This is a genomic window from Kitasatospora sp. MBT66 (genome assembly GCF_000710405.2).
Lineage (GTDB): Bacteria > Actinomycetota > Actinomycetes > Streptomycetales > Streptomycetaceae > Kitasatospora > Kitasatospora purpeofusca.
This window is the reverse complement of sequence record NZ_JAIY01000003.1, coordinates 951,392-995,591: the sequence shown is the minus strand read 5'-3', so window position 1 is coordinate 995,591 and position 44,200 is coordinate 951,392. Positions and strand designations below refer to the sequence as shown.

Here is a 44,200-nt window from a genome sequence, read left to right as displayed (position 1 = left end):
GGCGGGGTGGGCGGCGGTCCACCGGGCGAGTGCGGCGGCCGCTTCGCGGACCTCCGGCCGGTCCGGGTGCTGGAGCAGTTCGAGGCCGAGGCCGGCGGCGCCGTCGTAGCGGGAGAGCAGGGTGCGCGGGCGGGACGGGCGGCCCGTGCCGGGGGAGGTGGAGGGTCGGCCGTCGACTAGGTCGTGGGCCATCCGGACGCTGCGGTCGAGGGTGTGCCGGACGGCCCGGTCGAGCAGGTCCGCCGTCACCACCGGCGGCCGGTGGGTGGTCCGGGGCGATTGCGCCGGTGTCGCGGGCCGGGGCCCGGGCGCGGCCGGTCGGGCGTCGGGCTCGGCCGGCACCCGCCGCAGGTCGGCGGCCGCCGCCGACCGCTCCTCGGCGTCCAGGCTCAGCAACCCGGCGACCAGGGCGACCGCCGCGTCCGCGGACCTGCCGGGCAGGCCGGGCCGGGTGGGGGGAGTGGCCCGCGTGGGCAGTGCGCCGGCGAGGCAGGCGAGGGTGCGCTCGCGGTTGACGGCCGGGTCCGGGTCGATCACCACGGGGTCCAGGCCGGTGGCGGCCCAGTGCAGGGTGGCGCCCAACCCGTAGTAATCGGCGGTGGGTCGGGGTCCGGCGGGGTCCGGCCCGGCGGTGGCGGGCAGGCCGTAGCCGAGGGTGGTGCCCTCCGGCCGCTCGCCGGTCAGCGAACTGACACCGAAGTCGACGAGCGAGCAGCCGCCCGCGGCGTTCAGCACCACGTTGGCGGGCTTGAGGTCGTGGACGACCACGCCGCGCGCGTGCACGGCGTCCAGGATCGCGAGCAGGTCCCGGGCCAGGGCCCACCAGTCGCGGCCCGGCGCCGTGGCGGCTCCGTGCGCGGTGGCAGGCGCGGTGGCGGGCGCCCGGTCGCCGAGGACGTCGTACGGGCCGGCTTCGAGCACGGCGCGGCGGAGGTCGCGCGGTCCGCGGGCGGTGCTCACCAGGTACTCGTCCTCGCCGTGCCGGAAGTAGTCGACGAGGTCGGGCACTCCGGGTACGCCGGCCAGCGCGGCCAGTACCCGCCGTTCGTGCCGGAGCCGGCCGCGGGCGTCGGTGCCGGTCCGGTCCTCGGCGACGAAGGCGCGGGCCTGCTTGACCACCACCTCCCGCCCGCCGGCGACCTCCACCGCGCGGTAGACGTGTCCGTTCGGGGAGCGGGTGATCCCGGCTGTGATCCGGTAGCGGCCGTCGCCGATCCGGGTGGTCGGAGACGGAGACGGAGACGGAGACGGAGACGGGGACTGCGACGGTGACGATGACGGCGACGGGGGCCGGGCCGGGTCGGTGGTCGGGCCGGACGCCGTGAACGGGTCCGCCGCCCAGGGCGGTTGGCGGTAGGAGGACTCCGCCAGCCCCGGGAAGGTCCGGCCGTCGGGGCCGGTCATGACGAGGTCGGGGTCCTCGCCGGAGACCCGGAACGGGCCGTAGCGGTAGTAGACCGGGGCGTCCAACCGCAGCCGTCGGTCGCTGACCACGCGCGGACCGGTGCGGCCCGCCAGCACCACGGCCAGTTCCGCGGCCAGCGGCGCGGCCTCCTCGGGCGCCGGGTAGACCGTGACGGCCTTGCCGACGCCGGCGGGGCCGCGGAGCCCGGAGTTGAGCTGGTGCAGGACGGCGGTGGAGGCGGCGAACTTGGCGTCGCAGGTGCGGCCGAGCAGGACGGGGAGGACGAGGTCGACCAGGTCGGGCAGGTGGTCGGGCCGGGACGAGAGGAGGAGCTTCCAGCCGTGGCCGAGTTCGGGCATCCGCGGGTCCTGGAGGTAGAGCCAGCCGTCGCCGCTGTGCAGTCGCCGCAGGGCGCCGGGCGGTGCCGCGAGGTGGGCGGCCAGTCGGGACCGTACGTCCCCCGCCGGTCCGTCGTCGGGCTCCCCGCCCGCAGCCGCTGCCGCCATGCTCCGCCGCTCCCTTCCCGGGGTCCGCCCCACCCGCGCCCTCGTGTGCGCGGGGCCGGTGCGACCGCCGGGCCGGGCTGCCCGGCGGTCGCCGCTGCTACTCCGACCGCCCGGCGGGGATCAGGAGTCGAAACCACACTCGAAACGGGTGGGGACATAGGTGACCCACGGGTCGGCGAGGCACGCCACCGGGGTGAGGTCGGCGGCGAACTCGTCCTCGAAGGTGATGGTGTCCTCGTCGATGTCCAGCAGGCCTGCGTCGCGGATGTCCAGGACCTGAGCGCTCATGAGTGCTTCCTCCCATGCGGGTTGGCGGATTCCTGTTCGACGGCACGGTCATGCTAGCGATTCACCCGTGTTCACCACAGGGGCGCGGCATCATCACATGCGCGACACCTGGACGTGCCGGTCCCGGGGCGGAAGATTCGGCCCGGTGTGGTGTGTGACATTGCGCCGGAGGGATGATCCGCATGGCTCCCGGTGCTACGGTCGGATCATGTCCAAGGCCGAAATCGACCAGCTGACCGCCGAGTTCTTCGGAGCGTTCGACAACCGGGACGGCCGCGGTGCCGATGTGGCCCGGCTGCGCCGCCTGATGCTCCCGCAGGGGGTGATCGTCACCACCACCCCGGCCTTCACGGTCTACTCCGTCGAGGAGTTCATCGAGCCGCGCGAACGGCTGCTGGCACCGGAGGGGCGGCTGGTCGGCTTCTCGGAGTGGGAGACCTCCGAGCGGACCGAGATCGAGGGTGACGTCGCGTCGCGCTTCGGCGAGTACCGCAAGTACGGCCTCTTCGACGGCAAGCCCTACGAGGGCGGCGGGACGAAGACGATCCAGTTCGTGCGGACCCCGGATGGCTGGCGGATCACGGCCTTCTCCTGGCACGACCGCACCTGAGCCGATCCGACCCGACCTCACCTGCCCGGGGTCGGCGGTCGGCCGACGGCATGGCAGCATCCCGGGTGTGGTGATCTACGACGAACGACTCTCCGTCCCGCTGCGCTGGTGGCTGGCCGCGCTGGTGGCCGCCGCCGCGCTCGCGGCGGCGCTGCTCCCGCTCTCCCCGCTGTTCGCCGTCGCCGCCGGCACCGTGCTGCTGATGGCGCTCGCGCCGGCGTTCGGCTGGTACGGCGGCGCGCGGATCCGGGTGTGCGACGGTGTTCTGGTGGCCGGTCGGATCGTGCTGCGGGGCGAGCACGCGGGCGCGGTCGAGGTCCTCGACCAGGCCGCCGCCTTCGCCTGGCGCACCCGGCTGGCGAGCCCCCGGGCCCGGCTCCTGATCCGCACCTACCTCCCCTGCGCGGTCCGGGTGGAGGTCGCCGAGCCCTCCCTGCTCTGCCCCTACGTCTACCTCTCCACCCGCCGCCCGGCCGCCCTGGCCGCCGCGCTCGCCGAGGCGCGCGACCACTGCACCGCCCCGGCCGCCCAGGGGTGCTGACGGCCACTCCGGCCGGCTCGGGCGTCCGCCCCGGCGCCCGCGCCCGCCCGCCCCGGCGTCCGCCCCGGCGCCCGCGCCGGAACGGCAGCACCTTCGGCGCCGGACGCGCTGGGGGCGCGCTCTTTGGCGCCCTGGGGGGTGTGTGCTGCGGGGGCGCAGCGGTGGGAATGGCCCTGTCCGTCAGTGACGGATGGGACTGGTGGTTCTGGTGCGAGTACAGGTGCTGGTGGGGTTCGGTGCGTTCGGGGTGTTCTGGGGTGCCTGGGGTGCACTGATCCCGGAGGTCCAGCGGCAGGCCGGGGTCGGCAACGCTGAACTGGGCGTCGCCGTGCTGATGATCGGACTCGGCGCCCTCGGTTCGATGCGTCCGGCAGGCGCGGCCGTGGACCGCTTCGGCCGTTCGGCCGTCGCGGTGATCCTCCTGCTGATGGCGGCCGCCGCCGTACTGCCCGGGCTCGCGCACGGGGCGAGGGCGCTGATGGCGGCGCTCGCCGTGCTGGGCGCGGCGTCCGGGGCCGTCGACGTCGGGATCAACACGCTGGCGAGCGAGGAGGAGAGCCGCTCGGGCCGGCTGATGAACGCCGCCCACGCCTGCTTCTCCGCCTGCGTGGTGCTCGGTGCCCTCGGCGCCGGTCTCGCCCTGGAGCGCGACCTCGCGGTGGACCGGGTGCTGCTGGTGACCACCGTGCTGCTGGCCGGCGCGGCCGTGGTGGTCGGGTTCCCCGGCCCGGCGGGTCCGCCGTCGGGCGCGTCCCGCCGGACCCACCGGCGGTCCGGCGTCACGGACCGGCCGCTGCTGGTCCTCGGGGCGCTGTGCGGCCTCGCGTACCTGGTCGAGAACGCCTGGCAGAGCTGGAGTGCGGTGATGCTGCGCTCGGTCTTCCACACCGGTTCCGGCGCGGCCGCCGCCGGTCCGGTGGTGTTCGCCGCCGCCGCCGCGGTTGGCCGCCTGGCCGGGCACGGTCTCACCGCCCGCCTGCCGCAGCGGCAGCTGCTCGCCCTGGGGGCGGCGGTGGCGGCCGTCGGCACCCTGGGCGCCGCGCTGGCGCCGGGCGTGCGGTCGATGCTGGCGGCGCTCGTCGTGGCCGGTCTGGGCATCTCGGTGTGCACGCCCACGATCCTCTCGCTGGCAGGGGAGCAGGCCCGCCCCGAGGCCCGCTCGTCCGCGGTGGCGGTGGTCGCCTCGATCGGCTACGGCGGCTGCCTGTTCGGGCCTGCCGCGGTCGGCCTCACCGCCTCCTCGGTCGGCCTCCGGGCCGCCCTGTGCGGCGTCGCGGGGTTGGCGGCGGTGCTGGCGCTGGCCTCCCTGCTGACCTGGTACGCGCCCAGGCAGGCCGAGCAGGCTCAGCAAGCCCGGAAGGCAGCTCGAACGCTCGACGCGGAGGGCTGAGCGGGTGCGGGGCGGGGGAGTGCGCCGGTGCGGGGCGGGCACTGCGCCGGCGCTCACCCCGTCCGTTTGTTCGGTTGGAGCTGGGGTGCCCGCATCTGTGGTGTGATGGACGGATGATCGACGAAGGTTTCGCCGCGGAGTGCCTGGGCCCGGTGGGGGAAGCGGTCCGGCGGGCGGCGGCTGCCGAGATCATGCCGCGTTTCCGCTCGCTGACCGCCGACCAGGTGGCCGAGAAGAAGGGCCCGCACGACCTGGTCACGGTCGCCGACCGGGGCGCGGAGGCCCACCTGACGGCCGCGCTCACCGAGCTGCTCCCCGGTTCGGTCGTGGTGGGGGAGGAGGCGGTCGACGCGGACCCGGGCCTCTACGCGGAGCTGGGCGGTGACCGGCCGGTCTGGATCGTGGACCCGATCGACGGGACCCGTACCTTCGTCCGCGGCGACGAGGGCTTCTGCACCCTGGTCGCGCTCGCGCACCGGGGCGAGCTGCTGGCCTCCTGGACCTACTCGCCGGTCCGCGACGAGATGGCGACGGCCCTGCGGGGCGGCGGCGCCCACCTGGACGGCGTCCCGCTGTGGGCCGGCCCGCCCGCGGCCGGGGCCCCGCTGGAGATCGCGGCCTCCCACCCCCGCTTCACCACGCCCGTCCACAAGCGCGCGCTGCTGGGTCTGCGCGCCGAGGGCGTGCGCACCCGGCCGTGCGCGGGCTCGGCGGGGCTGGAGTACCTGGCGATCGCCCGGGGCGCCGTCGACGCCACGGTGTTCGCCTGGGAGAACGCCTGGGACCACGCGGCCGGGCTGCTCCTGGTCGCCGAGGCGGGCGGCGCCCACGCCACCCTCACCGGCGCGCCGTTCCGCCTCGCCGGCGGCAACGCCCTTCCCTTCACCACGGCCCGCGACGCGGCGACCCTGACCCGGATCCGGGGCCTCCTGCTGGGCGAGGCCCCGGCCGAGTAGCCCGGCCGGCGACCGCGTCCGCCAGGGACCGCGTCCGCCAGTGACCGCCTCGGCCCGGCCCCGGGGTCAGTCGGCGACCTGGTCCCGGACGGCGTCCGGGAGCCGGCGGCCGGTGACCGAGCGCCAGGCGCGCTCGACGGCACGGGGGCCGAGGTCGACCGCCAGCCGACGCAGGCCGACCACGCTCGGCCAGGTCGCCGGGTGCGGGAACTCCTCGAAGGCGGTGATGCTGCGGACCAGCCACTCCATCGCCTCCCGGGGCCGCCCCTGCTCCGCCGCGAACAGCCCGAACTGCCCGAAGGTGCGCGCCAGTCCGGGCGTGTCGCCGATCCGGTGCGAGACGTCCAGCGCCTTGCGGTACCGGGCCTCGGCCTCCGCCGCCCGGCCGCCCGCCTGGGCGGTCAGCCCGAGCTGGTGGTACCCGGCCGAGACCCCGGCCCGGTCGCCCAGCTCCTCCCGGAGCGCCAGTGCCCGGGCGTGGCGGCGCTCCGCCTCGGCGAGATCCCCGCGCCGGGCCGCCACCAGGCCGAGCTGGTGCTCGCCGGCCGCCGTGCCGGCCAGGTCGCCGAGGTCCTGCCGGATCTCCACCGCCTTGCGGTGCCGGGCCTCGGCCTCCGCGAACCGCTCCCGCGCCGTGGCCAGCACACCGAGCCGGTGGTGGGCGTCGGCGGCGCCGGCCCGGCTGCCCGACTCCTCGGCGAGGTCCAGTGCCCGCTCGCACCAGTCCTCCGCCTCGTCGAGCCGGCCCAGCTCGGCCGCTACGGCGGCGAGCCGGTGGTGGAGCTCCGCCGTGACGGACAGGTCGGCCGCCGTACCGACGGCCGTCGCGCGAACGACCGCCAGCGCCTGCGCGAAGCACCCGTGGGCGTCCTCGAAGCGGCCCTGCTCCTCGGCCAGGACGCCGAGCCGGTGGTGGCAGGCGGCCGCCCGGCCGGTCTCGCCCAGGCGCTCGAAGACCTCCAGGGCCTGCCGGGTCCGCCGCTCGGCCTCGTCCGGCCGGCCGAGCCGGTGCGCGATCACCCCCAGCTGGTGCTGGCCGATCGCGAGGCCGTCCACGTCCCCGAGCCGCTCCAGCAGAGCCTGCGAGCGCAGGTACCACTCCTCGGCCTCGCCGAAGTCGCCCCGGTCGACGGCGATCCCGCCGAGCCGCTGGTGGCAGTCGGCCAGCTCGTCGAGCTGCTCGGCACCGGGCGGGTGCAGTTCGGCGGCGCGATGGATCTCCCGGAGGGCGCGCTCGGCCCCGTCCACCGTGCCCTGCCGCAGCAGCCGCCGGGCGTCGGCGCCGACCACGTACAGCCACAGGGACCCGGCCGGGCTGTCGAGGACGGGCGGGGTGCCGTCGGGCTCCTCCACGGCGAGCCGCACCCGGTCGACCCAGTGCCGGGCCTCCAGGTCCGTGCCCCGGGCGTTCCAGTGGTCGTGCAGCGGACGGACGAGCGCCAGCGCCTGCAGCCACAGGCCCCGGTCGAGGGCCCGGGCGAGCATCGCGCCGACCGTCGGCCGCTGGAGGTCGAGCGCGGTCAGGGCGAACTCGGCGCTGCCGTTGTGCAGTTCGCGGGTGAGCAGCAGACAGAAGTTGACCTGGGCGCCGAGCAGGGCCTGCAGCCCGGCCTCGTGCTGTTCGGCGAAGCCGGGCCCGGACGCGCGCCACCCGGCGTCCAGCTGGGCGGCGACCGTCGGGTGGACCCGGTGGGAGGTGCGGCCGCAGGGTGTCAGCAGACCGAGCTCCGCCGCCCGCAGCAGCAGCCGCTGCCAGTCCTCGGTGCCGAGGCCCCGGAAGCGTTCGGGCGCGAGCGGATGGCGGGACAGCAGGGCCAGCACGGTGGCGTCGGCGACCCCGTGCACGAGCGAGACGGCCGTCAGTGCCCGCCGGTCGGCCGCGCCGAGGCGGGCCAGCGCGTAGGCGGTGCTCACCGCGAGCGCCGCCGGAACGGCCTCGGCAGCGGGGAGCCGGTCCGCGTCGGCGGGGGCGTCCGGCAGCGCGGCCGCGCCGCGCACCAGGGTGTCCAGCGTCTGCCACGGCTCGTGGGCGTCGAGCGAGGACAGCGCGAGCCGCATGGCCAGCGGGTGCCCGCCCAGCCACTCCAGCAGTTCGCCGAACACCCGCAGCCCGCGTCGGCGGACGGTGTCGGGGGAGCAGGGGGTGTCGGTGGAGGGGCCGAGCAACTGCTCGGCGTACTCGACGGTCTCGCCCGGGTCGAGGCCCGGCACCTCGATCCGCAGTGCCGCCGTGCCGAGCCAGTCCTCAGGGGTGCGGCCGGTGAGCAGGACGGTGCTGCTCCCCTGCCGGGCGACCAGGTCGAGCAGGGCCCGGAGTCCGGCGCGCTCCTCGTCCGCCGCCCCGGGATCCGCGGCCAGGGAGTCGACGCCGTCCCAGATCAGCAGCAGGCGGCGGGTGGCCAGCGCCTGTTCGACGGCCGCCCGGCGCTCGGCGGGCGGGAGCGGGTCGAACTCCTCGGGGGCGAACAGCCGGCGGCCGATCCGCTCGACCACCCCGGCCGCGGCGGGCCCGGCCGTGCCCGGTTCGAAGGGGTGCAGCACCACCGCGTCCGGCCCGTCCACCGCGCCGGTCTCCCGGCACCAGCGGCCGAACGCCTTGGCCAGCTCGGTCTTGCCGATGCCGGCGGCACCGTGGAGGAGGACCACCCGGTGCGACCGCGTCGCGGCGTCGAGGCCGAGCAGCAGACCGTCCCGCCCGACGAACCCGCCGTCGGGCGCGAGCTCGTCATGGTGGTCCGAGGGCTTCGCTGTTGCCGTGGCCCCGGTCGCCTCGTGCGCGGCCGCCACCTGTACCGCTGGGGCGGCGTCCGGTCCGGGCAGTGCCGCCCCGGGCCGGCTGTACAGGACCGGGACCGTCCAGTCGGCCAGCGGCAGTGGGCCCCTGGGGGAGGTGCGTCGGTCCTGCGTGGCGAGTCGGCGGCGCCCTGCGGCCACGGCCAGGGTCACCGGCTCGCCGGTGCGGAGCCGCTCGTAGCAGGTGGCCAGGAACCCGGCGGCGGCCGGCGCGTCGAGGTGGTACGGCAGCGCGAGCACGGCGTGCGCGCCCTCCCGGAGCAGCCGGGACGCGGCCACGGCCTCCGGCAGTCCGGGCTCGGGGGCGGAGCGGCCGGTGGTCAGGACCACCAGCGGGACGGGGACCGTGGCCGGCACGTCGGTCGGACCGGGCCCGTCGAAGTGGACGACATGGAACGGCCGGCCCTCCTCCCGGGCCCGGTGCAGCACCTCGGCCAGATGTTCCGTCGTCGGCGGGCGCAGGACGGTGGGTTCGACCGTGCCGTGTTCCGCGCGCAGTCGCCGCAGCAGTGTCGGGGCGAGGATCCGGTGGCCGGGGCGGGCCGGGTTGTCGGGGGCGGTGACGACCAGCAGCACCCGCAGCCGGGACGCGCCGGTCCCGGGGAGCCCGAGGCCGTGGCTGCCCCCGTCCTCCGTGTCCGGTGTCCGGCGGCTCAGTACGACATCGTCCAGTACCAGCGGCACCGGCCGGTCCGGGTCCGTCATCAACTCCCAGGGGAGGGCGAGCAACTGCGGGGAGCCCGAGCGCAGCACGATCTCCAGCCCGCCGCCGCCGCGGCCGCGGGCCCGGAGGTAGGCGTCCCGGCCCGGTCCGGTGCCGAACAGTGCGGAGAACACCCGCGCGCCCCAGTCGGGGAGTTGCCGGGCGATCTGCGGACCCCGCTCGCCGTAGGCGCCGAGCGGGGTCCGCAGGTACTCCTCCAGGTACCAGCGCAGGCTCTCCATCGGCGCGTCGGCCAGGGGCCGGCGCAGCCATCCGGCGTCGACGGCGGGCGGCGGGGACTCGTCCCCGGACGGCTGTTCCGTCACCAGCATCCGGCCGTCGGCGTGGAGGTCCACCACCAGACGTTCGACCACAATCGCCCCCAGCGAGAGCGGAAACGGCCGGGCGGTCGTTCCGCTGCGGAGCACAGGGTAGCGGCGCCGTCGCCGTACCCGCGCGTCCGGTCGCAAAGAGCGGGTAACGATCCGTCGGAGAGGGCGTTCCGGCTCGGTCCGACCTGCGGATTCCGGGCGGCACCGGCGGCACCGGCCGCAGGGGAGTGGGCGGCGGGCCGGGGGCCGGCGGGCCCGCCGGTCAGCGGGCCTTGGGCTTGCCGGCGTACGGGCGGACTTCCAGGCGCCACGGGTCGGACGGCTCGCTGGTCCTCACCTTGAGTACGCCGGCTCTCGGGAACAGCAGTGTCCGCATCGCCTCGCCCGACTCCCAGGCGCCCAGGGGCGGGCTGCTGGGCACTCCGGGCGGGATCGGGCACCCGCATCTCCCGAAGGACTCGGGGATCCGTCCGCAGGCGCAGATGAACTCGGCGGACCAGGAGAACGATTTGACGTGGATGACGCAACTGACCGGGAGGTTCTGGCGGACGGCCAGGACGGTGGAGCCGTAGCCCTCCACGGTGCCGGTCAACTCGTCGATCTCGTCGGAGCCGTAGAGCCGGACGGACCACTCGCCGATGCCGCGGGAGTCGACCAGGAGGTGGGTGAAGTCGTGCGTCAGTACGGTGCGCACGCCCTTCCGTTTGTCGGAGGAGCTGAGGTAGATGAGGGAGGAGTGCGACTCGACGCGGTCGAGCGTCCTGGTCATGGGGCTGATGCTGAGGTAGCCCTTCGTCGAGACCTCGATCTGCGCCACGGCGATGGCGCCCTCCGGCCACTCGATGGGGAACTCGTACTCGGCCTCTCCGTCCCCGCACCGTCCGGAGAAGTGGAACCGTTCACCGGCCCGCCGCCGGGGGACCGGACCCCGCTTGTCGCTGGGCCCGGAGGCGGGGCGCAGCCGGGGGAGGCCGTCCTCGGCGGGCGGGAGGACGGGCGCGGGTGCGGAGTCGGTGGTGGACCGGGGGCGCGGCGGTGTCGGGGCGGGGCCGGCCGCTTCGACGCGCGGGGTGGGTTTCGCGGTGGTGTGTTTTGCGGCGTTGGGTTTCGCGACGACGACGACGACGGCTTCCGCGACAGCGGGTTTCGCGACGGCGACGGCGGGTGCCGTTGCGGGTACGGGGGCGGCCGCCGGTGTCGCGGCGACGGTGGTGACGGGGGCGGCGTCGGATCGGGCAGCGCTCAGGGCGGCGGCTTCTGCCCTGGCTGCCGAACCTGCGGCCTTCCAGGCGGCCGACAAAGTCAGGCGCCACAGGGTTGCTGCCGTCACCAGGCAGCCCAGCGCGAAGCCCACCAGTAGTAGTCCCACAGCCACTCGTCGCCCCCCAGGCTCCGGAGTCCCGCCCTCGCGACCGAGGGTACGCGCGTGGGCGGGGCTCAACCACGGGTCGGGCGGGGGGAATCGCGGCGGCGGCGGCCCGCCGGTCTGCCTCCGGCGGCGGGTCGGGCCGCCCCGGTGCGGCGGCCCCGGTGCCACGACCGGGCAGTCGCGATGCCCCATGAGGCAGACCGAACGTTCCGTTGGGGCGTTCGGCCTCCCGGTGGACCCTCGACGGGAGCGCGCCGTTCACCTGGCAGCCACCGGCCGGACGTGGCGCTGACCAGCACTGTCGCGCTCGCGTCAACATCGCCGGGGCTCGCCGGCGGGGCGTCAAACCGCCCGACCGGGCGTTCGTCGGAGTGACCTGCGTCACACTTGACCGTGATTTGCGGCCGGTATTCACTCGTTGCAGCGGGGGGCAAACGGAACCCGAAATTCCTAGGAGTTCGCTCCGGGCGCCGCTCGCCGGAATGTTGTTCGTCATCGTTTTCTGAGACATGGAGGTGCTGTCATGAAGCTCGTTCACTTCGTGAAGAAGGTCATGCCGGAGAAGAGCCTGAAGGCCTACGCCTGGTACGGCTGGATCTAATTCCGGCGGTCCGTTGCCGGAAGCGTGCCCGGCGGGTCCCGAGCGGACCCGCCGGGCACGGCCCGCTCGCCGCGAGCGGGCCGTGCGCCGAGGGCGGGCCCCTGTCACCCAGCCGTTCACCCTTGGAGCCACGGATGGCCATTTCCAGCACCGGGCGGAGCGCCCGCGTCACCGTCTTCGCGCCGCGGATCGACGAACTCCTCAACAAGTACCGAGGTCAGGACCTCTTCCGTCTGGAGGCGGACACCGTCGGCGTGTCCGGGGCCGACCTCATGGACGGGCTGCTGAGCAGCAGGCCGGCCAATGCCGAGGAGCGGCCGACCTTCAAGCCCGTGCGGGGGCGGCTCGTCACCAAGCCCGACGCGGCGGCACTCATGCAGGCCGTGTCGGCCGACGTCCGGACGGCGCTGAAGAAGCCGCTGGGCGACCGGACCGATCTCGCCGGGAAATGGCCGCACACCCCGCACATCTATTTGCGGGACCTGGTTTTCGGGGAGGAGAGCTTCCGCTTCCGGATCCTGGTCGACCGCCGCCTGGAACTCACACCCAAATTGACCTGGATGGCCGTCACGGCCGGTACCGCGATGCTCGGAAAGCCGGGTACCGAAATTCCGCTGTCGAATCTGGCGGCCCGGGTGCTGGACGCCGAGACCTACGAAGACCGTCGCTACGCGATGTACCTCTACCGGCGGGTGGCCGGTCCGATCTGCTTCACCGTGGCCGCGCTCGTGACCAATGCGGTCTGGCTGGGCGCGCCGTTCGACGACGACGTGCCGAACCGGGACATCCTGCTGGAGGCGCTGCGGCTGCTGCCGCCCTCCTGGAACATCCTGCGCGTCGCCTCCCCGGAGTTCGGCGCCGTGGACGGGCGGATCGGACCCAAGGACGACCTGCTGCTGCTTCCGCTGCTGAGCCACCGCGACCCACGGCTGTGGGACGACCCGGAGACCTTCCGGCCGGAGCGCTGGAAGGGCCTCGACCCCGACAACCAGCCCGGCTACCTGCCGTTCGGGCACGCCAGTGAACGCTGCTGGGGGCGCCACATGGTGCTGCCGCTGGCCGAGCGGATCCTCGACATCGTCCGCCGGGACGGCCTGGTGCCCAGCCCGGACCAGCAGGTCGGCAAGGTCGAGCTGGACGGTCTGCTGGAGGTCGCCGGGGTGCGCATGGTCCGCCGCTGACCCGACCGCCGGCGGGTCGGCGGCACAGGCGGGTGCTCGCCGGGGGGCGAGTGAAAAGGGTGGCGGCCGGGGCGGCTGACGGGACGACGGCGGCCGGGCGACGGACGGGGCACCGCAGCGTACGCCCGCCGCCGCCCGGCCGCGCTCGAACGCGAGTGCGGTGGGCCGGTCCGTCCGTCGGCCGCTCGTCCATCGGTACGGTCGCGCCCCGAGGGCGGCCTCGGCCGCGGCCCCGGCCCCTACGCTGCGTCGTCATGCGCCTGACATCGTGGAAGCGCGCCGTGCGCGCAGTGCTGCCCCTTCTCCTCGCCGGTCCGCTGCTCGCGGCCGTACCGGCCCATGCCGCCCCGGTCCAAGCCGCCCCGGCCCATCGCGCCGCTGCCCGGACGGCCGCCCTGCCGATCCCGGTGACCTCGGTGAGCGACCGGGCCACGACGCCGCCCGGCGGCTCGTTCACCGTGACCGTGACCCTCACCAACCCCCACGACACCCCGATCCGGTTCGCCTTCCAGACCGTCCAGCAGAGCTACGACACCTTCACCGACGTGTCGTACCAGGGGCTCAAGTACGCGGCCACCGCGTGCAACGGCTCGCCGGTGACATCTCCCTGCGGAAACCCGCAGTCCGGTGCCTGGGGTGCCCTCTACGCGCTGCCCCTGGCCCCGGGCGCCAGTACCAGCTTCACCCTCACGTACGCCGTTGCGCCCGACTCGGCCTGCGGCGACGGGCTCAATGTCGACTTCTACTCCTACGTGTACTACGAGTACCAGGACGGCGCGGCGTTCAACGACGGCCTCGTCGGCGTGCGGGGCACCGACGTGCGCTGCCCCTGAGTCGCGTCGGGCACCCGTCAGCCGGGCACCGGCGCGTGCCGGGTGAGCCCGGCCCGGACGGCGACGTCCAGTGCCGGTTCGAAGCGCAGCACCTCGCGGTCGTCGTCCCCGACACCGGCGGCCGCGAGCAGTTCCGCCACCGCGCCGGCGTCGACGGTGCGCTCCTCGGCGCGGCGCAGGAAGCGCGTCACGGCGGCGGCGAAGGCCGGCCCGTCCTCACGCAGCACCCACGCCAGCTCCGCCGCCTCGGTGAGGAACAACTGCTCGGACCCCAGCCACGGCGCGGCGGCGGCCAGACCGTCCTCGGCCAGGGCGTCCGGGTAGGGGATCCGGTGCCAGGCGCCGTCCTGCCACCAGTAGAGGAAGCCGAACAGGTTCCCCTGGGCGTCCTCGCGCAACTGCTCCCAGGGCAGCCACTCCGGACCGCCGGCCAGGAAGTCGATCTGCCGGCCGTCGACGTGGGTGTGGCTGCCGTCGGAGTCCTGGCCGCAGAACACCGCGTGGCCGTCGTCGACCAGCGTGAGGCGCCACCAGAAGGAGCCGCCGCCGTTCTCGCTCCACACGCCCTGCTCGTCCAGCCAGTGCTCGCGGTTCCCCTGCGCGGCGTCCAGCAGGGCGAGCAGCACGGCGCGCGCCCACACCTGCCCGGCGTCGTCGAGGTCCTCGGGCCGGCTCGGCCTGTGCATGATCGTCGTCCCCCTCCGTCGGATGGCGGACAGCCTGCCACAGACCTCGGACACCCCGGACGAAACCCCCGGGCCAGCCCGGCGGGACCCGTGCGGCGCCCCGGGCGACACCCCGATCGGACCCCGCCTGCGGAGGGCGGACCCGCGACGAGGACAATGGCGCGGTGAACGACGCGATCGACCCGCCCCGCGCGCACGGCCCGCAGCAGCCGTCGGACCCGGGCGTGGACTACCAGGAGCTGGTCCGGGACGCCATGGCGGCGGCCGTGCGCTCGCCGCTGCGCGGCCGGGTCGCCGACTACATCCCGGCACTGGCCGAGGCCGACCCGACGGCCTTCGGGATGGCGATCGCGACCGTGGACGGCCGGGTGTTCGGCGCGGGGGACTGGCTGCAGCCGTTCTCCGTCCAGTCGGTGTCCAAGCTCTTCACCCTCGCGCTCGCGCTGGCCGAGGGCGGCGACGGCCTGTGGAGCGGCGTGGGCCGCGAGCCCTCCGGCAACCCGTTCAACTCGCTGGTCCAACTGGAGACCGAGCACGGCATCCCGCGCAACCCCTTCATCAACGCGGGCGCCCTCGTGGTCACCGACCGCCTGCTGGAGCTCACCGGCGACGCGGTCGGCTCCGTCCTGGACTTCCTGCGCGCGGAGTCCGGGGACCCGGCCGTCGCGGTGAACCGCGCGGTCGCCGCCTCCGAGGCCGAGCACGGCCACCGCAACGCCGCGATGGCGCACTTCATGGCCGGCTACGGCAATCTGCGCAATCCGGTCGAGGAGGTGCTCGCGCACTACTACGCGCACTGCGCGATCGAGACGAACTGCCGCGACCTGGCCCTGTCCGGCCTCTTCCTCGCCCGCCACGGCGTGCGCGCCGACGGGTCGCGGCTGCTGTCGCGCAGCGAGGCCAAGCGGATCAACGCCGTGCTGCTCACCTGCGGCACCTACGACGCGGCCGGCGAGTTCGCCTACCGGGTCGGCCTGCCCGGCAAGAGCGGGGTCGGCGGCGGCGTCCTGGCGGTGCTGCCCGGCCGGGGCACGGTCTGCACCTGGAGCCCCGGGCTGGACGCGGCCGGGAACTCGGTGCTCGGCGTGGCCGCCCTGGACGCGCTGACCACGGCGACCGGCTGGTCCATCTTCTGATGAGCACATCACCCGCCCGGCCCGTGCCGTCCGCCGCGCCCGTGCCGTCGGCCTTACCCGCTCCGGCGTCCGTCCCCGCACCCCGGCGCCCGCCCGGTCCGTCCGGACGGACCGCCGTCGCAGCGCGCGGTGACGGTCCGGCAGCTGACGGTCACGTATTTGTTATGTCCCCTTCACCGGTCCGACGGCCGGCCCCGTCATGCTCTGCACCGGCGGAAGCCACCGCCGAAGGCGCGCCGGCCCTCAGGCGCACTGACAAGGGGACACCCATCGTGACCGTCCGCCGCACCCTCATCGGCACCCTCGCCGTCGGTCTGCTCGCCGCGGCCGCCGCGCTCGTGCCGATCGGCTCCGCCGCCGAGGCCGCCGAGCGCACCCCCGGCGAGCTGCCGTTCGGCTCCGCCACCACCGTCGGCCTGCACAACACCTACGACCCGGCCGCCTTCGGCTACCTCGCCCAGGGCCTCGACACCGGCACCGGCATGATCGAGCTGGACGCCTGGCCGAACGCCATCACCAAGGAGTGGAAGGTCAGCCACTCCAACCCGCTCGGCAACGGCAACAACTGCGTCAGCGCCACCACGGCCTCCCAGCTCTACTCCGGCAGCGGCAACAAGAACCTGGACACCTGCCTCGACGACGTCCGGCTCTGGCTCGCCGCCCACCCCGCCGCGGGGCCGCTGGTGATCAAGCTGGAGCTCAAGCCGGGCTTCTCCGGCAACCTCGGCATGGGACCGGCCCAGCTGGACGCGGTGATCGCCGCCCACCTCGGCTCCGCCGCGCTGCGCCCGGCCGACCTGCTCGCCAAGCCCGGCGGCGGCAGCTACCCGAGCCTCGACGAGGCGGCCCGCGCCGGCAACTGGCCGACCCGGTCGGCGCTCGCGGGGCGGGTGCTGGTGTACGTGATCCCCGGCACGGTCGAGCTGGACAACCCCTTCGACACCCTGCACACCGACGTCGAGTACGGCCGCTACCTGCGCGACCTGGCGGCGGCGGGCCGGATCGGCGAGGCCCGGATGTTCCCGACCGCGCTCGGCGCGGCGGCCGGCGACCCGCGCACCCGGTACAGCGAGACCTCGATCCGGCCGTGGTTCGTGGTCTTCGACGGTGACGCCGCCGCCTATGTGAACGGCATCGACACCTCCTGGTACGACACCAACCACTACCTGCTGACGATGACCGACGCCCACAACGTCGCCCCGGCGATCAGCGGCACCGACCCCACCGCCGACCAGGCCCGCGCCCGCACCGAGCAGCTGGCCCGCGCCCACGCGAGCATCGTCTCCAGCGACTGGCGCAAGCTCCCCGCCGTGCAGTCGCTGGTCCTACCGCGCGGCTGATCCGCGCTCACCGGGGCGGCGTCGCCCGCGTCCTGGCGCCCGCCGCCCCGGGGTCCGTGCGTTCACGCCGGTCAGGGGCCCGGAGCCGCTGAAATCCGGTTGCCGCCCGGGTGTCCGCCGCCTATCGTCCGGCGCATGCTGCCTTTGGTCGAGACGGACGAACAGTGGGACGCGGTCGTCCCGGACGAGGCGGTCATGCGCCCGGGGGTCGAGGACCTCTGCGCCCGGTTGGGGCTGCGCGGACTGCCCGCCCCGGAGCGCTTCCCCGAGGGCTCCCAGCCGGTCTACGCCCTCGGCGCGGAGCTGGTCCTCAAGCTCTACCCCAAGGCCGCCGCCGAGGACTGTCGCACCGAGGCCAGGGTGCTCGCCCATGTCGGCGGCCGACTGCCGGTGCCGACACCGGAGCTGCACGACGCCGGCGAGTACGAGAACGGCTGGCAGTACGTGCTGATGTCCCGGCTGCGCGGCGCCGAACTCGCCCCGGCCTGGGCGGACCTGTCGCCCGACGGACGGAAGCGGATCGCCGTCCAGGCGGGGGAGACGCTGGCGGCCCTGCACGCGCTCGACCCGGGGCCGCTCGCCGATGTGCTCGGCCCCGGCGACTGGGGCGCCTTCACCGACCGGCAGCGCGCCGGGGCCGTCGGACGCCAGCGCGAGCGCGGCCTGCCGGACGCCTGGCTGGAGCGCATCCCCGGTTTCCTGGACGCCGCGGAGCTGTCGCGCGAGCCCGAACGCGTGCTGCTGCACACCGAGTTCATGCGCCAGCACCTGTTGTTCGACCCGGCCGGCGGGCGGCTGTCCGGACTGTTCGACTTCGAGCCCGCGATGATCGGCGACCGGGCGTACGACTTCGTCGGCGTCGGCGTCTTCGTCACCCGGGCCGAACCGGGGCTGATGGCGCGGTTCGCGGCCGGGTACGGCCGGGCCGTCGACCCGCGCGCGGCCATGGCCTGGACGCTGCTGCACGTGTACAGCAACCTGCCCCGGTACCTGCGGGAGGTGCCGCCGCCCCCGGGAGTGGACACCCTGGAGTCGCTCGCCGAGCACTGGTTCGGGCTCGGCTGACGGACTCGGCCGACGGGAGCGGCGGCGGTCGGAGCTCAGGCCCGGACGGCCTGCGTTCCGGGCTTCGGCTCCTCGCTCCAGTCCTCGGCCAGCAGCCCGAGCAGGACCTCGTCCAGGAACTCCCCGGTCACCCAGGCCGACCGGCGCAGTGTGCCCTCGACCACGAAGCCCGCGCGGGTCGCGGCCGCGACCATCGGCAGGTTGTCGGCCAGCGTCTCGACCTGGAGCCGGTGCAGGCCGCGCACCGTGAAGCCGTAGTGGCAGAGCAACTGCACCGCATCGCCCGCCAGTCCGCGCCCGCGGAAGCCGGGCCGCAGCGCGAGGCCCAGGTGGGCGACCCGGTTGTGGGTGTCGATGCCCCACAGCAGGGCCTCGCCGGCCAGCTCGCCGGAGGACAGCTCCACCACGGAGAAGCAGGCCGCGTCGTCCCCGGCCGGTGCCACGGCGTACGGGGACTCCGCGGCGCCGGGGGAGATCGGCCGCCAGGGCCGGGAGTCGGCCCGGGAGCGGGTGGGCACGTCGTCGTAGAGCTCGCTCTGGAGTACCGCGACGTCGCTGTCGTGGCGGGCGCGGAGCCCGATGCGGGAGGTTTGTAGCATGTCACATTGCTATCGGTCCTGGCCGCGCGCGGCAAACGGTTTTCGCCCGGTGGCGGCCCGGCCGGGGAATGCCTCCGCCGCGGAGGGCTGTTGCCACGGATGTGACCGCCTCGCCCGCCCTGCGCCTCTCCGTACTGGACCGTTCCCGGACCCGCCGGGGGGAGGAGCCCGCGCAGGCGCTGCGGGACACCGTCGCCTTCGCGGTGGAGGCCGAGCGGCTCGGCTACCACCGGTTCTGGGTCTCCGAGCACCACGGTGTGCCGGGCGTGGCCGGTTCGGCGCCGACGGTGCTGGCGGCGGCGGTGGCCGCGGCGACCTCGCGGATCAGGGTCGGCACCGGCGGGGTGATGCTCCCCAACCACCAACCCCTGGTCGTGGCCGAGCAGTTCGGCGTGCTGGCGGCGCTCTTCCCAGGCCGGATCGACATGGGCCTCGGCCGGTCGGTGGGCTTCACCGACGGCGTCCGCCGCGCGCTGGGCCGGGAGAAGGACGCCGCCGACGGGTTCCCGGAGCAACTCGCCGAACTCCTCTCCTGGTTCGACCCCGACGCGCGCGGCCCCGGCGGAGTGCACGCCCGCCCCGCCGAGGGCCTGGACGTCCCCGCGTACGTGCTGGCCACCGGCGCGGGCGCGGAGGTCGCCGCCGACGCCGGGCTGCCGCTGGTGATCGCGGCCGTGCGGGGCGAGGAGGCGATGCGGGCCGCGATCGACCGCTACCGGCAGCGCTTCCGGCCCTCCGCCCGTGCGGAGCGGCCCTACGTCGTGGTGTCCGGGACGGTCGCGGTGGCCGCGACCGAGGACCGGGCCCGGGCGCTGCTCGTCCCGGAGGCCTGGGCGAGCGCCTACAGCCGGACCCACGGCGAGTTCCCGCCGCTCGAACCCGCCGAGGAGATCCTGGCCCGGTCGATGGGCGCGCGTGAGCGCACCGCCTTCGAACAGGCCCTCACCGGCCACATCGCCGGCACTCCCGCCCGGGCCGTCGCCGACCTCGCCGCACTGCTGGAGCGGACCGGTGCGGACGAGTTCCTGGTCACCACCAACACCTACGACCGGGCGGAGCTGCTCACCTCCTACCGCCTGCTGGCCGAGGCGGCCGGGCTGGCGGGGGCGGCCAGGTAGGCGGGGGCGGCCGGGTAGGCGGTGCCGGACGCGTCGGCGAGATCGGCGAACGGGCTGTTCAGGTCCGCGAGTTCGTTCGCGTCGAGGACGAGCCCGGCCGCCCCCGCGCTGTCGCGGATGCTGGCGGGGCGGCGGGCGCCGGGGATCGGGACGACGGTGGGGGAGAGGGCGAGCAGCCACGCCAGGCCGACCTGTTGCGGCGAGACCCCGCGTGCCTCGGCGACGCGGTGGAAGGCGGTGCGCGCCGGGACGCCGTCCGCCGGACCGTCCAGCACGCTCCGGGCGAGGCCGCCCAGCGGGCTCCACGGCAGGAACGCCAGGCCCAGCCGTTCGGCGAGCCGCAGCTGCGGCAGGGAGCCGCGGTCGGCCGGGGAGAACCGGTTCTGCACCGAGACCAGCGCCGGGCCGAGGATCTCCCGTGCCGTCAGGATCTGCTGCTCGTCGACGTTGGAGATGCCCGCCGCGCGGATCTTCCCCGCGTCCAGCAGTTCGCGCAGGGCTCCCACCGACTCCGCCCACGGCACCCGGGGGTCGGGCTTGTGCAGCTGGTAGAGGTCGATCGCGGTCACGCCGAGGCGGCGCAGCGACTCCTCGGCGGCCCGCCGGAGGTGCTCGGGCCGACCGTCGACCGTCCACGAGCCGTCCCCCGGGCGGCCGCGCCCGCCCTTGGTGGCGACCAGGACGTTCGCCCGCTCGACGGGGGAGCGGGCGGCCAGCGCGCGGGCGATCAGCCGCTCGTTGTGGCCGGCCTCACCGGCGTGCCAGTGGTAGGAGTCCGCGGTGTCGAGCAGGGTGACGCCCGCGTCGATCGCGGCGTGCAGGGTGGTGAGGGCGGCCTCGGGGTCGGGGCGCCCCTCCACCGAGAGCGGCATCGCGCCGAGCCCGATCGCGCCGACGCTCCGCCCGCCGAGGGTGCGCTGTCGCACGGTCACACGTCCTTTCCGGTGGTGGTTTCGAGGGCTCGGGCGGCTTCGGTTCCGGTGGCAGCGATGGCCTCGGCCACGGCGGCCGGCAGCCAGGAGCCGAGCGGCGAGAAGGAGAGGCCGAGTGCTCCGGCCCGCCGGGTGTCCATCGGGTACCAGCGGTCGAAGGAGAACGGCGCGTGGTCCGCGCCCTCGGCCGGCCGGAAGCGGGCGGTCGTCCCCAGCTGCCCGGCGATCAGCTCGGACAGCCCGACCGCGTCGAGCGTTTCCGCCGAGGCCGCGTTGACCGCGCCGACCGAGGACGAGGCGGCGACCGCGACCAGGGCGGCGGCGATCTCCTCGTGCCGGACGAACGAGGACGGCTGCGGGTGCTCGTGCACCGCGACCGGCCGCCCCGCCGCGACCGCCCCGGTGAAGTGCGCGAGCCGGCCGGTGAAGTCCAGCCCCCCGCCGCCCAGGACGTGGGCGCTGCGCACGCTCGCCCAGCCGAACGGCGGCCGCCCGGCGGCGAGCACGGCCTCGGCCTGGCGCTTGCCCTCGGCGTAGGCGGTGGCCTCGCCGAAGTGCCGGACCAGCGCCTCCTGGTCGTGCCACGGCAGGTCGAGGTCCACCGGCCACAGCGCCGGGTCGACGGCCTCCTCGGGGACCGGAACCCCGGGCGCGGTGCGGACCAGCGGCGAGGTCGCGGGGTTGTAGACCTCGATGGTCGAGGTCATCACGTACCGCGGGGTCCGGTCGGCGAAGACCCGGCGGGCCACCACCGCCTGGGCGGGCGTGTACAGCACCTGGTCGATCACGGCGTCGAAGGTGCGGTTGCCGAGGGCGGCGGTCAGCGCGTCCTCGTCGTCGCGGTCGGCCAGGACGTGGTCGACGCCGGGCGGCGGCGGGGCGGAGCCCCGGTTGATCAGGGTGACCTCGGTACCGGCGTCGCGCAGCAGGGCGACCAGGTGGCGGCCGAAGTACCTGGTCCCGCCGATCACGGCGACCCGGCGCGGAGCGCGGTCCCCGGTGGTGACGGCGACAGTGGCGGGGGCGGTGCTCCCGGAGGCTTCCCGTGCTGCGGGGTGGCTCGTGGCGGAGTGGCTCATGGCCATTACTCTGCCGCCGTGCGGTCATCAGCAGAACTGCCGATCTGCTGAACGCGTCATCAGCTGAACTGGTGACTGGTCCGAGTCGGCCCGCCCCACGGCGGTCAGAGCCAGCCGCGCCGCGCCGCCTGCACCCCGGCCTGGAAACGGGTGGTGGCGCCCAGTCTGGCGAGCAGGGTGGAGACGCGCCGCACGACGGTGCGCCGCCCCAGGCCCAGCCGCCGCGCGATCGCGTCGTCCGTGGCCCCGCTGGCCATCAGGACCAGGATGCGGCGGTCCCGGTCGTCGATCTGGAGCCCGGGGCCGGAGGTCGAGGCGGGGACGGCGAGCCGCCAGAGCGTCTCGAAGACCGCGGCTAGGGCGCCGAGCAGGCTGGACGGGCGGACGAGCAGCGAGACGACCCCGGGGCGGTCGTCGGCGGGCAGGGTGATGATGGCGAGGTCGTCGTCGCCGAGGGCGAGCTTGAGCGGCGGCTCGTCGAGCGTCCGGGCCTGTTCCCCGGCCTCGATCATCCGCGCCATGTTGGGGCCGGCCACCGGATCGTCGAAGGCGCACCCGCCGTAGATCGAGCGGTAGACCACGCCGGCGGCCATCCGCCGACGTTGCAGCACCTCCTGGTCGAGGTAGTGCGCGGAGTCCCCGGAGTACGGCGGGACGTCGATGACCCGCACCTCGCGGCGGGCGGCGAGCTGCAGCCGCCGTCCGGCCGCGAGGACCTCGGCGTGGTCCTCGACCAACTCCAGTGCGGCGTAGCCGCCGCCACCGCGGCGGGCGAGCCGGTAGAGCCGGTCGAGTTCGGCCCCGGCCCGGCGCGCGTCGGCCCGCCGGGCCGCGTCGCGCTGGAGCGCGGCCTCGACCACCTGGCCCGGGGGCAGCGCCTCCCAGGTGAGCTGCCGGTGGTCGCAGGCCACCACGATGCCCTCGTCGGCGAGTTCGCGCAGCAGGGCGAGCAGGACCTCCTCGCCGATCCCGGCCTCCGCCGCGAGGTCGGGGAGGCGCGCCTGCGGCCGGCCGATCAGCCGGTGGTAGATCCGGCCGCGCTCGGAGTCGGGATCGAGTACGTCGTGGAGCACGTGACCTCCAATTTCGCCATGTCCATGGCGATATGACAAGTCGTCGAAGCCTACCCGTGCCGGTGGCGCACATGCGCCGGTGGCCCAAGCGGGCCGCCGGGCGCTCTGGCGCGCGGCCGGGTCGGATCGCGAGAGTTGCTCGGTGTCCGCACAGTTCGCCGGGCGTCCCCTCCGGACGGCCGGCGCACGGCCGCGCCCTCGCGCACTCGTCCCCTCACGCCCTCACGCCCAAGGACGACCCATGACAGCTGCTCCGCCCGCCGCCCGGTCCGCACCCGTGAGGACGGCGGTCGCCGCCCTGGTCGGCGCCCTCCTCCTGCTCCTCGTGCCCGGCGTGTCGTCCGCACGGGCCGCGGCGCCCGCCCCGCCGCCGATGAAGGACGGCTTCGGACTGACCCGGGTCGGCACCGTGACCGGCAGCGCCACGAACTTCGTCCTCACCGTGACCACCCCGCAGGTCGCCGGCGAGCACACGATCCGGATCCTGCTGCCGGACGACTACGCGGACCGCCCCGACAAGCGGTACCCCGTCCTGTACTTCCTGCACGGCGCCTCGGACAACCCCGCCAACCCGGGCCTCGCCTACCCCGCCCTGACCGCGGCCACCTCGATGATCACCGTCATCCCCGACGGCGGCCTGCGCGGCTGGTACACCGACTGGCTGGACAGCGGCACGGCGGCCGGCGCACAGAACTGGCAGACCTTCCACCTCACCCAGGTGGTGCCCTTCGTCGACGCGAACCTCCGCACCCTCACCGACCGGAAGCACCGCGCGGTCGGCGGCCTGTCGATGGGCGGCTTCGGCGCGCTGCACTACGCCCAGGCCCGCCCGGACCTCTTCGGCCAGGTCCTCACCATGTCCGGCGCCAACGACCTCTCGGCCGACGAGATGGTCATCCGCGGCGCCGTCGTCGGGACCCTGACCAACGCCGGAACCGTGCTGTGCGCCCCGAGCGGCGGCCAGCCCTGCGGCTTCGACTTCGGACCCACGGTGTCCAGCGACGCGGTCTTCGGCACGCCGTACCCGGTCTTCGGCGCCGACTGGCGCTGGAACGCCGCCGACCCGACCGGCCACGCCGGACTGCTGGCCGACACCGGCATCGCCGTCTACACCGGCAACGGCAACGGCAACCCCGCCGGCATGGAGTTCTGGGCCGAGGGCACCGCCACGCGCTTCACCGACCGCCTGACCGCCCTCGGCATCCCGCACCGCTACGTGAACTACGGCAACGGCTCGGGCTGGGGCGCCGCCTGCGACGGCGGCCACAGCTACGGCTGCTGGGCCCAGGACCTCGTGGACTACGTGCCGCGCCTCGAAGCCGCCTTCGCCGCCTGACCTCCGTAGCAACGAGCGCTCCGGGCGCCTCGCCCGTCCGCACCGCACCAGCCTTCCCCTCCCGACGAAAGGACCGACCCGTGCTGTCTACCTCCGCCCCGCCCGCGGCCCCGAGCCGCCGAACCGCCCCCTGGCTGCGCCTGCTCGCGGCCGTCCTGGTGACCTGCTGCGCCGCGCTCGGCCTCACCACCGCGCCGTTCACGGCGACGCGGGCCGACGCGGCCGTCACCGGAGCTGCGGCGGCCTGTGCCACCCCGCAGCAGTGCCTGACCATCACCTCGCTGAGCAACGGCCGCCGGCTCGACGTCCAGAACGGCTCGACCGGCGACGGCGCGTACATCGTCACCAACTCGGCGCCCGGCTACCACCAGTCCTGGCGGCTGAACGTCGACGCCTCGGACTCCTCGTTCACGATCGTCAACAACACCACCGGCAAGTGCATCGACCTCGCGTGGCTCACCCCCGCCCTGCGCCAGCAGACCTGTGCCGGCCAGGCCAGCCAGAAGTGGTTCTTCCAGCCGGTCCCGGGTGCCGAGGACTCGTTCATGATCCGGCACCAGGGCGACAACACCTGTCTGGACCTGCTGCTCGGCGGCAACTACGACGACGCCTGGACCGACCAGTACGCCTGCAACGGGACGGTGAACCAGCGCTGGTCCACCGGCTTCCCCGCGGCGGCCCGCAACCTCGCCGTCGACCACGCCGCCAAGCAGTGCCAGAAGGACATCTCCACCTGCTCCTGGGCGCTGAAGAGCGAGGCCCCGGCGGCCCCGCTGCCGAAGGTCTGCGTCTCCTCGGTCTGGTTCAACAACACCTCCGGCACCGTCCAGCAGGCCTTCTCGGTCACCAATATGAGCGGATGGTCCAACAGCATCGGCGCCGACATGGGGACGCAGATCTCCGGCGGCGTGCCCGGCGGGGCGCTCACCACTGTGGTCAGCACCGCGCTGCACTACAACAACGTCTGGCAGGGGTCGACCACCGTCAACAACAGCGTCGCGGTGTCCGTCCCGCCGCAGCAGTACGGCTGGGTGACGCTCGCCGAGCTGGCCCGCAAGGTGACCGGCACCTGGACCTTCGACGCCCGCGGCCTGCCCTGGACGGCCGAGGACACCCTCACCGTGCCGCTCACCTACGACCCGCAGGCCGGCGCGACGCTGTACATCGCCAACACCAGCCCGACCTTCACCAACTGCTCCTGACCTCCCGGTAACGGGGGAACGGGGGAACGGGGGCAACGGGGGACGGGGGAACGGACGGACCGGGCGGAGTCACCGCCCGGTCCGTTCGTCGTTCGCTGTCCGCCGTTCGCTGTCCGCCGTCCGGCTCAGGCCAGCAGGTCGGACTGGAGCGTCACCACCTGCCGGAAGGCCGCGGTGGGCACGCCCTTGGGGTTGGTCATCGTGATCACGCCCGTGACGTTCCCCGCCGAGAGGAAGGCGATCCGGGTGGCGGGCGGGGCGCCGGGCACCTCGCGGGTGGCGAGGTCGACGCCGAACACCGTGTCCCAGCCCTGGGTGTCACCGGTCTGCACGCCGCCCGAGGAGTCCTTGGGCTCGCCCGTCCTCCGCAGCTTGTCGAACATCGGCCATGCCTCGGCCTGGGAGCCGAAGGACAGCAGCCGGATCTGCGTCCGGGTGCCGTCGGCGGCCGTCCATTCGCGGACGGCGGCATCGCGGCAGGCGTTCTGCAGCAGCAGGGCCCGCAGCGAGCCGGGGTCCTTCCAGTCGGCGGTGATCGCCTCGCAGGAGACCCGTCCCGCCGGGGTCGGGCCGACCGGGGCAACGGGGGACGCCGAGGAGGTGCCGGCCGGCGAGGCCGACGTGGAGCCCGGGGCGGACGGGGACGCCGAGCCGCTGGCGGACGGGGCCGGGGCGCCCGGAGCCGGGGCCGACGGGGCGGCAGCAGGTACGAGTGAGCCGCCCGCCTCGACGGGAACCGGAAGCAGCAGGGTACGGAGGTCGGCCGCGTGCCGGCCCTTGCTCTCCCTCGGTACCGACTGACCGGAGGGCAGCTGCGGGAGCACCAGGGCCGGGAAGGTGTACCGGCCGTCCTTCGGGGTGGCCAGGCCGGGCAGGTCGGTGCGCTCCGGTGCCGTCACGGCCAGCGCGGTACCCGTGCCGGCCAGCGCGCAGACCACGACGGCCGCACCCCACCGCACGGCGGCACGGCGACGCCGGGCGCGGCGGGCCGTCCGCTCGCCGTCCGCCGGCGTGCCGGTGGAGGGCACCCCGACCGCAGGGTCGTCGATCTCCTCGGGCAGGACGGGACCTTCCGCCAGGGCGGCGGTTTCCTGCGGCGTGGTGCTGTCGGTCATACGGACGCTCCCGGGATGGCGAGACGGTCGAGCTGCTGGGCCAGGAGGGCGACGATCCGGTCCTTGGGCAGCGGGGCCACGCCCTCGACCGCCATGACGACCAGGAGGTCGCCCTCGGCGGCCGAGCACTCCAGGCGGTCGATCGGCGCGGACGGCGGGGCCGGCAGCAGGTAGCAGTGCGCCTCGGCGTGGCCGGGCACGGTGGGGCCGGTGCGGAAGATGCCGGTCTCACCGGTGAAGATCGCCGTGTACTCGTTCAGCTTCTGCACCTCCTGCTGGTTGAACTGGTGCAGCTTCATGCTGATCGCCAGCTCGCCCGACTGGGTCGTGTAGGTACGCACTCCGGCGGCCTTCACGTGCAGGTCGTTCCAGTACTTGCGGAGCTTGTCCTGCTGCTCCTTGGGCATCGGCAGGACCGCGTCGTCCAGCTCGGCGGCGAGCAGCTGCTCCCCCGTCAGCTCGACGTCGTTGCCGAAGCCGCCGTCGTCCGCGCCGAGCGCGTAGCCCGTCGGGACGGGCAGCAGCAGGTCGCGCAGCGAGCCGAAGTGGTTGCCGTTGGACTTCGCGCCGAACGGGGTGGCCGTGGCACTGGGCGCGGGCGCGGAGACCGGTGTCGCGGCGGCGGTCGCGGGCGCGGGGTCGTCGTAGCGGACCTCGATGATGCCGATCCCGATCACCACGCCGACCAGGGCCGCGGCCACGGTCGCTCCACCCGCGCGGAGCAGCCGGCGCGGGGGCCGGGGCGGGGGCGGTACGTCGGACGCAGGGGCGGTCCGGACGTCCGGGACTGCCGGGACCTCGGGCGTCGGCACGGCGGGGGCGCCGGGGACGATGACGTCGCTGTCGCTCATACCAGCCGCTCCCACTGCCGCTTGGCGAGGTCCTTGAGGACCTCGGGGGACACCGGTCGGGTGCCGAACACCTTGACCTCCATCACGACGGTGCCGCGCTGTGCGACGGCGTCGGCTCCGTAGAAGGGCTCGGTGGTCTCGGCCCAGTACGACGCCTTGGAGTCCACCTCGTAGCCGCCGTTGGCCTCGGGCGCGAACGGTTCGAGGGGCCGGCCGAGCGTACGGGCGGCGGCCTCGGCGGCCCGGTCGGCCGTGTACTGGATCAGGGAGACCCGGACCTTGAGGTCGCCCTGCTTCCAGTCGATCTCCACGGCGCGCCGGAAGCCGCGGGTGTTCAGCTGCTTGAACACGGCGGCGGTCCTGCCCTCGTGCTCGGCCAGCTCGCCGGCTGTGACCCAGCTCGGGGTGTCCGGGTAGTCGTCCCAGGCGGTGCTGCCGCTCGGCGCGGTGAGCAGCAGCTTGCGCAGGTCGCCGTCGATGGCGAGCGGCGAGGGCGCGGTGGCGGCCGCCACGGCCGGGTCCAGCGCCCCGGCGGGGTAGGACGGCAGCGCGACCTGGACCGGCGGCAGCGGCGTGGGCGGCCGGTTCGCCTGGATCGCGTAGCCGACGCCGCCACCGGCCACGGTCCCGAGCACCAGCCCGGAGACCAGCAGCAGGACCGGGCGGGGGCGGCGCGGGCCGCGCGCGGGCGGCTCGGCGGGGCTGTCCTCGGGCGGCATGGCCGCGAGCGGCGCGGCCTCCGGCGGGGCGGACGGCAGGTCCGGCGCCCCGGCGGGCGGAGTGGGCGGTGGCGCGTCGACGGGCGACGGCGCCACGGGGTCGGTGGTCATGCGAGTGCTCCAGGAAGGGGGAAGGGGAGGGCCGGGGGGCTCAGCGACCGGAGGTCAGCCAGTCGCGCTGGCGCTTCATCAGCTCGCTGAGCAGTGCCTTGTCCGGGGTGCCCTTCACTTCGACGTCGATGATGTACTGCACGTCGCCCTGGCTGGAGATGCCGCTCATCGAGCCGGTGTAGGCCTGCTGCTTGGGCTTGTCGACGTATCCGTGGGCGGCCGGGTCGCCGGTGATCTCGATCGGGTCGAGACCGTCCAGGGTGTAGTTGCGGGCGACCTCGGCGGCCCGGGCGGGGGTCGAGAAGCGCAGCAGGGTCACGGTGACCTCGGCCTTGCCGTCCGCCGTGCGGTAGGTGCGGGTGGCGGAGTCCTTGTAGCCGAAGGACTTGAGCGCCTTGATGGCCTCGGCGCCGCCCATCTGGTCGCCCATGTCCTTGTCCGTCAGCAGCATGCCGTCGGCCGGGCCGTACGACTCGCCGCCCTCGGGGATCGGGAGCAGGAAGTACTGGAGGTCGCCGTCGTGCCGCCCGTTGCTGACCGTGCCCTTGAGGGTGCTCGTCGGCGTGGGCACGGGCGCGGGTGCCGGCGCGGCCGGGGGAGCGGTGGTCGGCGTGGCGGAGGCGGCGGTGGGCGCGGTGCTCGCGGTCCCGGCGGCCGAGGTGGTGGCCGTTGCGGGGGCGGTCGCGGCGGCGACGGCCGGCCGGTGGTCCGGCTTGCCGACGGCCACCGTCACGGTCGCGCTGACCGCCGTCACGGCGAGCAGGCCGACGGTCGCCAGCGCGACGCCGACGGCCCGCGGCAGCTTCCGGCCCGGGGCGTCAGGGGTGCCGGGTGCGTCCGGGGTTCCGGCGGGCGGCGCCGCCGGAACGGGTGCGCCAGGTGCGTGGGCCGGCCCTTCGGGCGGCGTGCCGGGGACGGGGACGGCGGATCGGTCCGGTGCGGACGCCTGCGCCGGATCGGCGGCAGGCGGCACGTGATCGTGCGCGGACAAGGGGTTCCCCCAGGAAAGGAGCAGAAGGTTTCGCGCGCGGCCGCTCACGGGCACCTCGGCGGCCGTCATTGGCCGCGCAACACGCGTCTGGCTGGAATTATGAGAGCGGCTCCGCCCCGGTGCCAACAAGATCAATCACCACACTCCCGCCCAATCGGTCAGCAAAGCGACACACCGTAATCGAACCGAAATCGACCGTCACCGCCACTGCGCGGCTTCGGTCCGCGGGCCGGAGTCCGGGTGCCGGGAGTGCTCGACGGAAGGGACGGCCAGGATGTGGCCCCGCGTCAACGGCATGCGCTCGATGGAGCTCGGCACCCCGGGCGGCATCCGCGCCGAGCTGAACTCCCTTGTCCTGGCGGGCCGGAAGACCGCCACCACCGGCCTGCTCGCGCTGTACGCCGAGGAGTCGGAGGAACTGGAGCTGCCCGGTGAACGGCTGGCACTGGTGGACGACGGCGGGGGCTTCGTCGCCGAGATCGAGATCACCGGCGTGGAGGTGACCACCTTCGGCGCGGTGACCTGGGAGCACGCCCGGGCCGAGGGGGAGGGCGACGCCTCGCTCGCGGAGTGGCGCGAAGGGCACCGCGGCTACTGGCGCCGCCTGGGCACCCCGGTCGAGGACGGCACGGCCGTGGTCTGCCTGGCCTTCCGCCTCGTCGGTACCGCCTGACCCGGGGGGCGACGACGGAAAAATACCCCCACCCGTATCCTGGAGGCGGAGGGAGAACCTTCCCCCACCCGATCCGAGGAGTCCCGAGATGTGTCGTCGAACTACGTGCCGCACCTGCGGCAAGGCCGGTTACGCGGGATGCGGCATGCACGTCGACCAGGTCCTGGCCGGAGTCCCCAAGGCAGACCGCTGCGCCTGCGCCCCGGGCACGGGCGGTGGTGGCGGCGTCGGCGGCCTGCTGGCGAGGATTCTGGGCCGCCGCTGAGCGCGGCACGGCCGGGCGGCCGGGCGATCGGGGTCGCCCTGCCACCCGGCCTCGGGAGAAGTGGATCGGCGACGGCGGAACCGGCCGGGGGCGGGAGGCGTCACTGCGGCCGATGAGGAACGGACGGTGGGGGCGGAGCATGAAGCGGTTCGCGAAGACTGTGGTCGGGCAGTTCACCATCTCGGCGATCGCCTGTGCGGTGGTCTTCGGCCTGATTTTCGCGCTCGAATGCTGGTTCGTGTCCGAGGCGCTGGACGGATCGCCTCTGCAGAAGTAGCGGCTCGCGGGGCACCGATCGGGCCGTTGGTGGCCGCACTCCCGAACGGGGGACCTGCCGCCAACGAGGTCCCGAGGTGCGCGGAGACCTTCGCCGTGGTGACCTGCCGCTCGCCGTGATGACCTGCCGGCGAGGATCCGCCGCCGCTTGGTGTTCGTTACCCGCCGCCCTTCGGTGGCGGCCCGGCCGTCCGGGCCGCCGCCGAAGGGCACCGCTCAGTCGTGCGAGAAGGAGATCCGCGGCAGGACGCGGTCGAGCCAGGCCGGGGTGTGCCAGGCTGCGGTGCCGGCGAGCCGCAGCAGGACCGGCAGCAGCACCAGCCGGACCAGGGCGGCGTCCAGCAGTACGGCGACCCCGAGGACGATGCCCATCTCCTTCGGCGGCAGCGGACCGGAGAGCGCGAAGGTGAAGAACACCGCGACCATGACGCCCGCCGCCGCGAAGATCACCCGGCCGGAGTGCGCGAGGGCGCCGACCATCGCCTCGCGCGGGTCGCCGGTGCGTTCGTAGTGCTCCTTGGCGGAGGCGAGCAGGAAGACGGTGTAGTCCATCGCGATGGCGAAGATCATCGCGAAGAAGAACACCGGCGCCCACCCGTCGAGGAACCCCTGCGGGGCGAAGCCGAGCAGGCCCGCGCCGTGGCCGTCCTGGAAGACCAGCCGGGCCACGCCGAAGGCCGCACCGGTGGACAGCAGGCCGGCGGCCGTGCCGAGGGCCGAGATCAGCGGGGCCCGCAGGGCGACCAGCAGGAGCAGGAAGCCCAGGGCCATCACCACGCCGATCACCAGCGGGGTCTTCGCGGTGAGCAGGTGCTGGAGGTCCAGGTTCTCCACCGCGGCGCCCCCGACCAGGGCGTCCGAGGGGAGCTCGGCCCGCAGGGTGTCGACGGTGCGCGCGAGGTCGGGGCTCGACGGGTCCACGGTCGGGACGGCCTGGAGCATCGACCAGCCGGAGCCGTCGGCGGCGGGCTGCGCCGGCAGCACCCCGGCGATCCCGGGCATGGCCGCGACCCGGGCGGCGGCCCGCGCGAGGTCCGGTGCACCCGTGTCCGTGTCCGCCTCGGCCGGGAGGAGGATCTGCAGGGTGCCGGGCGCACCCGGGCCGAAGGCCTGCTGGACCGCCGCGTACCCGGCGCGGGCGCTGCTGTCCTCCGGGACGACGGTGATCGAGGGCATCGCGGTGCGCAGTCCGAGCACGGGCGCGGCGAGGGCGACCAGGACGACGAGTGCCCCGGCGCCGTAGCGCAGCGGGTGCCGCCACAGCCGCTCGCCCCAGGCGGCGAAGCGCGCCGACCGGTGCGGGCCCGCGTTCAGCCGCGGCAGCGCGAGGGCGTCGACACGGTGGCCGAGCCGGCCGAGGACGGCGGGCAGCAGGGTGAGGGTGGCGGCGAGCACGAACAGGACGGCGAGCATGATGCCGCCGGCCATCGACCTGAACGCCGGCGACGGCACCAGCATCACGGCCGACAGGCTGACCAGCACCGTCGCGCCGGACAGCAGGACGGCCTTGCCCGCGGTGTCCATGGTCTCGGCGACCGCGTCGGCCCGTCCGCGCGCACGGGCGGCGCGGAAGCGGACCACCAGGAACAGGGCGTAGTCGATGCCCAGGGCCAGGGCGAACATCATCGCGAAGTTCATCGCCCAGACCGAGACCGGGAACAGGTGGCCGATCAGTACCAGCGACCCGGCGGAGGCGGCCAGCCCGGCGAGGGTGAGCAGCAGCGGCAGTCCGGCGGCGACCAGTGATCCGAAGGCCAGTACCAGGATGGCCAGGGTGACGGGCCAGGACATGATCTCGGACTTCATCATGGCGTCGTGGTTGGCCTTGTTGAAGTCGCTCCAGAGCACCGAGGCTCCGGTGGCGTGGACGTCGATGCCGTCCCCGGACAGTGCGTTCAGCGGGCCCTTGAGGTCGTCGGCGGCGCGGACCATGTCGTCGGGGGAGGCCTTCGCCCCGGCGAGCAGTACGGCGGTCCGGCCGTCCGGGCCGATGGTGGCGCCCGGCTGGGGCGGGAGCACGGTGGACACCCGGGGGTCGGCGGAGGCGAGCGCGGACGCCCGCGCGAGGACCTGCTGGACGGCCGGATCGTCGATCGGCCGGTCGGCGGTGACGACGATCTGCAGCGCGGTGGAGGCGTTGCCGCCGAAGTGCTGTTCGGCGACCTGCCGGGCCTTCACCGATTCGGAGCCGTCTGCCTGCCAGCCGGCGCCGGAGAGCGCGGTGGTGACCTGCGGGGCGAAGGCACCGAGGGCGAGGACGGCCAGCAGCCAGCCGGCCAGGACCGTCCTGGCGTGCCGGGCCGACCAGAGGCCGAGCCGGCCGAGCGGTCCCGGGGAGGCGGGCGGTCCGGCGGGTGCTGCGGCGGGCGGCCGGTCGAGGGTGGTGTCCGGGTGGTTCACGTGTTGCTCCGAATTCTTGGGCGGCCGGTCCTCGGCGGCCGAGGGGCGAAAAATACGGGTGGGGGTATCCGGAAGGGCGAAGAAAAGGGCCCACTCCGGGTGGGCCCGCCCGCTCGTCCGCCGGTCAGGCGGTGAGCGAGTCCAGGGCCGCGTGCAGCCGGGCGGCCGCCTCGTCGGCTACGGCCGCGAGCTCGGGCTTGCCGGTGACCCGGACGAGCAACTGGGGGTCCATGGCCTCGACCAGGGTGCCCCCGTCGACGGTGCGGACCACGACGTTGCACGGGAGCAGCAGTCCGATGTGGCGGTCGGCCGTCAGGGCGCGGTGGGCGAGGGGCGGGTTGCAGGCGCCGAGGATCAGGTAGTCCTCGATCTCCTCGTCGAGCTTGGCCCGGAGGGTGGCCCGGACGTCGATCTCGGTGAGCACGCCGAAGCCCTGTTCGGCGAGGGCGGTCCGGACCCGCTCGACGGCCTCGCTGAAGGGCAGGTCGAGGGTGACGGCGATCCCGTGGTCCATGTGGTGCTCCGTTCCTGGTGCGGCGGCGCGGTTCTGTCCGTGCCGCCCGTGCGTGGTGCTCGTGCTTCTCCTCCACTGTACCCCCGGGGGTATTTTTCCGGGCCTGCGTGGGCGGTCGGTCGACGTAGGGCCGGGTGTTCGCAGGGCAGTTCGGCGCGGTCCGGGTATTGTCAGGAAACTTTACTTACCACTAGGCTCCCCGTCGGCGGCTTGGCGCGGCGCCCGCACCGCGGGGCGTGACGTGCTCAGCGAGAGCTCTGACCCGGCCGCTGCGGTGGTGCGGGCCGCCGCCCGGCCGGCGTGCCCGCGTGCGGGCCGGGCCGGAGTCCAGCTCTCGCCCTCGTTCTAGGTCAGGGAGTCCAGGGATGCGTCCCGAAGTCTCAGTGAGGCCTGTACACATCGGAGTGTTCGCCGCCGTGCTCGTGCTGGTGGGCGGACTGTTGCTCGGCTGGTCCGGGCGGGCGGGAGCAGCGGGAGATCCGCTGCTCTCGCGGGGCAAGGCCGCCACGGCCTCGTCCACGGAGGGCTCGTCGTACGCGGCGGGCAAGGCGTTCGACGGGAACACCGGTACGCGGTGGGCGAGCGCCGAGGGGAAGGACCCGCAGTGGCTGCGGGTCGACCTCGGGGCGGGCGCCGCCGTCTCGCGGATCAAGCTGGTCTGGGAGGCCGCCTACGCCAAGGCGTACCGCCTGGAGGTGTCCGCGGACGGGACGACCTGGACCCAGGTCGCCGAGGAGAAGGCGGGCAACGGCGGGACGGACGACTGGACCGGCCTGGGCGGGAAGGGCCGCTACGTCCGGATGTACGGGACGGCGCGCGGCACCTCCTACGGCTACTCGCTGATCGAGATGGAGGTCTACGGGACGGCCGACACGACGCCCACGCCCACGCCCACCGGACCGTCCCCGACCGGGCCCACGCCGGGCGGGGCCTTCACCGTGGTCGCGGCGGGCGACATCGCCGCGCAGTGCACCGCCTCGGACAGCGCCTGCGCGCACCCGAAGACCGCGGCGCTGGCCCAGCGGATCGACCCGAAGTTCTATCTGACGATGGGCGACAACCAGTACGACGACGCCCGCTTGGCGGACTTCAAGAACTACTACGACAAGACCTGGGGTGCGTTCAAGGCGAAGACCCACCCCGTCCCCGGCAACCACGAGACCTACGACCCGGCAGGCTCCCTCGCCGGCTACAAGTCCTACTTCGGCAGCATCGCCTATCCGCAGGGCAAGAGCTGGTACAGCTTCGACGAGGGCAACTGGCACTTCGTCGCCCTCGACTCCAACGCCTTCGACCAGAGCGCCCAGATCGACTGGCTGAAGGCCGACCTCGCGGCGAACGGCAAGAAGTGCGTCGCCGCCTACTGGCACCACCCGCTGTACTCCTCGGGCGGGCACGGCAACGACCCGGTCTCCCGGCCGGTGTGGCGGATCCTCTACGACGCCAAGGCCGACCTGGTGCTCAACGGCCACGACCACCACTACGAGCGGTTCGCCCCGCAGGACCCGGACGGCAAGGCCACCGCGGACGGGATCGTCGAGATCGTCGGCGGCATGGGCGGCGCCGAGCCCTACCCGATCGAGCAGGTCCAGCCGAACAGCCAGAAGCGGATCAGCGGCGAGTACGGCGTGCTGAAGCTCGACTTCACCGACTCCGGGTACGGCTGGAGCTACGTCGGCACGGACGGCAAGGCCAAGGACACCAGCCCGACCTACAACTGCCACTGATGATGTACCTGGCCACCACCGGCCGCCGTTCGGACGCGCCGCCCCGCCCCGTCGGGGTGGGGCGGCGCGTCCCCGGCACGGTCGTCGCGCTCGGGGCGGTCAGCCTGGTCACCGACATCTCCTCGGAGATGGTCACCGCCGTGCTGCCGCTCTACCTGGTGCTGGGCCTCGGCCTGTCACCCCTCCAGTTCGGCTTCTTCGACGGACTGTTCAACGGTGCCACGGCGCTGGTCCGGCTCCTCGGCGGGCGGCTCGCCGACCGGGGCGGCGGCCGCCACCGGACCGTCGCCGGGGCGGGCTACCTGCTCTCGGCCCTCTCCCGGCTCGGCCTGCTGCTGGCGGGCGGTGCGGCCGGCGGGATCGCCGCCGCGATGGCCGCCGACCGGCTCGGCAAGGGGGTGCGCACCGCGCCCCGGGACGCGATGATCACGCTCAGCGCGCCGCCGGAGGCCCTCGGCCGGGCGTTCGGTGTGCACCGGGCGATGGACACCACCGGGGCGCTGCTCGGCCCGCTGGTCGCGTTCCTGGTCCTGTGGGCGACGGCGGACGCCTACGACGCGGTGTTCGTGGTCAGCTTCGCCACCGGCCTGCTCGGCGTGGTGGTGCTGGGGCTGTTCGTGCCCGCCGACCCGGGGGCGCCGACCACCCTCGTACGGCCGACGCGCGTCCCCAAGCCGGCCCCGGTCCCGAAGCCGGCCCCGTCCCCCAAGCCGGCCCCGGTCCCGAAGCCTGCCCCGTCCCCCAAGCCGGTCAGGACCGCGCCCCGGGTGCTCGCCGACCCCGCCTTCCGGCGGGTGGTCGTGGCCGCGGCCCTGCTCGGTGCCGCCACCATCGGCGACTCCTTCCTCTACCTGCTGCTCCAGCGCGGCCTCGACCTCCCGGCCGCGCTGTTCCCCCTGCTGCCGCTCGGCTCGGCGGCCTGCTACCTGCTGCTCGCCGTCCCGGCCGGGCGGCTCGCGGACCGGAGCGGACGGCGGATCCCGTTCCTGCTCGGCCACGGCGCCCTGCTCGCCGCCTACCTCACCCTGCTCGCCCCGGCCGGACCGGCGGTCGCGGTGCTGGTGCTCGTCCTGCTCGGCGTCTTCTACGCCGCCACCGACGGCGTGCTGATGGCCCTGGCCGCGCCCGCGCTCCCCGTCCGGGGCCGGGCGAGCGGGCTCGCCGTCCTCCAGACCGGCCAGGCCCTGGCCCGCCTGGTCGGCGCCGCCGGCTTCGGCGCGGCCTGGACCTGGTGGGGGCCGCGCCCGGCCCTGGCCGCGGCCGCCCTCGCCCTGGCCGTCGCCCTCACCGCCGCCTGGCGGATCCTCCCGGGAAGGAAGGCCCGATGAAGTCCCGTTCGACCGCGCTGGTCCTCGCCGTGCTCGTCCTCCTGGGCGGCGCCCTCGGCTATGTGCTGCACGCCAGGGAACGCGGCGGCGGGCCGCAACTCGTCGCGGCGGAAGCCTCGTTCACCCTGGAGGAGCCCGGCCTCTACTACCGCGACACCGCCACCGGCCGGGTCGCCCGCAGCCCGGGCGGTGTGGCGGACGGCCCGTCCTGTGCCCGGTTCTACGCCGCGGGGGACCGGGCCCTGTGCCTGCGCGCCCTGCCCGGAACCCCGGCCCGCACCGAGGCGGTGGTCTACGACCGCCGGTTCACCGAGCTCCGGAAGGTGACCGTCCCCGGCATCCCCAACCGGGCCCGGGTGTCGCCCTCCGGCCAGGTGCTGTCCTGGACCACCTTCGCCGTCGGCGACTCCTACGCCGCCGGCCGGTTCTCGACCCGGACCTCGGTCCTGGACCTGCGCACCGGCTATCTGATCAAGTCCGTGGAGGAGATCCCGCTGACGATCGGGGACACCCGCTACCACGCCGCCGACATCAACTACTGGGGCGTCAACTTCGCGGCCGACGACAACCGCTTCTACGCCACCGTGTCGACGGGCGGCCGCACCCACCTGGTCGAGGGCGACCTCAAGGCCTGGTCGGCCCGCACCCTGCGGGAGAACGTCGAGTGCCCCTCGCTCTCGCCGGACGGGACCCGGATCGCCTTCAAGAAGAAGGTCTCCGCCGACCCTGTCGCCCCCTGGCGCCTCTACGTCCTCGACCTGGCCGACCTCCGCGAGCACCCGCTCGCCGAGACCCGGAGCGTCGACGACCAGGCCGCCTGGCTCGACGACGGCACCCTCGCCTACGCTCTCCCGGCCCACGGGAGCAAGGCCACCGACGTCTGGTCCACCCCGGCCGACGGCAGCGGGACGCCGAGCCTCGTCCTCCCCGGCGCGTCCTCCCCGGTCACCGTGCCGCCGGCGTCGCGCTGACGCCGCAATACGTACGTCCCCGCGCCCGTCCCCGCGTCCGTCCCCGCCGCCCGGCGGGTGCGGGCGCGGCGGCGTCTTGGCAACGGGCCACCCGCCGTGCCAGTGTGCGAAGGCGGTCGGTCGGCCGGGTCCGCGGGTCCGGCAGGTCCGGCGGGCGGTGCGGCCGGCCCCGGACTCACCGGGGCGGGGCACCGGCCGTGCGGCGGGGTTTACGCACGGCGTCCGGGTTCGTGATCCCGTGTTAACGCCGTCTTCCTACGGTGCCGGTGGTGGGCCTCCTCACCGTCGGACGGCACGGACCGGCAGGACCGAGGCCGGAGATCGCTACCTGAGAGGGAGCCGTGGTGACGGTACCGGACCCGAATCCCGTCCAGCGTGTGCGCACCGTCTGCTCGTACTGCGGTGTCGGCTGCGGCATGCTGCTCGAGGTGGCCGTCGACGGGGAGACCGGGCGGCGCACCGTGCTGAAGGCGTCCGGGGACCGCGACCACCCCGTCAACGCCGGCCGGCTGTGCACCAAGGGCGCCACCACCGCGGACATGCTCGCCGCGCCCGGGCGGCTGACCACCGCGCTGGTCCGGGCCGAACGCGGAGCCGAACCCGTGGCCGAGGACGTGGACGCCGCCATCACCGCCACCGCGCGCCGGCTGCGGGCGGTGCTCGACGAGCACGGGCCGGACGCGCTGGCCTTCTACGTCTCGGGCCAGCTGACGCTGGAGGCCCAGTACCTGGTGAACAAGCTCGCCAAGGGCTTCGTCCGCACCAGCCGGATCGAGTCCAACTCCCGGCTGTGCATGGCGAGCGCGGGCAGCGGCTACAAGCTGTCGCTGGGCGCGGACGGGCCGCCCGGCTCCTACCGGGACCTCGACCACGCGGACGTGTTCCTGGTGATCGGCTCCAACATGGCCGACTGCCACCCGATCCTGTTCCTGCGGATGATGGACCGGGTCAAGAAGGCGGGCGCCAAGCTGATCGTCGTCGACCCCCGGCGCACCGCCACCGCCGACAAGGCCGACCTCTTCCTCCAGATCCGGCCCGGTACGGACCTGGCGCTGCTCAACGGACTGCTGCACCTGCTGGTCGAGAACGGCGACACCGACCCGGCCTTCATCGAGGAGTTCACCGAGGGTTGGGAGCAGATGCCCGGCTTCCTGGCGGACTACCCGCCCGCCGAGGTCGCCCGCACCACCGGCCTCGCCGAGGAGGACATCCGCGCCGCCGCCCGGATGATCGGCGCGGCTGCGGAGTGGACGAGCTGCTGGACCATGGGGCTCAACCAGTCCACCCACGGCACCTGGAACACCAACGCCCTGGTCAACCTGCACCTGGCCACCGGCGCGATCTGCCGCCCCGGCAGCGGCCCGTTCTCCCTCACCGGCCAGCCCAACGCGATGGGCGGCCGGGAGATGGGCTACATGGGGCCGGGCCTGCCCGGGCAGCGGTCGGTGCTGGACCCGGCGGAACGGGCCTTCACGGAGGAGCTGTGGGGCCTGCCGCCCGGCACGCTGCGCACCGAGGCCGGCCGGGGCACCGTCGAGATGTTCGAGCGGATGGCCGAGGGGGAGATCAAGGCCTGCTGGATCATCTGCACCAATCCGGTCGCCTCGGTCGGCAACCGGAAGACCGTCATCGCCGGACTGGAGGCCGCCGAACTCGTCATCACCCAGGACGTGTTCGCCGACACCGAGACCAACGCCTATGCCGACGTGGTGCTGCCCGCCGCCCTGTGGGCCGAGACGGAAGGCGTGCTGGTCAACTCGGAGCGCGGCCTCACCCTGGCCCGGCCGGCCGCCGACCCGGTCGGCGGGGCGCTGCCGGACTGGCGCATCGTCGCCCGGGTGGCCTGCGAGATGGGCTTCGCCGAGGCCTTCGACTACGCGAGCGCGGAGGAGGTCTTCGAGGAGCTCAAGCGGGCCTGGAACCCGAAGACCGGCTGGGACCTGCGCGGTGTGAGCTACGCCCGGCTGCGGGAGACCCCGGTGCAGTGGCCGGCCGCCGACCCCGACGGGCCGGAGCGCAACCCGGTCCGCTACCTCAACGACGGGGTCAGCCAGACGCTGCTGGAGCGGCAGGACGGGAGCCGGCCGAGGCTGGCCTTCCCGACCCCGTCCGGGCGGGCGGTGTTCTTCGCCCGGCCGCACCTGCCGCCCGCCGAACTGCCGGACCAGGACTACCCGTTCTGCCTCAACACCGGGCGGCTGCAGCACCAGTGGCACACCCTCACCAAGACCGGCCGGGTCGCCAGGCTCAACCGGCTCGACCCGGGTCCGTTCGTCGAGATCCACCCGGAGGACGCGGAGGCGCTGGGCGTGGTCGACGGCGACCGGCTGGAGGTGGCGTCGAGACGCGGCCGGGCCGTGCTGCCGGCGGTGGTCACCGACCGGGTGCGGCCGGGGGACTGCTTCGCGCCGTTCCACTGGAACGACCTGTTCGGCGAGTACCTCAGCATCAACGCGGTCACCAGTGACGCGGTCGACCCGGTGTCGTTCCAGCCGGAGTTGAAGGTCTGCGCGGTCGCGCTGCGGCCGGTCGCGGCCCCGGTCCCGCCGGAGGCGGCAGCGCCGCCGGCAGTCGAGCCCGTCGCGGTCGCGGAGTCCGTGCCGTCGACCGAGCCGGTGACCTCGGAGCAGCCGTCCCAGCCGGTCGTGGGACCGCAACTCACGGCGCTGGCCGGGCTGCTGGGCCTCGACCCGGTCGAGGCGCCGCGGCTGACGGCCGCCGAACGCGCCTATCTGGCGGGCTTCCTGGCCGGTGTCCCGGCCGCGCCGCCGGGCACCGCCGGGGTGCCGGTACTGCCGCCGCAGGCACCGGTCGACCCCGAGCGGGCGCGGTGGGTCAACGGCATGCTGGCCGGGGCGTACTCCCGCCTCCCGGCCGGACCGGTGGCGGCGTTCGGACCGGCGGCGTTCGGACCGGCGGCGCTCGGGCCGGGGGAGGCGTCGGAGGCGGCCGAGGCCACGGCCGGCCCGTCGGCCGTCCCGGAACCGGGGCGGACCGTGACCGTCCTGTGGGCCTCGCAGACGGGCACCGCCGAGGGGATCGCCGCCGCGGTCGCCGAGCGCCTGGTCGCCGAGGGCTGGCAGCCGCTGCTGCTCGCCATGGACCGGGCCGGGCCCGCCGTCCTGGCGGCCGGGGCGCCGGTGCTCCTGATCACCAGCACCTTCGGCGACGGCGAGGCCCCCGACAACGGCGCCGGCTTCTGGGAGGGGGTGCTCGCCGGGGCGCCGCCGGGCGCCGAGGGGCTGCGCTACGCCGTGCTCGCGCTCGGCGATTCGAGCTACAGCGACTTCTGCGGCCACGGGCGCCGCCTCGACCAGCGGCTGGGGGAGCTCGGCGCGACCAGGATCGCCCCGCGCGCGGACTGCGAGCCCGACTACCAGGACGCGGCCGGCCGGTGGTTGGAGCAGGTGGTGGCCGCCCTGGCCGCCCCGGCTGCCCCGACCGACGGCGGCACCCCGAGCGCCGCCCCGCCCCCCACCGCCCCGACCCCCACCGCCGCGCCGTCGCCGGTGGCCGCCCCCGCGCCCCGGTCCGGGTACTCCAAGGAGTCGCCCTTCGGCGCCCGGGTGACCGGCAACCGGCTGCTCAGCCTGCCCGGCTCCGCCAAGGAGGTCCGGCAGTTCGCCTTCGCCACCGGGGACGGCCTCGGCGGCACCGACCGCCACGGCGACCTCGGCTACCGGGCCGGCGACGTCCTGGGCGTCCGGGCCCGGAACTGCCCCGAGCTGGTGGCCGAGTGGCTGGCCGTCACCGGCCTCGACCCGGACGCAGCCGTCATCGTCCCCGGCGCCGGAGAGCTCCCGTTCGCCGAAGCGCTCGGCGGCCACCTGGAGATCGCCCGGATCACCCCGGACCTGCTCCGCTTCGTCGGGGAGCGGTCCGGCGACCGCGTCCTCAAGCGGCTGCTGCGGCCGGACAACACCGGGGAGCTGGCCAAGTGGACCTGGGGCCGGCAGGCCGTCGACGTGGTCGGCACGCTCGCCGTACGGGCCGGGGCCGCCGACTGGGCGGCGGTGCTGAAGCCGCTCCAGCCCCGGCTGTACTCGGTGTCCTCCAGCCCGCTGGTCCACCCGGACGAGATCCGGGTGACCGTCTCGGTGGTCCGTCACCCCAACGGCGCCGGCCGGATCCGCAAGGGCGTCTGCTCCACCTACCTCGCCGACCGCGCGGCCGACGGCCCGGTACCGGTCTTCGTCCGGCCCACCGCGCACTTCCGGCCCCCGGCGGACCCCGCCACCCCGATGATCATGATCGGCCCCGGCACCGGCGTCGCCCCTTTCATCGGCTTCCTGGAGGAGCGCCGGGCCCGCGGCCACACCGGCCCCAACTGGCTGTTCTTCGGCGAGCAGCGGCAGTCGACGGACTTCTACTACCGCGAGGAGCTGGCCGACTTCCGGGCCTCGGGCCACCTGGACCGCCTCGACCTCGCCTTCTCCCGGGACCAGCGCAACAAGGTCTACGTCCAGGACCGGATGCGCGAGCACGGCCTCGGACTCTGGGACTGGCTGCAGAACGGCGCCCACCTCTACGTCTGCGGCGACGCGGCCCGGATGGCCAGGGACGTGGACGGCGCACTGCGCGAGATCGCCCGCACCCACGGCGGTCTCACCGAGGAGGAGGCCGCCGTGCACCTCAAGCAACTGGCCGCCGACAAGCGCTATGTGCGGGACGTCTACTGAGAGCGCTGTGCGCGCGATGTTCACTGAGCCCCGTGCGTCGTCCCCGTGCGTCTTCCCCGTGCGTCGTCCCCCCGTGACCGTCCCGACGTAAACGGTCTTGCAAAAAGATGCAAGCCGTTTGCGTTCCTGCTCTAGACTCCCCGTCATGACGCGAAGACTTGCCGAGGTGGCCAAGAAGGTCGGTGTGAGCGAGGCGACGGTCAGCCGCGTGCTCAACGACAAGCCCGGCGTCTCGGAGGCGACCCGGGCGGCGGTGCTGACCGCGCTGGACGTGCTCGGCTACGAGCGGCCCACCCAGCTGCGCGGGGAGCGGGCCAGGCTGGTGGGTCTCGTGCTGCCCGAGCTCCAGAACCCGATCTTCCCGGCCTTCGCCGAGGCCGTCGGCGGTGCCCTGTCCGGCCACGGGTTCACCCCGGTGCTCTGCACCCAGACCGCGGGCGGGGTGTCGGAGGCGGACTACGTCGACCTGCTGCTGGCCCAGCAGGTCTCCGGCGTGGTCTTCTTCGGCGGCCTCTACGCGCAGGGCGACGCCCCGCACGACCACTACGCCCGGCTGGCCGAGCGCAGCCTGCCCACCGTGCTGCTGAACGCGGCCATCGACGACCTCGACTTCCCCAGGGTCTCCTGCGACGACGCGGTCGCGGTCGAGCAGGCCCTCGGGCACCTGCGGCAGCTGGGGCACCGGCGGGTGGGCCTGGTGCTCGGCCCGGCCGACCACGTGCCGTCCCGGCGGAAGCTGGCCGCGGCCAGGGCCGCCGCGGAGAAGTTCGGCCTGGAGCTGCCGGACGACTGCGTCGAGCGGGCGCTGTTCTCGCTGGAGGGCGGGCAGGCCGCGACCACCCGGCTGCTGCGCCGGGGCGTCACCGGGGTGGTGTGCGCGAGCGACCCGCTCGCCCTCGGGGCGATCCGGGCGGTGCGGCGCGCGGGGCTCTCGGTGCCGGCGGACGTCTCGGTGATCGGTTACGACGACTCCTCCTTCATGACCTGCACCGATCCGCCGCTGACCACCGTGCGGCAGCCGATCGACGCGATGGGCAGGGCCGTGGTGGAGCTGCTGGTCGGGGAGATCGGCGGGGTCCGGGTCACCCACGACGAGCTGCTCTTCGAGCCGGAACTGGTGGTGCGGGGGTCGACCGCGCCGGCGCGCGGGCGCGACTGACGCGGGCCCGGCCGGGAGCCGGGCACGGGAGCGGGACAGCGGCGGGCACCTTCGGGTGCCCGCCGCATTTTCGTGTACCCACCGTGACGCGGTCCGTTGACATGGCCGTATCCCCGCTGTAACTGTTGGGTGCTCAGCCGCAAAACTGCGACAGAATCTTGTCGTTTTTCTGATCGCGCCCGTCGAGCTCTTCGATGTGGCCAGCTCCGTACGTCCCGGGCCGCCGCCGAAGCCGCCGTCGGCCCGCCCCGCCGGCCGGCCCACGCCCGGTCGGTCCACCGGTACCGGTATCGATCAGAGACAGAGGGACTCATGCACCTGACCCGTATCCTCCGACGACTGACGGCTGCGTCGGTCGCGGTGGGGATGCTCCTGCTCGGGGGGCCGGTCGCACCGGTCGCCCACGCGGCGGGCGGACCCGACCTCGCGGCCGGCCGCCCGGTCACCGCCAGCAGTGCCAACGGCCAGTACGTCGCCGGCAACGTCAACGACGGTGACCGGTCCACCTATTGGGAGAGCGCCAACAGTGCGCTGCCGCAGTGGATCCAGGTCGACCTGGGCAGCGCGGCCGCCGTCGACCAGGTGGTGCTCGAACTGCCCGCGGCCTGGGAGAGCCGCACCGAGACGCTGACCGTGCTCGGCTCCACCGACGGCAGCGGTTTCGCCACCGTGGCCGGCTCCGCCGCGCAGACCTTCGATCAGGCCGGCGGCAACACCGTCCGGATCGGCTTCGCCGCCACCACCACCCGCTACCTGCGGGTGCAGGTGACCGCCAACTCGGTCTGGCCGGCCGCCCAGATCTCCGAGTTCGAGGTCTACGGCGCGGCCACCTCCTCGACCGACCTGCTCCGGGGGCGCCCGCTGACCGCCAGCAGCGCCAACGCGCCCTACCCGGCGGCCAACGCGGGCGACGGGAACGCGGCCAGCTACTGGGAGAGCGCCAACAACGCCTTCCCGCAGTGGATCCAGGGCGACCTGGGGTCGGCCGTCCCGGTGAGCCGACTGGTGCTGCGGCTGCCCGCCGGATGGGAGCGCCGCACCCAGACGCTGAAGGTCCAGGGCTCCACCGACGGCAACGCCTTCACCGACCTGCTGCCCTCGGCGGCCTACACCTTCGACCCGCAGGGCGGGAACACCGCCACCGTCGACCTGCCGACCGTGACCACCCGCTTCCTGCGGCTGCTGGTCACCGCCAACTCGGCCTGGCCCGCAGCGCAGTTGGCCTCCTTCGAGGTCTACGGCCCGACGGCCGGCGACACCCGGGCGCCGAGCGCGCCGAGCGGGCTGGCGTACACCCAGCCGGGGCCGGGGCAGATCCGGCTGAGCTGGCAGGCGTCGACCGACGAC

35 protein-coding genes and 1 pseudogene are annotated in these 44,200 nt (G+C 74.7%); 21 read left to right on the top strand and 15 right to left on the bottom strand.

Annotated elements, in window-relative coordinates:
• A pseudogene (locus BI06_RS06385) lies at positions 1-1,911 on the bottom strand (hypothetical protein); the annotation flags it as partial.
• Positions 1,912-2,031: 120 nt separating this feature from the next.
• On the bottom strand, positions 2,032-2,199 hold the full coding sequence (locus tag BI06_RS52280; RefSeq protein ID WP_167349769.1) for an SflA family class IV lanthipeptide: 168 nt from the start codon (positions 2,197-2,199) through the stop codon (positions 2,032-2,034).
• Between the two features lie 208 nt (positions 2,200-2,407).
• Here BI06_RS52280 and BI06_RS06380 point away from each other — a divergent pair, with 208 nt between their 5' ends.
• The 4 genes from BI06_RS06380 to BI06_RS06365 all read left to right on the top strand — a co-directional run bounded on the left by BI06_RS06380 (position 2,408) and on the right by BI06_RS06365 (position 5,696).
• Positions 2,408-2,809: a DUF4440 domain-containing protein gene (locus BI06_RS06380; RefSeq protein ID WP_051740313.1), complete on the top strand. Its 402-nt coding sequence runs from the start codon at positions 2,408-2,410 to the stop codon at positions 2,807-2,809.
• 67 nt (positions 2,810-2,876) lie between these two features.
• Positions 2,877-3,350 carry a DUF3093 family protein gene (locus BI06_RS06375; RefSeq protein ID WP_233290026.1) on the top strand — a complete coding sequence of 158 codons (474 nt, stop codon included), beginning with the start codon at positions 2,877-2,879 and terminating at the stop codon, positions 3,348-3,350.
• A 208-nt stretch (positions 3,351-3,558) separates the two neighbouring features.
• On the top strand, positions 3,559-4,740 hold the full coding sequence (locus tag BI06_RS06370) for an MFS transporter (RefSeq protein WP_158516388.1): 1,182 nt from the start codon (positions 3,559-3,561) through the stop codon (positions 4,738-4,740).
• Between the two features lie 113 nt (positions 4,741-4,853).
• Positions 4,854-5,696 carry an inositol monophosphatase family protein gene (locus BI06_RS06365; RefSeq protein WP_030395537.1) on the top strand — a complete coding sequence of 281 codons (843 nt, stop codon included), beginning with the start codon at positions 4,854-4,856 and terminating at the stop codon, positions 5,694-5,696.
• Positions 5,697-5,762: 66 nt separating this feature from the next.
• On the opposite strand, the gene BI06_RS06360 is transcribed toward BI06_RS06365, so the two are convergent.
• Both BI06_RS06360 and BI06_RS06355 read right to left on the bottom strand, forming a co-directional pair.
• Positions 5,763-9,566 carry a tetratricopeptide repeat protein gene (locus BI06_RS06360; protein WP_043465623.1) on the bottom strand — a complete coding sequence of 1,268 codons (3,804 nt, stop codon included), beginning with the start codon at positions 9,564-9,566 and terminating at the stop codon, positions 5,763-5,765.
• A gap of 220 nt (positions 9,567-9,786) precedes the next feature.
• Positions 9,787-10,893, bottom strand: a complete 1,107-nt coding sequence (locus tag BI06_RS06355) for a hypothetical protein (RefSeq protein ID WP_149030277.1) — start codon at positions 10,891-10,893, stop codon at positions 9,787-9,789.
• Between the two features lie 523 nt (positions 10,894-11,416).
• On the opposite strand from BI06_RS06355, the gene BI06_RS55425 reads away from it, so the two are divergent.
• From BI06_RS55425 to BI06_RS06345, 3 genes are all read left to right on the top strand, one after another.
• Entirely contained in the window at positions 11,417-11,494 is a 78-nt protein-coding gene (locus BI06_RS55425; protein WP_350540985.1) for a tryptorubin family RiPP precursor, read from the top strand.
• A 134-nt stretch (positions 11,495-11,628) separates the two neighbouring features.
• On the top strand, positions 11,629-12,675 hold the full coding sequence (locus tag BI06_RS06350; RefSeq protein ID WP_043465618.1) for a cytochrome P450: 1,047 nt from the start codon (positions 11,629-11,631) through the stop codon (positions 12,673-12,675).
• Between the two features lie 254 nt (positions 12,676-12,929).
• On the top strand, positions 12,930-13,508 hold the full coding sequence (locus BI06_RS06345; RefSeq protein ID WP_149030276.1) for a hypothetical protein: 579 nt from the start codon (positions 12,930-12,932) through the stop codon (positions 13,506-13,508).
• Between the two features lie 17 nt (positions 13,509-13,525).
• Here the strand turns inward: BI06_RS06345 and BI06_RS06340 are convergent, their stop codons facing one another.
• Positions 13,526-14,194 (bottom strand): hypothetical protein, encoded by a 669-nt coding sequence (locus tag BI06_RS06340; RefSeq protein WP_051740310.1) that lies wholly within the window; start codon positions 14,192-14,194, stop codon positions 13,526-13,528.
• Between the two features lie 224 nt (positions 14,195-14,418).
• Here BI06_RS06340 and BI06_RS06335 point away from each other — a divergent pair, with 224 nt between their 5' ends.
• The 3 genes from BI06_RS06335 (at position 14,419) to BI06_RS06325 (ending at position 17,735) form a co-directional block, all read left to right on the top strand.
• Positions 14,419-15,330, top strand: a complete 912-nt coding sequence (locus BI06_RS06335; RefSeq protein WP_030395531.1) for a glutaminase — start codon at positions 14,419-14,421, stop codon at positions 15,328-15,330.
• A gap of 272 nt (positions 15,331-15,602) precedes the next feature.
• A complete protein-coding gene (locus BI06_RS06330) occupies positions 15,603-16,670 on the top strand; it encodes a phosphatidylinositol-specific phospholipase C domain-containing protein (RefSeq protein ID WP_043465616.1) in 1,068 nt (355 codons plus the stop codon).
• A 135-nt stretch (positions 16,671-16,805) separates the two neighbouring features.
• On the top strand, positions 16,806-17,735 hold the full coding sequence (locus tag BI06_RS06325) for a phosphotransferase family protein (RefSeq protein ID WP_043465614.1): 930 nt from the start codon (positions 16,806-16,808) through the stop codon (positions 17,733-17,735).
• A gap of 35 nt (positions 17,736-17,770) precedes the next feature.
• On the opposite strand, the gene BI06_RS06320 is transcribed toward BI06_RS06325, so the two are convergent.
• A complete protein-coding gene (locus tag BI06_RS06320) occupies positions 17,771-18,334 on the bottom strand; it encodes a GNAT family N-acetyltransferase (protein WP_030395528.1) in 564 nt (187 codons plus the stop codon).
• A 68-nt stretch (positions 18,335-18,402) separates the two neighbouring features.
• Here BI06_RS06320 and BI06_RS06315 point away from each other — a divergent pair, with 68 nt between their 5' ends.
• The gene (locus BI06_RS06315; RefSeq protein WP_051740309.1) at positions 18,403-19,452 is read left to right on the top strand and encodes an LLM class flavin-dependent oxidoreductase; all 1,050 of its coding nucleotides are present in this window, start codon (positions 18,403-18,405) and stop codon (positions 19,450-19,452) included.
• Here the strand turns inward: BI06_RS06315 and BI06_RS06310 are convergent.
• From BI06_RS06310 to BI06_RS06300, 3 genes are all read right to left on the bottom strand, one after another.
• On the bottom strand, positions 19,404-20,378 hold the full coding sequence (locus BI06_RS06310; protein ID WP_082558332.1) for an aldo/keto reductase: 975 nt from the start codon (positions 20,376-20,378) through the stop codon (positions 19,404-19,406). The genes BI06_RS06315 and BI06_RS06310 overlap by 49 nt on opposite strands.
• A gap of 2 nt (positions 20,379-20,380) precedes the next feature.
• Positions 20,381-21,463, bottom strand: coding sequence for an NAD-dependent epimerase/dehydratase family protein (locus tag BI06_RS06305; RefSeq protein ID WP_107113294.1), 1,083 nt, complete (start codon positions 21,461-21,463; stop codon positions 20,381-20,383).
• Positions 21,464-21,567: 104 nt separating this feature from the next.
• Positions 21,568-22,536: a helix-turn-helix transcriptional regulator gene (locus BI06_RS06300; protein WP_030395524.1), complete on the bottom strand. Its 969-nt coding sequence runs from the start codon at positions 22,534-22,536 to the stop codon at positions 21,568-21,570.
• Between the two features lie 241 nt (positions 22,537-22,777).
• Here BI06_RS06300 and BI06_RS06295 point away from each other — a divergent pair, with 241 nt between their 5' ends.
• Complete coding sequence (locus BI06_RS06295; RefSeq protein ID WP_051740308.1) at positions 22,778-23,872, top strand: alpha/beta hydrolase family protein; 1,095 nt, start codon at positions 22,778-22,780, stop codon at positions 23,870-23,872.
• Positions 23,873-23,952: 80 nt separating this feature from the next.
• On the top strand, positions 23,953-25,074 hold the full coding sequence (locus tag BI06_RS06290) for an RICIN domain-containing protein (protein ID WP_030395522.1): 1,122 nt from the start codon (positions 23,953-23,955) through the stop codon (positions 25,072-25,074).
• Between the two features lie 125 nt (positions 25,075-25,199).
• Here BI06_RS06290 and BI06_RS06285 read toward each other — a convergent pair whose 3' ends face one another.
• From BI06_RS06285 to BI06_RS50375, 4 genes are read right to left on the bottom strand one after another with little or no spacing between them, the layout of a single operon-like run.
• Positions 25,200-26,189, bottom strand: coding sequence for a hypothetical protein (locus BI06_RS06285; RefSeq protein WP_043465608.1), 990 nt, complete (start codon positions 26,187-26,189; stop codon positions 25,200-25,202).
• Positions 26,186-27,040 (bottom strand): hypothetical protein, encoded by an 855-nt coding sequence (locus BI06_RS47790; protein ID WP_043465606.1) that lies wholly within the window; start codon positions 27,038-27,040, stop codon positions 26,186-26,188. Before BI06_RS47790 ends, BI06_RS06285 begins: the two co-directional genes overlap by 4 nt.
• Positions 27,037-27,870, bottom strand: coding sequence for a hypothetical protein (locus BI06_RS47785; RefSeq protein WP_043465604.1), 834 nt, complete (start codon positions 27,868-27,870; stop codon positions 27,037-27,039). Before BI06_RS47785 ends, BI06_RS47790 begins: the two co-directional genes overlap by 4 nt.
• 40 nt (positions 27,871-27,910) lie before the next feature.
• The gene (locus tag BI06_RS50375; protein ID WP_158516387.1) at positions 27,911-28,861 is read right to left on the bottom strand and encodes a hypothetical protein; all 951 of its coding nucleotides are present in this window, start codon (positions 28,859-28,861) and stop codon (positions 27,911-27,913) included.
• 274 nt (positions 28,862-29,135) lie between these two features.
• Between BI06_RS50375 and BI06_RS06265 the strand changes: the two genes are divergently transcribed.
• Both BI06_RS06265 and BI06_RS50370 read left to right on the top strand, forming a co-directional pair.
• The gene (locus tag BI06_RS06265) at positions 29,136-29,534 is read left to right on the top strand and encodes an ASCH domain-containing protein (protein ID WP_043465598.1); all 399 of its coding nucleotides are present in this window, start codon (positions 29,136-29,138) and stop codon (positions 29,532-29,534) included.
• Between the two features lie 404 nt (positions 29,535-29,938).
• Positions 29,939-30,076 carry a hypothetical protein gene (locus BI06_RS50370; RefSeq protein ID WP_157855322.1) on the top strand — a complete coding sequence of 46 codons (138 nt, stop codon included), beginning with the start codon at positions 29,939-29,941 and terminating at the stop codon, positions 30,074-30,076.
• Between the two features lie 215 nt (positions 30,077-30,291).
• On the opposite strand, the gene BI06_RS06260 is transcribed toward BI06_RS50370, so the two are convergent.
• Both BI06_RS06260 and BI06_RS06255 read right to left on the bottom strand, forming a co-directional pair.
• Complete coding sequence (locus BI06_RS06260; protein WP_030395515.1) at positions 30,292-32,475, bottom strand: MMPL family transporter; 2,184 nt, start codon at positions 32,473-32,475, stop codon at positions 30,292-30,294.
• A gap of 124 nt (positions 32,476-32,599) precedes the next feature.
• Entirely contained in the window at positions 32,600-32,989 is a 390-nt protein-coding gene (locus BI06_RS06255) for a DUF302 domain-containing protein (protein ID WP_043465596.1), read from the bottom strand.
• A 404-nt stretch (positions 32,990-33,393) separates the two neighbouring features.
• Here BI06_RS06255 and BI06_RS06250 point away from each other — a divergent pair, with 404 nt between their 5' ends.
• From BI06_RS06250 to BI06_RS06225, 6 genes are all read left to right on the top strand, one after another.
• Positions 33,394-34,716, top strand: a complete 1,323-nt coding sequence (locus BI06_RS06250) for a discoidin domain-containing protein (protein ID WP_233290025.1) — start codon at positions 33,394-33,396, stop codon at positions 34,714-34,716.
• 2 nt (positions 34,717-34,718) lie between these two features.
• Complete coding sequence (locus BI06_RS06245) at positions 34,719-36,044, top strand: MFS transporter (RefSeq protein ID WP_030395512.1); 1,326 nt, start codon at positions 34,719-34,721, stop codon at positions 36,042-36,044.
• Complete coding sequence (locus BI06_RS06240; protein WP_030395511.1) at positions 36,041-37,015, top strand: PD40 domain-containing protein; 975 nt, start codon at positions 36,041-36,043, stop codon at positions 37,013-37,015. Before BI06_RS06245 ends, BI06_RS06240 begins: the two co-directional genes overlap by 4 nt.
• A 344-nt stretch (positions 37,016-37,359) precedes the next feature.
• Entirely contained in the window at positions 37,360-41,694 is a 4,335-nt protein-coding gene (locus BI06_RS06235; protein ID WP_051740378.1) for a bifunctional nitrate reductase/sulfite reductase flavoprotein subunit alpha, read from the top strand.
• 145 nt (positions 41,695-41,839) lie between these two features.
• A complete protein-coding gene (locus BI06_RS06230) occupies positions 41,840-42,853 on the top strand; it encodes a LacI family DNA-binding transcriptional regulator (protein WP_030395509.1) in 1,014 nt (337 codons plus the stop codon).
• 312 nt (positions 42,854-43,165) lie between these two features.
• Positions 43,166-44,200: discoidin domain-containing protein (locus BI06_RS06225; RefSeq protein WP_199523236.1), on the top strand; the 1,035-nt coding region annotated here is incomplete at its 3' end.

Excerpts from the sequence above, each read along its gene's own strand:
- BI06_RS52280 (WP_167349769.1), bottom strand. The coding sequence starts at position 2,199 with ATGAGCGCTCAGGTCCTGGACATCCGCGACGCAGGCCTGCTGGACATC.
- BI06_RS06380 (WP_051740313.1), top strand. The coding sequence starts at position 2,408 with ATGTCCAAGGCCGAAATCGACCAGCTGACCGCCGAGTTCTTCGGAGCG.
- BI06_RS06365 (WP_030395537.1), top strand. The coding sequence starts at position 4,854 with ATGATCGACGAAGGTTTCGCCGCGGAGTGCCTGGGCCCGGTGGGGGAA.
- BI06_RS55425 (WP_350540985.1), top strand. The coding sequence starts at position 11,417 with ATGAAGCTCGTTCACTTCGTGAAGAAGGTCATGCCGGAGAAGAGCCTG.
- BI06_RS06350 (WP_043465618.1), top strand. The coding sequence starts at position 11,629 with ATGGCCATTTCCAGCACCGGGCGGAGCGCCCGCGTCACCGTCTTCGCG.
- BI06_RS06345 (WP_149030276.1), top strand. The coding sequence starts at position 12,930 with ATGCGCCTGACATCGTGGAAGCGCGCCGTGCGCGCAGTGCTGCCCCTT.
- BI06_RS06340 (WP_051740310.1), bottom strand. The coding sequence starts at position 14,194 with ATGCACAGGCCGAGCCGGCCCGAGGACCTCGACGACGCCGGGCAGGTG.
- BI06_RS06325 (WP_043465614.1), top strand. The coding sequence starts at position 16,806 with ATGCTGCCTTTGGTCGAGACGGACGAACAGTGGGACGCGGTCGTCCCG.
- BI06_RS06320 (WP_030395528.1), bottom strand. The coding sequence starts at position 18,334 with ATGCTACAAACCTCCCGCATCGGGCTCCGCGCCCGCCACGACAGCGAC.
- BI06_RS06315 (WP_051740309.1), top strand. The coding sequence starts at position 18,403 with ATGCCTCCGCCGCGGAGGGCTGTTGCCACGGATGTGACCGCCTCGCCC.
- BI06_RS06305 (WP_107113294.1), bottom strand. The coding sequence starts at position 21,463 with ATGAGCCACTCCGCCACGAGCCACCCCGCAGCACGGGAAGCCTCCGGG.
- BI06_RS06295 (WP_051740308.1), top strand. The coding sequence starts at position 22,778 with ATGACAGCTGCTCCGCCCGCCGCCCGGTCCGCACCCGTGAGGACGGCG.
- BI06_RS06285 (WP_043465608.1), bottom strand. The coding sequence starts at position 26,189 with ATGACCGACAGCACCACGCCGCAGGAAACCGCCGCCCTGGCGGAAGGT.
- BI06_RS47790 (WP_043465606.1), bottom strand. The coding sequence starts at position 27,040 with ATGAGCGACAGCGACGTCATCGTCCCCGGCGCCCCCGCCGTGCCGACG.
- BI06_RS47785 (WP_043465604.1), bottom strand. The coding sequence starts at position 27,870 with ATGACCACCGACCCCGTGGCGCCGTCGCCCGTCGACGCGCCACCGCCC.
- BI06_RS06265 (WP_043465598.1), top strand. The coding sequence starts at position 29,136 with ATGTGGCCCCGCGTCAACGGCATGCGCTCGATGGAGCTCGGCACCCCG.
- BI06_RS50370 (WP_157855322.1), top strand. The coding sequence starts at position 29,939 with ATGAAGCGGTTCGCGAAGACTGTGGTCGGGCAGTTCACCATCTCGGCG.
- BI06_RS06255 (WP_043465596.1), bottom strand. The coding sequence starts at position 32,989 with ATGGACCACGGGATCGCCGTCACCCTCGACCTGCCCTTCAGCGAGGCC.
- BI06_RS06245 (WP_030395512.1), top strand. The coding sequence starts at position 34,719 with ATGTACCTGGCCACCACCGGCCGCCGTTCGGACGCGCCGCCCCGCCCC.
- BI06_RS06240 (WP_030395511.1), top strand. The coding sequence starts at position 36,041 with ATGAAGTCCCGTTCGACCGCGCTGGTCCTCGCCGTGCTCGTCCTCCTG.
- BI06_RS06230 (WP_030395509.1), top strand. The coding sequence starts at position 41,840 with ATGACGCGAAGACTTGCCGAGGTGGCCAAGAAGGTCGGTGTGAGCGAG.